At 52.6% G+C, this 57,671-nt stretch carries 53 protein-coding genes (2 of these 53 cut by a window edge); 22 read left to right on the top strand and 31 right to left on the bottom strand.

Annotation, left to right across the window (positions count from 1 at the left end):
- The 5 genes from NTX59_05165 to NTX59_05145 form a co-directional block, all read left to right on the top strand.
- Nucleotides 1-59 carry the 3' portion of a radical SAM protein gene (locus tag NTX59_05165; GenBank protein ID MCX5785057.1) on the top strand. It extends 1,387 nt beyond the left edge of the window, so 59 of the gene's 1,446 nt are visible here — the last part of the coding sequence; the start codon falls outside the window, past its left edge; it ends in the stop codon at nt 57-59.
- A gap of 28 nt (nt 60-87) precedes the next feature.
- On the top strand, nt 88-1,068 hold the full coding sequence (locus NTX59_05160; GenBank protein ID MCX5785056.1) for a glycosyltransferase family 2 protein: 981 nt from the start codon (nt 88-90) through the stop codon (nt 1,066-1,068).
- Between the two features lie 7 nt (nt 1,069-1,075).
- Nucleotides 1,076-2,107 carry a glycosyltransferase gene (locus tag NTX59_05155; protein MCX5785055.1) on the top strand — a complete coding sequence of 344 codons (1,032 nt, stop codon included), beginning with the start codon at nt 1,076-1,078 and terminating at the stop codon, nt 2,105-2,107.
- Nucleotides 2,108-2,165: 58 nt separating this feature from the next.
- On the top strand, nt 2,166-3,515 hold the full coding sequence (locus NTX59_05150) for a hypothetical protein (protein MCX5785054.1): 1,350 nt from the start codon (nt 2,166-2,168) through the stop codon (nt 3,513-3,515).
- 233 nt (nt 3,516-3,748) lie between these two features.
- Entirely contained in the window at nt 3,749-4,594 is an 846-nt protein-coding gene (locus tag NTX59_05145; protein ID MCX5785053.1) for a class I SAM-dependent methyltransferase, read from the top strand.
- A 79-nt stretch (nt 4,595-4,673) separates the two neighbouring features.
- Here NTX59_05145 and NTX59_05140 read toward each other — a convergent pair whose 3' ends face one another.
- The 15 genes from NTX59_05140 to NTX59_05070 all read right to left on the bottom strand — a co-directional run bounded on the left by NTX59_05140 (nt 4,674) and on the right by NTX59_05070 (nt 22,328).
- On the bottom strand, nt 4,674-6,050 hold the full coding sequence (locus NTX59_05140) for a hypothetical protein (protein MCX5785052.1): 1,377 nt from the start codon (nt 6,048-6,050) through the stop codon (nt 4,674-4,676).
- A 49-nt stretch (nt 6,051-6,099) separates the two neighbouring features.
- Nucleotides 6,100-6,582, bottom strand: coding sequence for a hypothetical protein (locus NTX59_05135; GenBank protein MCX5785051.1), 483 nt, complete (start codon nt 6,580-6,582; stop codon nt 6,100-6,102).
- Nucleotides 6,583-7,101, bottom strand: a complete 519-nt coding sequence (locus tag NTX59_05130; GenBank protein MCX5785050.1) for a hypothetical protein — start codon at nt 7,099-7,101, stop codon at nt 6,583-6,585.
- Between the two features lie 3 nt (nt 7,102-7,104).
- A complete protein-coding gene (locus NTX59_05125; GenBank protein ID MCX5785049.1) occupies nt 7,105-7,686 on the bottom strand; it encodes an SIS domain-containing protein in 582 nt (193 codons plus the stop codon).
- Nucleotides 7,687-7,726: 40 nt separating this feature from the next.
- On the bottom strand, nt 7,727-8,491 hold the full coding sequence (locus NTX59_05120) for a glycosyltransferase family 2 protein (protein MCX5785048.1): 765 nt from the start codon (nt 8,489-8,491) through the stop codon (nt 7,727-7,729).
- Between the two features lie 147 nt (nt 8,492-8,638).
- Nucleotides 8,639-10,378: a thiamine pyrophosphate-binding protein gene (locus NTX59_05115; protein ID MCX5785047.1), complete on the bottom strand. Its 1,740-nt coding sequence runs from the start codon at nt 10,376-10,378 to the stop codon at nt 8,639-8,641.
- A 14-nt stretch (nt 10,379-10,392) separates the two neighbouring features.
- The gene (locus NTX59_05110) at nt 10,393-11,505 is read right to left on the bottom strand and encodes a radical SAM protein (GenBank protein ID MCX5785046.1); all 1,113 of its coding nucleotides are present in this window, start codon (nt 11,503-11,505) and stop codon (nt 10,393-10,395) included.
- A 77-nt stretch (nt 11,506-11,582) separates the two neighbouring features.
- Nucleotides 11,583-12,683, bottom strand: a complete 1,101-nt coding sequence (locus NTX59_05105) for a radical SAM protein (protein MCX5785045.1) — start codon at nt 12,681-12,683, stop codon at nt 11,583-11,585.
- A 12-nt stretch (nt 12,684-12,695) separates the two neighbouring features.
- On the bottom strand, nt 12,696-14,219 hold the full coding sequence (locus tag NTX59_05100) for a PfkB family carbohydrate kinase (protein MCX5785044.1): 1,524 nt from the start codon (nt 14,217-14,219) through the stop codon (nt 12,696-12,698).
- 20 nt (nt 14,220-14,239) lie between these two features.
- Nucleotides 14,240-15,247, bottom strand: coding sequence for an SDR family oxidoreductase (locus tag NTX59_05095; GenBank protein ID MCX5785043.1), 1,008 nt, complete (start codon nt 15,245-15,247; stop codon nt 14,240-14,242).
- A 148-nt stretch (nt 15,248-15,395) separates the two neighbouring features.
- Nucleotides 15,396-15,878 carry a tRNA (cytidine(34)-2'-O)-methyltransferase gene (locus NTX59_05090; protein ID MCX5785042.1) on the bottom strand — a complete coding sequence of 161 codons (483 nt, stop codon included), beginning with the start codon at nt 15,876-15,878 and terminating at the stop codon, nt 15,396-15,398.
- A 99-nt stretch (nt 15,879-15,977) separates the two neighbouring features.
- Nucleotides 15,978-17,888, bottom strand: coding sequence for an asparagine synthase (glutamine-hydrolyzing) (gene asnB, locus NTX59_05085; GenBank protein ID MCX5785041.1), 1,911 nt, complete (start codon nt 17,886-17,888; stop codon nt 15,978-15,980).
- A gap of 94 nt (nt 17,889-17,982) precedes the next feature.
- Complete coding sequence (locus NTX59_05080; GenBank protein ID MCX5785040.1) at nt 17,983-19,143, bottom strand: glycosyltransferase family 4 protein; 1,161 nt, start codon at nt 19,141-19,143, stop codon at nt 17,983-17,985.
- 103 nt (nt 19,144-19,246) lie between these two features.
- A complete protein-coding gene (locus NTX59_05075) occupies nt 19,247-20,260 on the bottom strand; it encodes a lysylphosphatidylglycerol synthase transmembrane domain-containing protein (GenBank protein ID MCX5785039.1) in 1,014 nt (337 codons plus the stop codon).
- A 121-nt stretch (nt 20,261-20,381) separates the two neighbouring features.
- On the bottom strand, nt 20,382-22,328 hold the full coding sequence (locus tag NTX59_05070; protein ID MCX5785038.1) for a Zn-dependent oligopeptidase: 1,947 nt from the start codon (nt 22,326-22,328) through the stop codon (nt 20,382-20,384).
- Between the two features lie 238 nt (nt 22,329-22,566).
- On the opposite strand from NTX59_05070, the gene NTX59_05065 reads away from it, so the two are divergent.
- On the top strand, nt 22,567-23,991 hold the full coding sequence (locus NTX59_05065; GenBank protein ID MCX5785037.1) for a clostripain-related cysteine peptidase: 1,425 nt from the start codon (nt 22,567-22,569) through the stop codon (nt 23,989-23,991).
- Between the two features lie 74 nt (nt 23,992-24,065).
- On the opposite strand, the gene coaD is transcribed toward NTX59_05065, so the two are convergent.
- On the bottom strand, nt 24,066-24,554 hold the full coding sequence (gene coaD, locus NTX59_05060) for a pantetheine-phosphate adenylyltransferase (protein ID MCX5785036.1): 489 nt from the start codon (nt 24,552-24,554) through the stop codon (nt 24,066-24,068).
- A 153-nt stretch (nt 24,555-24,707) separates the two neighbouring features.
- Here coaD and NTX59_05055 point away from each other — a divergent pair, with 153 nt between their 5' ends.
- Nucleotides 24,708-25,583 carry a cysteine rich repeat-containing protein gene (locus tag NTX59_05055; GenBank protein MCX5785035.1) on the top strand — a complete coding sequence of 292 codons (876 nt, stop codon included), beginning with the start codon at nt 24,708-24,710 and terminating at the stop codon, nt 25,581-25,583.
- A 62-nt stretch (nt 25,584-25,645) separates the two neighbouring features.
- Here NTX59_05055 and NTX59_05050 read toward each other — a convergent pair whose 3' ends face one another.
- From NTX59_05050 to NTX59_05015, 8 genes are all read right to left on the bottom strand, one after another.
- Nucleotides 25,646-26,389: a hypothetical protein gene (locus NTX59_05050; protein ID MCX5785034.1), complete on the bottom strand. Its 744-nt coding sequence runs from the start codon at nt 26,387-26,389 to the stop codon at nt 25,646-25,648.
- 136 nt (nt 26,390-26,525) lie between these two features.
- On the bottom strand, nt 26,526-26,771 hold the full coding sequence (locus NTX59_05045) for a hypothetical protein (protein MCX5785033.1): 246 nt from the start codon (nt 26,769-26,771) through the stop codon (nt 26,526-26,528).
- A gap of 155 nt (nt 26,772-26,926) precedes the next feature.
- Nucleotides 26,927-28,183, bottom strand: coding sequence for a hypothetical protein (locus NTX59_05040; GenBank protein ID MCX5785032.1), 1,257 nt, complete (start codon nt 28,181-28,183; stop codon nt 26,927-26,929).
- Nucleotides 28,184-28,304: 121 nt separating this feature from the next.
- Entirely contained in the window at nt 28,305-29,225 is a 921-nt protein-coding gene (locus NTX59_05035; protein ID MCX5785031.1) for an alpha/beta fold hydrolase, read from the bottom strand.
- Between the two features lie 174 nt (nt 29,226-29,399).
- Nucleotides 29,400-30,566, bottom strand: coding sequence for an aminotransferase class I/II-fold pyridoxal phosphate-dependent enzyme (locus tag NTX59_05030; GenBank protein MCX5785030.1), 1,167 nt, complete (start codon nt 30,564-30,566; stop codon nt 29,400-29,402).
- Entirely contained in the window at nt 30,563-31,285 is a 723-nt protein-coding gene (gene dapB, locus NTX59_05025) for a 4-hydroxy-tetrahydrodipicolinate reductase (protein MCX5785029.1), read from the bottom strand. The genes NTX59_05030 and dapB overlap by 4 nt, the downstream gene beginning before the upstream one ends.
- 150 nt (nt 31,286-31,435) lie before the next feature.
- Entirely contained in the window at nt 31,436-32,023 is a 588-nt protein-coding gene (locus tag NTX59_05020) for a hypothetical protein (GenBank protein MCX5785028.1), read from the bottom strand.
- Nucleotides 32,024-32,036: 13 nt separating this feature from the next.
- Nucleotides 32,037-32,390, bottom strand: a complete 354-nt coding sequence (locus NTX59_05015) for a response regulator (GenBank protein MCX5785027.1) — start codon at nt 32,388-32,390, stop codon at nt 32,037-32,039.
- 378 nt (nt 32,391-32,768) lie between these two features.
- Between NTX59_05015 and NTX59_05010 the strand changes: the two genes are divergently transcribed.
- From NTX59_05010 to NTX59_04955, 12 genes are all read left to right on the top strand, one after another.
- A complete protein-coding gene (locus tag NTX59_05010) occupies nt 32,769-34,001 on the top strand; it encodes a GAF domain-containing protein (GenBank protein ID MCX5785026.1) in 1,233 nt (410 codons plus the stop codon).
- 127 nt (nt 34,002-34,128) lie between these two features.
- A complete protein-coding gene (gene rsmI / locus NTX59_05005; protein ID MCX5785025.1) occupies nt 34,129-34,854 on the top strand; it encodes a 16S rRNA (cytidine(1402)-2'-O)-methyltransferase in 726 nt (241 codons plus the stop codon).
- A 61-nt stretch (nt 34,855-34,915) separates the two neighbouring features.
- Nucleotides 34,916-35,368, top strand: a complete 453-nt coding sequence (locus NTX59_05000; GenBank protein MCX5785024.1) for a low molecular weight protein arginine phosphatase — start codon at nt 34,916-34,918, stop codon at nt 35,366-35,368.
- Nucleotides 35,369-35,492: 124 nt separating this feature from the next.
- Entirely contained in the window at nt 35,493-36,743 is a 1,251-nt protein-coding gene (locus NTX59_04995; GenBank protein ID MCX5785023.1) for a serine hydroxymethyltransferase, read from the top strand.
- 119 nt (nt 36,744-36,862) lie between these two features.
- Nucleotides 36,863-37,723, top strand: a complete 861-nt coding sequence (gene mtnP, locus NTX59_04990; GenBank protein MCX5785022.1) for an S-methyl-5'-thioadenosine phosphorylase — start codon at nt 36,863-36,865, stop codon at nt 37,721-37,723.
- A gap of 4 nt (nt 37,724-37,727) precedes the next feature.
- Complete coding sequence (locus NTX59_04985; GenBank protein ID MCX5785021.1) at nt 37,728-38,180, top strand: cytidine deaminase; 453 nt, start codon at nt 37,728-37,730, stop codon at nt 38,178-38,180.
- Nucleotides 38,181-38,296: 116 nt separating this feature from the next.
- Nucleotides 38,297-38,668 carry a hypothetical protein gene (locus tag NTX59_04980; protein ID MCX5785020.1) on the top strand — a complete coding sequence of 124 codons (372 nt, stop codon included), beginning with the start codon at nt 38,297-38,299 and terminating at the stop codon, nt 38,666-38,668.
- Between the two features lie 121 nt (nt 38,669-38,789).
- Nucleotides 38,790-40,475 (top strand): zinc ribbon domain-containing protein, encoded by a 1,686-nt coding sequence (locus tag NTX59_04975; protein MCX5785019.1) that lies wholly within the window; start codon nt 38,790-38,792, stop codon nt 40,473-40,475.
- 92 nt (nt 40,476-40,567) lie between these two features.
- Nucleotides 40,568-41,926 carry an acetyl-CoA carboxylase biotin carboxylase subunit gene (gene accC / locus NTX59_04970; GenBank protein ID MCX5785018.1) on the top strand — a complete coding sequence of 453 codons (1,359 nt, stop codon included), beginning with the start codon at nt 40,568-40,570 and terminating at the stop codon, nt 41,924-41,926.
- A gap of 121 nt (nt 41,927-42,047) precedes the next feature.
- A complete protein-coding gene (gene rfaE2, locus NTX59_04965) occupies nt 42,048-42,533 on the top strand; it encodes a D-glycero-beta-D-manno-heptose 1-phosphate adenylyltransferase (GenBank protein ID MCX5785017.1) in 486 nt (161 codons plus the stop codon).
- Nucleotides 42,534-42,575: 42 nt separating this feature from the next.
- Entirely contained in the window at nt 42,576-43,784 is a 1,209-nt protein-coding gene (locus NTX59_04960) for a pyridoxal phosphate-dependent aminotransferase family protein (protein MCX5785016.1), read from the top strand.
- A 173-nt stretch (nt 43,785-43,957) separates the two neighbouring features.
- The gene (locus NTX59_04955; GenBank protein MCX5785015.1) at nt 43,958-44,326 is read left to right on the top strand and encodes a response regulator; all 369 of its coding nucleotides are present in this window, start codon (nt 43,958-43,960) and stop codon (nt 44,324-44,326) included.
- 114 nt (nt 44,327-44,440) lie between these two features.
- On the opposite strand, the gene NTX59_04950 is transcribed toward NTX59_04955, so the two are convergent.
- From NTX59_04950 to NTX59_04925, 6 genes are all read right to left on the bottom strand, one after another.
- On the bottom strand, nt 44,441-44,758 hold the full coding sequence (locus NTX59_04950) for a PilZ domain-containing protein (GenBank protein ID MCX5785014.1): 318 nt from the start codon (nt 44,756-44,758) through the stop codon (nt 44,441-44,443).
- A 72-nt stretch (nt 44,759-44,830) separates the two neighbouring features.
- Nucleotides 44,831-45,577 (bottom strand): DUF1566 domain-containing protein, encoded by a 747-nt coding sequence (locus tag NTX59_04945; GenBank protein MCX5785013.1) that lies wholly within the window; start codon nt 45,575-45,577, stop codon nt 44,831-44,833.
- A gap of 173 nt (nt 45,578-45,750) precedes the next feature.
- A complete protein-coding gene (locus NTX59_04940) occupies nt 45,751-50,679 on the bottom strand; it encodes a hypothetical protein (protein MCX5785012.1) in 4,929 nt (1,642 codons plus the stop codon).
- Between the two features lie 21 nt (nt 50,680-50,700).
- Nucleotides 50,701-52,218 (bottom strand): PorV/PorQ family protein, encoded by a 1,518-nt coding sequence (locus tag NTX59_04935; GenBank protein MCX5785011.1) that lies wholly within the window; start codon nt 52,216-52,218, stop codon nt 50,701-50,703.
- A gap of 87 nt (nt 52,219-52,305) precedes the next feature.
- Nucleotides 52,306-53,103 carry a hypothetical protein gene (locus tag NTX59_04930; protein ID MCX5785010.1) on the bottom strand — a complete coding sequence of 266 codons (798 nt, stop codon included), beginning with the start codon at nt 53,101-53,103 and terminating at the stop codon, nt 52,306-52,308.
- A gap of 189 nt (nt 53,104-53,292) precedes the next feature.
- Complete coding sequence (locus tag NTX59_04925; GenBank protein ID MCX5785009.1) at nt 53,293-53,640, bottom strand: hypothetical protein; 348 nt, start codon at nt 53,638-53,640, stop codon at nt 53,293-53,295.
- A gap of 148 nt (nt 53,641-53,788) precedes the next feature.
- Here NTX59_04925 and NTX59_04920 point away from each other — a divergent pair, with 148 nt between their 5' ends.
- Genes NTX59_04920 through NTX59_04910 form a run of 3 tightly spaced genes read left to right on the top strand, consistent with a single transcriptional unit; the run spans nt 53,789 to nt 57,362 of the window.
- On the top strand, nt 53,789-55,051 hold the full coding sequence (locus NTX59_04920; protein MCX5785008.1) for an NCS2 family nucleobase:cation symporter: 1,263 nt from the start codon (nt 53,789-53,791) through the stop codon (nt 55,049-55,051).
- A gap of 8 nt (nt 55,052-55,059) precedes the next feature.
- Nucleotides 55,060-56,448 carry a phosphoglycerate transporter protein PgtP gene (pgtP, locus tag NTX59_04915; GenBank protein MCX5785007.1) on the top strand — a complete coding sequence of 463 codons (1,389 nt, stop codon included), beginning with the start codon at nt 55,060-55,062 and terminating at the stop codon, nt 56,446-56,448.
- A 32-nt stretch (nt 56,449-56,480) separates the two neighbouring features.
- Entirely contained in the window at nt 56,481-57,362 is an 882-nt protein-coding gene (locus NTX59_04910) for a glycerophosphodiester phosphodiesterase (GenBank protein MCX5785006.1), read from the top strand.
- A gap of 52 nt (nt 57,363-57,414) precedes the next feature.
- On the opposite strand, the gene NTX59_04905 is transcribed toward NTX59_04910, so the two are convergent.
- A protein-coding gene (locus NTX59_04905; protein ID MCX5785005.1) for a hypothetical protein crosses the window boundary here: on the bottom strand, nt 57,415-57,671 show its final stretch. The gene runs 313 nt beyond the window's last position; only the last 257 of its 570 coding nucleotides appear in the window; its start codon lies beyond the right edge, outside the window — the gene reads right to left on this strand; its stop codon occupies nt 57,415-57,417.

Genomic DNA, 57,671 nt, shown 5'->3' with positions numbered 1-57,671 from the left:
AAAAAGTTTTTCAGTATCTGCGCTGGCGCTGGCTTTATCTAAGATACGGCCTGTATTGACCGCGGGATTGAGAGGTTTTCCGGAGCTATGGACCCAGGACTGAAAATAAGCATAATAATCCCGACCCTTAACCGTGCGGGCTTTTTGAAAGAGGCTGTGGACTCGGCGTTGGCCCAGACATATCCCGGCCTTGAAGTTATAGTGGCCGACAACGCTTCCGCCGATAACACTCCGGCGGTTGCGGCCGGCTATATCAATAACCCCAGATTCAGGTATTTCAGGAACGATTCAAATATAGGCATGGTGCCCAATTGGCGGAAGGCCCTGTTGGAATATTCTTCCGGGGACTGGTTCTTAATACTTTCCGACGATGATTTTCTGATCGACCCTGATTACATAAAAGACGCGGTGGCGCTGATACGCGAATTCCCCGAAGTGGTGCTGGTGTATGCCAATGGATACAAAAAAACGGCGGACGGGGATTTCGCGCTGGATCTGCCTTTTGACAGGGTACAAAGCGGAAAAAAGATATTTTTAACGCGCAACAATCTCGGTCAGCAGGACTTTATGCTTTGCAATGTGCTTTTCAATAAGACGCTTGCCTTGAAGCTGAAGGCTTTTTCCAACGATCACAATATCGCCTGCGATTCCGAGCTTTTTTTGAAGATGTGCCTGACCGGAGATGTCGGTTTCATAAAAAAAGCCGTTTCCGTCTACAGGGCTCACGAGAACAATCTGATTTACAACTACAGCCGGGACCCCGATATCCTGCTTAATCATGCCGACTGGTTTGCCAGGCCCTATGAGATGGCCGCTGAAAGCGGTTTTTTTACGGCGCCGGAGCTGGCGGCCTGGCGGAAAAGAGTGGTTCTTACCGAGGCCGGGAACATCTATAAGCGCATTCTGATCTATCACAAGAGCGCTTTTTTCCGGCTGACGAGGATCTTGATCAAAAAAAGCGGTATTTCTCCGGCGGAGTTCGCACATATAAATCTCGCGATCCTGTCGCATTGGCGGTCGAAACTGTTCGCCATGCTCCGTTCCCCCTTTGCGCGCGCTGGCGGATAAGACTTTTATGAATATAGGGATCATACCTTTTGACTCCGACCCGGCGCATGTGATGCACAAATGGCGCTACGACATTTTAACAAGAAATCTGCCGGAGTTCGGGCATACGGCGGAATATTGGAATGAAAACAAAAAATATGACGCCGTGATAATCCCGATCACCCTCCGCAACGAACGGACGTTCAACAGCCTTTGTGCCGCGGGGATTCCGCTTATAGGCGACAGCGTGGACGATGTTCTCTCCTTCCCCTATTCCAACTATCTCCTGGCGGGCAGGGTTTACTATCGCCTCAAGTTTGATATTATTGAAAGCCGGTTCCGCCGCCTAGGCAAAATGATAGAAAAATGCAGTCGTATTGTTGTCGGAAGCTCCGCGCTGCAGCGCAAATTCACGAAATTGAACAAGAATTCCGCAATTATTACCGATGCGATTACGGAGGACATCCTGTCGTTCCGGGCAGGCTGCGAACAGGAAAAACCGTGCCGGATCGCGTGGTTCGGAAATGTGGCCAGCCTCCATGGATTCAAGGCCATGGGCCGAACGCTTGACATGCTGGCGGAGGAAGGCGGATACGAGCTCGTCCTCATAACCTCCGATTACACCCAGGGCCGCTACCTTGGAAAGCAACCGCGAAGCGCTAAAGATTTTATCCGCGGACAGAGGATTTCATGCCGCCTGGTCAATTGGGATTACACGGCCTTCCTGACGGAAACCGCGAAATGCCATATAGGGATAGTGCCGGTGGACTGCGACAGCCCCTTTATCATGGCAAAACCGGCGGGAAGAGCCCTGCTGATGATGGGCATGGGGCTTCCGGTAGTGACCGGCCCGGTGGAGTCCCACGTTGAGGCGATACGGGAGGGAGTGACCGGCTTTATCGCACGCAGTCCCTTGGACTGGGTGCGGGCGATAAGGCAGTTGGGCGCGTCGGCCGAATTAAGGAAGAGCGTGGGCCTGAACGCGGCGCGTTATGTTAAGGAGAATTTTTCGGAAAAAATATTTACGAGCAGATATCTGAAAATTATTAACAGCCTGTGACTTTTACAATACGCCGGCCCTGACCGGCCAGCCAGGCGTTCAAGGACCGAGCTTTCATATGAACCTGAAACAGAATGTAAAGGAACTAGCCATAAAAGCCGGGGTGAACCGTGCCATAGTTTTTGCGGTGTTTACTTACAGCTGGTCCATCCTGGCCGGTCCCCTAAGCGTTTTCCTGATAATAACCTTTCTGACGCCTTCAGAACAGGGCTATTATTACACGTTTTACGGCGTTCTTGCTCTGGCGAACATGCTGGAACTTGGAGCCGGGTCCGTATTTCAGCTTATGGCGGGGCATATCTGGGCGAAACTGGGCCTGGACGATAAAAACGGCATTATCGGCGATGACGATGAAAAATGCAAGCTGGCGGAGATATTGCGCATAGCGTATAAATGGTTCTTCTGGGCGGGGACAGCGGCATTCTCTTCGGTAGCGATAGGCGGGATATTTTTTTTCAACTCCAAGGCCCTGACCCCGGCCGGAGTAAATTCAGCCTGGCTCGCTTTTTGTCTTGCCGGGTTCCTGAATTTTTTTGTGACCCCGGCGCTTTACATCCTTGACGGCTGCGGCCAATTGCATGCCACCAGCAAATACCGGCTTATGCAGGCGGCGGTAAGCAGCATGGTTACCTGGACGGCTATTTTGTGCGGCGTCGGGCTATGGGCTCCGGCTGCCGCTTCAGCGGCCTCATTTGCGCTTATCGTTTCAATTCTGCTCGCTAAGTACGGGAAATTTTTCGCCGCGCTCCTGCGAATGAAAACCAGGGGGCTTATAGACTGGAAAACGAGGATCTGGCCGCTGCAGTGGCGGCTCGCCGTCAGTGTGTCGTCCGGCTATTTCACGATGTCGTTTGTCACCCCGGTATTGTTTTATTTCTGCGGCCCTGTTGTGGCCGGACAAATGGGCGTGGCCGGCACAATAACGACCGCCCTGATCAATATTCCTCTTAATTGGGTGCGGTGCAGGATACCCGAGTTCAGCTGGCTTATAGCAAAAAGACAATTCGCGGAGTTAAACGGGTTATTCCGGAGAGCATTCAGGCAAATGGCATTGGTCGCTTTGACGCTCCTGCTGCCTGTGGTAATTTTACTGGCTGGGCTTCATTATATTCATCATCCCTGGGTCCTAAGGCTACCGGCGACGCTTCCGCTGGGCCTGTTTATGTTGGCGGCATTGTTCCAACTTCCCGTGGCCGCGATGGCCTGTTACCTCAGGGCGTACCGTCACGAACCCTACATGCATCTTAATTTGGGTATAGGCTTGGCCTACGCGGCTTTGGTCCCCTTAACGGCCAAGTATTCCGGATTTTCCGCGGTAGCCGCTTCGTCGGCGCTGATATCGCTGGCCGCCGCTTTGCCGGCGGCCAACATCTTCTTTAAAAAACGCGCCAAATGGCAGAAGGAATGATCTGCCCGGCTGAATTCAGCCGGCGGCGGAAAATGCAAGAACGGTGTACCCATAACCGGCTGGAGCGATCGTGTTTGACCGGGTGTTTAATTGTATGGTGACGCGCCGGGAATAAAAAAGCCGCTAAGCAAGTTGCATAAGTGTTTGAGGAGTTAATGCCGGTAATTTTTTCATCAGCGGTAAGCAGTTCGGCGGCAAAGACCGGAACCCGAGTAAGATCGCGGGAGAACGTAATGGCAGAATTCAATTGTTATGTTTGCGGCTCCGACAAAGTCGGATTCCTTAAGAATGTAGATGTGTTTGCCGCTTATAGATGCCGCAATTGCGGGTTAATATGGATCGGTGACGTGAAAAAAGAGAAATTGGAAAATTTTTATAACGAGAAATACTATAACAACAGCACTAAAATTGGATACCAGAATTATCTGGCGGACGAAATCAATCACAGGGCGAATGCGGTTAATTTACTGGAAACCGTAAGCAAAACAATAAAACTGAAAGGATTAAAAATCCTGGATGTTGGCTGCGCGCACGGTTTCCTGCTCGATGAGGCGCGCAAGAGAGAATGCGAAGTTTTCGGGGTGGAATTGAGCAAATGCGCATATGAATATGCGAAAAACAAATTAAAATTAAACGTGTTTAACTCTGAATTGAATTATGACTTGTTTGCGGCCGACTATTTTGATGTGGTGTTTTTGGTGGGCACCATAGAGCATTTGCGGGACCCCGATGCGGTAATTGACAAAATCAAGAGGATTATCAAGAAAAACGGTTTATTAGTCATCACAACAATAAACACCGGCGGGTTGTTGCCGCTTTTTTCGATAAAACCGCCGGAGCATTTATTTTATTTCAACAAAGAAAATCTTTTATTCATGTTGGGCAAATACGGCTTTAAAGAAACATATAGCTCAGCCCACTACAGCAATTACTTTCTTTATGACATATTCCACCGGTTAAAAGAATTCACGTCGCTGAATATTTTTCAGATCGGTTCCGGTTTTTTTAAAAAAAATCATCCACGCCTGCGGTTTAAAATCCCCACTAATGAGATGTTATTGATAGTGAAGAAGTCGTGAACAGCATTGGCCGTGCCGGCGGCGCGGTCAGGTAATCTGAAAGGGGAGCATACAACCGGCAGGAAGCGCCGCTTTCGCGCTATTTTAGCGGCGGCGGCTTTGCCGCGGCTTCGCCAGTGTTTGGTTCCCGGCCGCGAAACAGGGCCAGCCGGTGCTCCCTCAAAAAGGCAACCCGGTCACGGATATTGCCAGGCGCATATATCCTAGCTTTAATCCGCTCTTCATTATAGTCCCCGGCCAGCAAGGCATTCCCGATGCTCGTCAGTTCATCCTTACTCACTTTTCCCCAAAACCACTTTTGCTTTGTCACGCTTATTTGCAGCGCAAAAAAACCAATCAAGCAAACATATTGCAGGACTTTGTTTCGCGCAATATTTGACAAAAGTCCGGAATACACCTGCATAAATGATTGCGCAGCGATCGGAGTCAACACAATTAGAGCAATCCATAAAAGATTTGACTGTGTGACATAGCGTGGCGCCGTTGCCTGGGCAATGCCAAACCCCACCCTTCCAATAGTTACAAGAATCGCGCTGGCAATGCTAAAAAAAGCCAATGCGAACCAGGGAAAGAGCTGCAATAAAGCCACCGGATTTTTTTGCGTCGCCATGTATGCATGATACGCCACAAAAATGGAAGCCGTGAGGCAAAATAAACCAAAAAAGCCGATAAGTGCGGCAAATCTCTCAAAGGGCAAAAGAGGACTGCCTAAAAAAACAAAGAAATATCCGGCGGCCTGCAACGGATGATGCACGGCTAACAGAAGCGAAGGGCGCTGGGGTGGCTTTTGAAAGTTCCATAGATAACTTGCCGCTACCAGGCCGGAAATTGCGCACCATGCTGTAAGGGCGGCCTTTTTCCTGCTAAGCGGGCGCACACACAAAATCAGGAATCCGATGATCCAAAAAAGCAGGCCGTTGGCATACGAGTAGGTCGCAATTATGCCGGCCGCTATGGCGAATAAAAACTTTTTCAAGTCGAATGTCGGCGAGGAAAGAAAAATAACTCCTGCGATAGAAGATAAAATGCATAAAAACGGGCCTATTTGCGCGCAGAACCAATTATCGCTCTGCGCCACAGAGAAAACAAAGACCGACACAAAAAAATATATTGCGCTGGCTTGCACCTTGAAGAATATTTCCATTTTTCTTATCTGGTAGAAAAGAATCGTGCAGACAAGAATGCCCATGAACAAATTGGCTGCGACTTCACAGTAAAGATTCCAATGGGTGATTGCCGCCATGAGCACCACAATCAGCCTAGGAAAGAAAACCCGATGGTCAGCGTACTGAGTAATAAAATCCCGCAATGTTAAACTGCCGGCATACCATTTTTCCAGCAACGGAACCAGCGCCCATTGGTCCGAAACCGGCAAATTCGAAGTGGTGGATATAAGAAAAACGCACAGGACTATAAAAGGGACAGAGGCCAAAATCACATAGCGATATTTTCCCATTGTACGCTCCTTTCCCCCCGGTCAGATAACCGCGATGTAAGCACTTATTTCATAATATCTCGCCGGTTCTTCCCAGCAGCAGCTTTTTCATAAATATAAGTATCTGCGCCATATATAAGACGGTGGGTTTTCCGAGATAATAGCGGTCCCCCCGGTTAATTACCTGTGAGTTGTTTATCAGCCGGCGAAACCGTACGGCTAAAATGGTTTTTGCGTTGTATTTTGAAAGCAGCTCCTTTTCGGAAAGCCCCTGCGGCATTGCGTCATTGATTTCACGCAGTATCCTTATTCTTCGCGCTGTTTCACCAAGGTTTATGAAATGGAAATAGCAGTAACTTAAAACGCCGTAGGTAATAACCCCCGTCAACATTTCCGCTGATAAACCATTTCGCAACGTATAGACACCCAATCCCGCTAAAAACCCCACATAAACCGATTTAAGCAGGGATTTGCTGATGCGGCATATTAATATCTGCGTTATGCAGTTAGCAGCAAGCGCCAGAACGGGTGAAAGTGCCTGCAGCATTGTCATTTAGCCGCCCTTCCCCAGCCCAAGGATTTTGCGGTAGAGTATAAAAATTTCAGCAAATATTTTTCCTTTTGCGGTTAAAATATATCTTTCTTCTCTTATAAATACCATTTTGTCGATTATTAAGTCCCTAAGGCGCGGTTTTACAAGGATATCGTTGTTAAGCATATTAAAAAATTCTTCTGTTTGTATGCCTTTTTCTCTGGCATCAGCTATTATTTTCATCATAACCAGAGTGGGGCTATCAGCCTCTATGCCGGAGTAGGTTATCATGTAGGCCAAAACAAAAGAGGCTACATATAAAGCCACGGAGATATATTCAGCGGGAGTATCAGGCGCCTTAACGCCCAAAATAGTCAGGAAGGGGAAAATAACAAAAACCGCAAGTGATGCCGCAAGCCCGGAAAACATAATAATAAGAATAGTCTTGGTCTGGCGAGCAGGCAATTTTACTTTCCATGCCAGAAAATGAAGCAGGAAAAAGGAAAAGAATATCAGGTTCCCCCATAAAAGAGTTTTCATTATTTATATTTTAGGGCAACGCTTTTTTATCACATAGTCCACCACCGAGTGGCAGAATGCCGAATGGGCGGTCTCCACCACCCCGTAAACCGAGGATGCGACGTAGAAATTCAGTCTTCCCATTGAGCGCAGCGGATTGTCCGGCGCGAAGCCGGAAAAAGTCACCAGCACGCAGCCCTTCTTAAGCGCGGCCCCGCAGGCCTTTAGGATGTTGGGGGATCTGCCGGAGCTGCTTATCGCGACGAACACGTCTCCCTTTTCGGCGTAACTCTCCGTGGGCGCCGAGAAGACGCTCTCGTATCCAAGGTCGTTGGAAAGACAGGTCAGCAGGGAAGGCTCGTTGAAACAGAGCGTTTTCACCCCGCCGTTTTTCCACAGGTCGGCAGCCATATGCCCCGCGATGGAGGCGCTGCCGCCGTTGCCTATATAGATGACCTTCCCGGAATTGGCTGCACATTTAACGACCTCTTCGTAAAAACAGGATATCCCTTCTCCCAGCGGCATTTTTTCCCCTCCCTCCGTGCACTGGCCGTTTTTCAGCCCATCCCAGATTGAATCAAGAAACACGTCCGCAAAGTTTTTCATATTCTCCCCGTTTGCCTACCGCCTCATATAAAATTCAAATTCAGGCCCCCCGCCGCTTAAGGGTTTGGGAATCCTCGGTATAGGAAACAGCGGCGTGCTTTTTTAAATACTGGTCTTTCACAAGCCGCGAGTATCCCTTTATCACCTGCAGCAAAGATGGAAAACTCACTGCCTTAGAAACACCACTCTTCCTCAGGCCCAGGCGATACGGAACCTCGGCAAAAAGGTAGCCGCCTTTAACCAGGCGTATAAGAATATCCGTCTGGAAAAAGAAGCCGGTGCTCCTGCACGGAAGTTCCTTAAGTATGGATTTCCGGTAAAGCACAGTGCCGTTGGTATAATTGAAATACACCAGGAAGGTGGTGTTGATGATAAAGCGGTAGGCGAGGGAAAGGGCGTTACGGAACAGCGAGCGCACCTCTTTGTTGTAGAGGAAAGGGATGACCACGTCCACGTGCTCCAACAGGCGGTAATAGCGGAAAATCTCCCAGGGGTCGTTCTCGTTGTCTCCCGGAAGCAGAACTACCACATCACCAGAGGCTTTGTCCACACCGTCCCAGAAAGAAGCCCCTATGCCCTGCGGCGTCTTGTGGTCCAGCAGGAGCACCCGCTTGTTCGCGGCTGCAGCCTTACACATAAACGCCGGGGTATCATCGGTACTGCCATCGTTTATAACTATCAACTCTCCGTTTATCCCCGTGCTGTCAAATGCGGCAAGGGTGTTTGTGATCGCCGCCTCTATATTTTTGGCCTCGTTAAGAGCCGGCATCAACACCGAAATTTTCATACCTTTATCTACCATCATCGCCCCCCTCGCAGTTTATGGCATCAGAACCGGCTTCTTTGAATAAAACCACAATAATCCTTTCATCCGCAGTAACGGGGCTGGCCGTGGGATATCCCAGCTGAACCATGTCCGCAAAATCACCACATAAAAACCGACAGAGACGTTCTAAAATTTCAGATTCCGTTTCAATTCTTCCCTGTCCAGAAGCGGCGCCAGATCTTCCAGGGGTTTTCCAAACACCAGCTTGGGCAGGAGCGGCTCATTGTTTTTCAATTTGATAGAGCAAAACACCGGTTTTTTCGACGCTAAAACACGCCGTATTTTCCCGGCCATTTTCCTGTGATCTTTAATTTCAACGGTTTCATAACCGTATGCCTGCGCAATCTTAACGAGATCGGGGAAACCCAGCGAACTACTGTCCGAAGCCACAAAACGCGACTCCAGCCAGGTGGCCTGGGTTTGCTTCATGATGCCGTATTCCCCGTTGTTAATGACGAATATTTTTATGGGGAGCTTATTGAAAAGCACGGTTTCCAGCTCCTGAATATTCATATTCAACCCACCGTCTCCGGTAATGCATACCACCTGTTTATCAGGCGCGGCGAATTGAGCGCCGATACTTGCGGGCAACGCATAACCCATAGGAGAGTGATTGAAGGCGCTGAACAGCAATTGCGGTCGCAGGATCTGATATGCCTGCATTGTCCAGATTAACGTCCCGCCCGCGTCCGTAATAATAATATCGCCAGTTCCGGTCACCTTTGACAACTCGGTCATGAAAACATACGGATTTACGCTTTCTTCCCGTTTGTAGTATTCAGGGTCGCATACGGGATAGCGTTTTCTCCATTGCTGTATCCTGGCCTTCCATTTTGAGATGTCCCCGGTTTCTATAGCGGCTGATTCCAGTTTCTTTAAAAACATCCTAAGATCGGCATGCACCGCAAGGTCAAGGTCTACCCCGTTATTTTTGTCGAGCTCACCGGCATCAATGTCAATCATTATTTTTTTTGCTTTTGGGGCAAATGTGGAAGGTTTACCCCCTGTTTCATGGGTATCCATCCGTGAGCCAAAACTAACAATAAGATCCGCCGTCTGTACCGCGAAGTTGCCATACCTGCTTGACGATATACCGAAATTTCCCACAAGGTCCGGATCGTCTTCAAGGAATATGTCCTTTGCCGCCCAGGTAGCCGCAAACGGTATTCCCCACTTGCGCAGCAGCGACTTCATCAGGACTTCTGTTTTACTTATTTTTACCCCACCGCCTACAATAATTAACGGACGCTCGGCGGCCTTGATCATTTCCCGCAGCCGGCCGATCGCTTTCCAGTAATCGGTATTGTCCAGTGTTTTTTCCGGAACAAACGATTCCAGTTTGTCCGGGTCGATATCCACTCTTTGCAGGTCGTCAGGCAGATCAAGGATAACCGGCCCGGGCCGCCCTTCTTTCGCCATATAAACAAGTTTTTCAAGCTCATAGCGGATCCGTTTTGCGTCAATCACAAGCACCGCATACTTAGTGAACGTTTCCGTTATTTTTACCACATCCATCTCCTGGAAACCAAGCTGCCTGACGCTGCGGTTCCCCCTCAAATGATCCACCGGGGGTGCTCCGGCTATAAAAAGCACCGGGATAGAATTATAATAAGCGCAGGCTATCCCCTGCAGCAGGTTGATCACGCCTGGGCCGCTTGTGGCTATTGCTACTCCCAGGTTTCCGCTTACGCGCGAATACGCTTCGGCGGCTATTGCGGCGCCCTGCTCATTTTCGCACGGAATTATTTTTACCCCGGGATGCCTGTCGATGCTGTCGAGCAGATGCACAACTACCCCGCCGTTGCCTACGAACACATGCTTTACTTCTTTCGATAAAAATTCTGCGACGTAATCTGTTAATTTCACTGGGGCTCCTGCTTTTATATAAAATTCACATGCTGCGGGACGGCGCCCTCCGGCTTTTTCAATTCAATCAGCCCTTTTTTATAACTATCCAGGACCTCATTGCTTTTATGCTGGAGGCAGAGGCACGCGCACATACTTTTTGCGTCAAACCTCTCCGAGGCCAATTCCGCCATAACTTCCCAATAGCGATCACTGAAAACTATGTCTTTAAACCGTGATTCAACAAAATTCCCTATGTGATATTTTTTGTATTTTTCATTAAACAGACCGCCGCAGGGCGCGACAAGGCCGGAACCGGATATCTGCAAATGGAAAGGGGGACCGTAGCAGCGGGAATAATCTCTTTTTCCTTCCGCTTCTATCTTTGACCATTTCACTTGGACTAAGTATTCTTCATTTGAGAATTTTTCAGCTTCCTTAAGGTTAGCATACATTTTCTTATAACCACCATAATCTATCCCGAATGAACCGGCCTCATCATCCGAACAATGTTTTATAACCAGGTAGTCCGGTTGCAATTGTTCTCCCAGTTTGGCAAGCGGCACTATCTGATCTTCATATTCCGGCATCAGAACCATCTGCATGCCAATTGTAACATCAAGCTTTTCCGCTTTTTTTATTTCCATCGCGTCCCGGATATTCTGTATCACCTGGTGATACCACGCCTCGGGCACACCATGTATCTGCGCATAGCGTTCTGGCTCGGCCGCTGTAATATTAAAACGCAAATAGGTTAGCGCGGGGAGAATTTTTTTAAGAATATTCTTTCGCAGAAGATACCCATTTGACCCCATGGCCATCGATATCCCCTTTTGACGGCCATAAATGATGCTGTCGGAGCAAATCGGATTCATTGTGCTCTCACCGTCACTGACGAGACTGATACCCCTCACGCCCATTTTACTGCAATCGTCCAGAAAATTCCGCATTACATTCATTGTTATAGGATACCGCTTATTTTCCTGCAACTGGCTAAAACAATATTCACATTTATAATTACAACTCCTGGTCAGGGCCATATCTATGGTGATCGGCGCAAACCGTTTACCGTTTCTCCATGCCTCCAGCCTGTCCTGATGCCATAGTATCTTTGACCCATCCAGTATAAGTTTCCCTTTAGCGTCCATAACGGGGATATCCTTAAATACCGCTTACCCTTCTCATATGGCCGGAAAACCCAAAACTATCCGGCACGCGGCAGCCGTCATATAAAGCTGGCATGCTCCACGGGGTTTTTCAGCTGCCACAGGTAGCGGTTAATCTCGTCCATGCGGCAGTTCACGCGGCAGACCGTTGCGTCCATCCTGCGCACGTACTCCAGGGACTTTCGGCGCTTCCCGCCTTCCCATATCTGTTTGAAGGTCTTTTCGTTTATGTTGCCGTAGCGGAATTTCTCGTTGCCCAGGAACATGCTGCAGCCCCAGACATTGCCGCCTGCGTCTATGTATGACCAGAAAGGCAGCGCCAGGCAGCGGTTGTAGGGCCGGCAACCCTCGTCCCATTTCCGCATGGTGTTCAGCCTGAAGATCACGGAGAAGCCCGGGCGGTTAACTTTTTCCAGGTCAGCCGCCAGCCTCTCGTAATCGGCGTAGCGGATCTTCCTGTACTTATCCGTTATGCTCTGCGGGTGCTGGGAATAGGGCTTTATTACCAGGTAATTCATGCCGGCGTCCCTGGCCTTCCGGGCCAACTCCCCGGCCTCGTGGGCGTTCTCGGGCAGCAGCACCATTTGCATACCCAGCGCGCAGGCATAGCCCTTCTTTTTTTTCAGCGCGGCCGCGTAGCCCATGTTGGCGAAAACTGTCCTGAAGTCCGCCGGGCTGCACCGGTGTATCTGCGCGTAGGTCACCGGGTTTCCGCCGTTTATGCTCACCTTTATCCAGGAGGTGGTCGGCAGCACCCTGTCGATTATGGCGGGCTTCATCAGCGTCGCGTTGGTGGTAAAAGAGGTGTCTATGCCGCACTTGTTGGCGTGCACGGAGATCTCGGCCATGTCCGGGTGCAGGAAAGGTTCCCCCTCCCCGGCGAACATCACGCTCTTCAGACCCAGGCCCGCCATTTCTTTCAGGCGGGTTTTCAGTATCTTGGTATCCAGGAAGCGCGGTCTGTACTCCATAAAGTCCAAAGCGCAGTAGGTGCAGCGGTGGTTGCAGGCGCCGGACGGGGAGATCTCGGAGTAAATGGGGTAGATGTCCTTATGTTTCAGCCAGTCGCTTACGCGTTCCGGGTGGAAAATAAGCTTGTGCGTGTCTATGCGGTATTTATCCATAACCTGTGTTGGCGCCGTATCAAGGGCTATGCCCATCAGACAGCCATATCACTTCAGCAGCGTGGTAATAAATTTATAAAGCTCCACCGGCTCAATGGAGGAGCGGTTGCAGACGATGCCCACCTTTATGGCGGCCACGGCGTTGCCCACGAAGCCGACCAGATCCATCTCGCAGCCCGAAGCCGCCAGCGGTGCTGTGAGAGACAGGTACGCGTCACCGGCGCCCACGCGGTCCACTATCTTGCTGCTGAAAATCGGGCATTCGGAGTAGCCCCGCCGCTTGTCATAATTGACCGAGCCCATATGGCCGCGCGTGATGGAGGCGCGCCCGCTCTTAAGATGTTCGGCCAGTTTTTTTATTATGCCCTTGATCTCACCGTACTTGTTGTGGGCGGCCAGCCGCACTTCCGGCTCGTCTATGCAAAGATAATCGGCCCTGCCGTACTTGGTTATCAGGTTATATCCCATGTTGGCGCTGTTGGACTGCGCGTTAATAGCCAGGAACTTCGCCTTTGACAGCGCGGCTGCTATGGGGCCGCTTATGAAGCCGTGTCCGAAATCGCTTACCAGCACCAGGTCGTACTTCCCGACGGACGCCTCCAGGTGGCGGCAGATCCGGCTTATGGTTTTATCCGGCAGGTTGTAGTCCTCAAGGAAGGAAACCTCGAAGAGCTTTGTAAGGAACACCGGGTCCACGAAGCGGCGTTTCACCACGGTGCAGGTGTCGCTGCGGTAAAAGAACTTATGCTTTATGTTGGGCTTGAGATGCTCCAGTATGTAGTCTTCCTTGGAGTCCACGCTGCCCAGACAGGTAACCAGATCGACCTTTTCGCAGAATCCGGCTATATGGTTGGCGCAGGCCAGCACCCCGCCGGCAAAGCGCTCTTCGCTGACGAACTTGGTGGAGATTATGTTGTCCTTGGGCGGCTTGCTCATTCCCTTGCAGTAGTGGTATTCGTCTATTATCGTGTCGCCTATAACCAGCACCTTCATCTTTTTAAGCCGCTTAAGGCTCTCGATCACGTCCCCGGCCGAATATTTTTTCTTGAAGCCCGCCAGGAACTCCTTGGTCTCGTCGGAAAAAACGCCGAAGAACTTATTCAGCAGCTCGGTAGAGCTGAAGGTTATCTCGTCGGTAAAGTGCAGTCTGCCGCCCACGGACTCAATGGCGTCTTTCTCGTGCAGGATGCCTCCCGTAAGGTCATCCTCCGGCGCGGCGTAGTCGGAACCTTTCACGTACACGCCGGGGCGTATGGCCTTTATGGTTTCAGCCGCGGTTTTCCATTTATTGATAGCGACATAGTCCACGACCGTGAGAGAAGCCAGCGTTTCGGCGCGCAGCACCTCGTTAAAAACCGGGCGGCCGGGGCCTTTGTTGACGTATTTGTCCGGGGTGATAGTTACCGCAAGGAAATCGCCCTCTTTTTTGGCGGCCTCAAGGTGCTTTATGTGCCCGGGATGCATCAGGTCGAACACTCCGTGGCAGAGCACCATGGTTTTACCTTTTTTCCTCAGTTCAGCCGCCTTACAGGTCAGTTCGGCCACCGACAGTATCTTGAAATTGTTGGACATTTTGTTTTGTCGCTCCCGGTTTAGCGTAGTTGCCGCTGCTTGCCCGGCGCCAGATATTTAAACCAGTCTCTGGTCGCTTCGGCTATGTTTTCGGGCGTCCACAGGGGCGCAGACCGCCAGTAATCGATGTTCTTCAATATTTCCCTCACTCCATCCTGAAATGACACCTTCGCGCGCCAGTTCAGAGCCCCGGCGATCTTCCCGGTGTCGGCAAAGGTGCGGTCCGGCTCGCCCGGGCGCTTGGGAATATGGGTAACCTCGCCGCCCAGCAGCTTCACAAGTTCGTTCACGCTGTAAGTGCCGCCGGAGCCCACATTGAAAACCTCGTTGTAAACCGGGGACTCGGAAGCCGTAAAGAAAGCGTCAGCTACATCGGTGACATAAGTAAAATCCCTGGTCTGGCTCCCGTCCCCCACCACCGTAAAAGGCTTATTGTTAAGCTTTTGCGCAAGGAAAACTCCGAATACCGCCCCGTAGGTCCCGGACGTCCGGGAGCGCGTGCCGTATACGTTAAAAAGCCTGAGCGAGATCACCGGTATTTTATACACCTGGCCCCAGTGCAGCGCGGTCTGTTCGCCCAGGAACTTGGTAAGTGCGTAGGGATACTGGGGGCGTATCCCGGCGGTTTCCTTTGTGGGATACTCGTCCGGTATGCCGTAGCAGGAAGAGGACGCCGTGTAAACCACCTTTTTAACACCGCAAAGTCGCGCAGCTTCCATCACGCACATGGTCCCGTTCACGTTGGAGCGGTAGTATTCCACCGGGTTCACTATGGAAGGCACTATGTCGGCCAGAGCCGCCAAATGGAAAACTCTGTCCGCCCCGGCAAAAATGGCCTTGAGCGCCTGCAGGTCGTTTATGTCCTGCTGTATAACTTCCAGATCAGGGTTGCCCCTGTGGTGTTCAAGGTTGTCCGGCCGGCCGGTGGAAAAATTATCAATTACAGTGACCTTATGGCCCGCTTTCAAGAGCCTGTCGGTTACGTGGCTGCCTATAAACCCGGCGCCGCCGGTTACAATGCTGCGTATTCTCATATAACTCCCCCGATATTATATCAATAATATTTTATTTGGCGGGTAGAAGGTAACACAGCATTGCCTTTTTGCAGGGAGCGGAAATAACTTCGCCAATGAGAGGGATGCGCCAAAAGGCTTTTACAGGTAAAAATTACTGAAGTCAGGGCATTACTGCGGAACCCGGGCCGGTTTTGCGGGACAAGCGGCGCAGCCCCTCATACAGGGCCACGCCGGCGGACGTGGAAAGATTAAGGGAGCGGGTATGCTCTGAAACCATGGGTATCCGGTAGAGGCTGTTTTTGTATTTTTCATAATACTCAAGCGGCAGGCCGGCGCCCTCGCTGCCGAAAACCAGGCAGGAATCTTCGCGGTAGGGCGCCTGCCAGTAAGTTTTTTCCCCTTTTGTGGAAAAAAAAAGCAAGGATGGGTTATCGCGGAGGGTTTTTATGAAATCCTCAAAAGAGGGATGCACCGAATACTTCAGGTACTGCCAGTAATCCAGCCCGGAGCGCCTTATTTCTTTCGAATTTATTTTAAAGCCGAGCTTGCCCACGAAAACAAGTTCCGTGCCGGTGGCCACGCAGGTGCGGCCGATATTGCCGGCATTCCAAGGTATGTCGGGGTTGATAAGGACGATTTTCATAAAAAAGCGTGGGCTGTCGTTAGTTGCTGGTTGTTAATTGTCGGTCGATTAGGAACGGGATACTTTTACCACGAACAACTATCAACAAACAACCAACAACTATATTTTGAAGTCGTCCGCGAACTGCTTGTGCCAGAGTTCAAGCATCAGCAGGGTCCACAGCCGGTAGCCGTGGTCGCGCACTCCGCGCTGGTGCTCGTCCCACAGGCGGAACAATTCTTCTTTTTTGAAATAGCCGCGCCCCAGGGCCTTTTGCGAAAGGCACGCGCCGGCCCAGTAATCTTTAAGTTCGCCCCGGAACCAGGGCCCCACCGGAATGCCGAAGCCCATTTTACCGCGCTTATAAATGGCCGGGGGCAGCATGTCTCTGAAAGTCTCTTTCAGCAGCCACTTGGTCTTCCCGAGGCCCCTCAGCTTCATGTTCCCGGGCAGAGTGAAAGCGAATTCCAGCACCTTGTGATCCAAAAAAGGCGAGCGCGTCTCAAGCGAATTTGCCATGGAGGCGATGTCCATTTTGGTCATCAGGCACTCCGGCAGGTAAGAATGCAGGTCGGTGTACATCAGGCGGTTGGCCAGGTCATGCCCCTCGGCCTTGTTGTAAAGCGCGCCGATATAGCGGCCCGCGTAATCCAGATCCGGGCCCGCCAGATTTTTAAACTCGTTCGAGAGCAGGGCGTTTTTCTCTTCAAGCTTGAACATTGACACCGTGGAAAGATAGGTATGCGCCATATCGCTCTGCGCGGCGGCCTGCAAGAATTTGCGGCCGCGCCATACCACATTGAACGGCGCGGTTTTTTCCGGGAAGGGCCCGGTAAGGGCCAGCGCCGCTTTCCTTAAAGGAGCGGGCAGGGCCCTGAAATAGGAGGCAAGTTTAAAAGCCACATAGCGCAGATAGCCGCCGAAGGCCTCGTCGCCGCCGTCGCCGTTCAAGGCCACCGTAACTTCTTTCCTGGTTTCGCGTGAGACTAAATAGGAAGGCAGGGCGCTGGAGTCGGCGTAAGGCTCGCCGTAGTGCCAGACGATTTTTTCAAGCAGATCCGCCATTTTAGCTTCCACCACAAATTCGGTGTGCCTGGTGCCGTACATTTGCGCCACCTGGCGCGCGTAGCCGAGCTCCGAAAATTTTTCCTCTTTAAACCCTATGGCGAAAGTCTTTACCGGGGAGGGCGAATACCTGGCCATGAGGGCGGTGACAACGGAGGAATCTATCCCGCCCGACAAAAAAGCGCCCAGAGGAACCTCTGAAATAAGCCTTATTTTAACCGCCTCGGCCAGCTCCGAATAAAGCCTCTCTTTAAGCTCGCCAAGGGGCACGGAGGAGAGTTTTTTCCCTTCAAGCGGCAGGTCCCAGTATTTTTCCGTCCGCGCGCGGCCGTTTTCAAAAACAAGTACGGAGGCCGGCTCAAGTTTGTGTATGCCTTTAAACACGCTGAGCGGGCTTGGAATATACTGCAGGGTAAGATACGCGTCTATGGCCGCGGGATTTATCTCCCTGGGTAATTCTTTAACGGCCAGCAGCGCGCGCACTTCCGAGGCAAACGCCAGGAACGAAGGAGTGAGCGAATAAAACAGCGGCTTCTTGCCCACCCGGTCGCGCGCTAAAACCAGCCGCTTTCTTTTAGTGTCCCAGATGGCTATGGCGAACATTCCCCGCAGGTATTTGGGGAACTCCAGCCCTTTTTCTTCGTAGAGATGGACTATGGTTTCGGTGTCCGATTTTGTACTAAATTTGTGGCCCCTGGCAAGCAGTTCGCTCCTCAGCTCCTGAAAATTATAGATCTCCCCGTTAAACACTATCCAGGCGGAGCCGTCCTCGTTCGAGATGGGCTGATGGCCGGTGGACAGGTCTATTATGGAGAGCCTCCGCATTGCGAGCCCCATCCCCCCGGAGGCGTAATAGCCCTCGTCATCCGGCCCCCTGTGGACCAGAAGGTCGTTCATTTTTTTGAGCTCTTCTTTTGACACCGGCTCAAGCGTACCGTAATTATATTTTCCGCAAATTCCGCACATAGTTAGTGTAGAGTTGAGAGTGTAGAGTGGATAGAAACCAGTAAATATTTTTGAAGGCTCTGCTTTATTACCCTACACTATCCACTATCGACTCTCAACCTCCTCCGTATATTTCTATCAGCTCATCGGCTACTCTTGCCATGGAATATTTTTCCACGGCCGTAAGCCTTGCCCGCCCGCCCATTTTTACCGACAGGCTGCGGTCGGCGATATGGCGGCGCAGGCATTGCTTTATTTCCTGGCGGTTGAGCGGATCAAAAAGACAGCCGCTTTCCCCGTCAACCACCGCGTCTATGGCCCCGCCGACCCGGCTTGCCATTATGGCCGCGCCGCAGGACATGGCCTCGAGCATGGAATTTGACAAGCCCTCTGAAATGGACGGCAGAACAAAAACATCCGCCGCCCTGTAATAGGGCAGCAGGTCGTCTTTTGGGCCGGTGAGCGTAACGCTTTGCCCCACCTCAAGCTTTGAGATCGCCGTCTTCAGGTTTTCTTCCTCCGGCCCGCTGCCGACTATCACAAGGCGTATTTTGGGTCTTGCCAGTTCCTCCGCGAACAATTCAGCCCAGACTTCAATAAATTCCTTCACACGTTTTTCCGGCGAAAGCCGCCCGACAAACAAAAACATGACATCGTTCTCAAAGCCCACGGCGGCTTTGGCGCTTATTTTTTCGTGATACAGGGGCGGCGTGTATTTACCGGTATCGACTCCGTTGCGGAATTGCCGCAGTTTTAAGCCGCGGAACTCCCGGCTGTTTTTAAGCCATTCGTAAACCCCGCCGTTCATCACAAGCAATTCCGGTCTGGCCAGTGAAAAGAACCTGAGCTTCAGCCGCCCCAAAAAAGTTTTCCGGGACAGCGTTATTTCGTCCACCCCCCTGCCTCCGCCAAGTTTGACCACGGTCTTTTTGCCGGTAAGGCGGCCCGCGAGCACGGCGGCCACGGCCGGTGAAGACGCCAGGTGCACATGCGCCGCGCCGTAAGCGGCGCGATTCAAGAGCATGTAAAAAAACACTCTCGTCATGAAAACGCAAGAGTCCAAAGCGCCGGAACCGAATGTTTTGAACCGCTTTATTTTTACTCCGTCAATGATTTCCCGCGCGGCCAAAGCTCCCGTCCGGCGCGTAATGACGGTAACATTAACACCTTTTTCCACCAGCGCCTTTGAAAGCTCAAAGGCCTGTTTCTCTGCTCCGCCAAGCACCGGATAAAAGGTCTGGCTTATCATCAGCACGGAATTAATCTTGTTTTCCATATGAACAGTCTTTTGATTTAAAATTCCAGATTCAAGATTTAAGATTGAAAGACGAAAAAAGAATATTGAATTTTAAATCCTAAATCTTCAGTTTCCTTGAATCTTAAATCTTAAATCTTGAATCTTGAATCTGGTTCGCTTCCTTACCTGAGAATTCGCCCCAAACCTTGCCGAGCGAGTGGCCCATCTGGTAAACAAAAAACACGCCCAGCAGGGTGACAATGATGTAGCCCAGCATATGCACGCAAGACGCGTAGGCGAAACCGACATCCTTCTGTATGCCCCAGGTTAACATTACTTTGACCATGGTAAACTCAAAATTGCCGAAATAGCCGGGCATGCCGGGCATGGACGCCGCCGCCGCGCCCGTGAACAACAATGCAATGCTCTTGAATATATCCAGGACGCCTCCAAGACCGAAAGCCCGGCCCATCCAGTAACAGTTGAGGGCGTCCAGGAACCATTGCAGAAAGGCTAAAACTAAAATAAGCGCGCCGCTCCTGAAAGAATGGAATCCCTTGACACCCATAGCCACGCGTTCAAATAGTCGCCGGATCCAGGGGAAACGGCCGAAAAATCCGTAGAACCACCTGTGCGCCACCAACTCATCGGCGAACACCAGCGCCGACATGGCGGCCAGCAGCCCCGCAAGCATGACCCACAGCCATTTCCCGTAATTCATTAATCCCCCGGTAATGCCGCCGAAGCGGGCCGCTGCCGCGAACATGATAAACAGCACAATAATGTCCAGCGCCCGTTCCACCAAAATGGTGGCGAAAACCGTCAGCACCGGGATATCGAATATTTTCGCGCCGAAGGTTCCCCTGGCTATTTCTCCCAGCCGTAAAGGCAGGATATTACTGAGCGCCAGCCCCGACGTTTCAAGCCGGAAAGCGTCCCACAGGCGCACCGGCTTTGAGGGATTGAGCAGCAGGCGCCAGCGCGCCGCGCGAAGAACCAGTTCAAGAAAAATGGTGAAAACGAACGGAATTAAAAACAGGACGTTGACCCTTGAGTAAATAGCAGGCAGGCTTGCGAAATCCACGCTTCTAAAAGCAAAGAACAGCAGCACGGCGCCCACCAGAAAACCGGCGATAATTGAAATTTTCGTTTTCATGATAAAAAAAACTGCGTTTTTTTTGCCATATGCTTTAAGCAATACGCCATAGGCTATAAGGAATTCCCTAAAAGCTTATAGCCTAAAGCATACGGCTTATAGCGCGGCTGCAACAGCCGCTTTACACCGCGTCTATGCTTTTAAGGAAAGCCTCTTCAGCGGACGGGCGGCCGAGGAATTTTTCTACCTGGCCGGCTTCGTCGTAACTGCGTCCGGGGGCCAGTATGAGCTCCCGGTACATGGCTCCAAGCTCAGGGTTCATAACGCCCTTTTCCTCAAAAACGGAGAACAGGTCCGCCGCTATGACTTCGGCCCACAGGTAACCGTAATAGCCGGCCTCATAACCGCCCATAAGGTGGCCGAAACTCGCCTGCGGATGGGTCTCGGGGCTCATCGGGATAAGGGAAATTTTCTTCATCAGCTTATCGTATAGCTTGGTGGTGTCAACTTTCCCCTTGGCGGTGTGATACCGCATGTCAAGGATGCTGAAAAACAGCTGGCGCAGGTAAACAAGCCCGGAATCCATGTTTTTGGCGGCTATAAGTTTTTTTATCAGCGCCTCGGGCAGTTTCTCCTCCGGATGTCTGTAATGCCCCGAAATCCTGCCAAGCACGGCGGGGCAGTAGGCCCAGTTTTCAAGCATTTTTGAAGGCACCTCGACAAAATCCCGCGACACGCTGGTGCCTGAGAATTTGCCGTATTTGGCCCTGGTGAAAATATTGTGCGTCACATGCCCGAATTCGTGGAACAGGGTGACCACATCGTCAAACTTCAACAGCGCGGGGGTATCTCCGGCCGGGGACGGAAAATTGGACACTATAGCCGCCGCCGGCAGCTCGTAGGAACCGTCTTCCAGTTCGTGGCCGTGCCGCACGCCGAAACAGGCCGCGTGTTTATACTTGCCCTCGCGCGGGAACAGGTCAAAATAAAAATAAGCGGCCGTGGAGCCGTCGGAGTTTTTGACCTCGTAGGCGCGCACGTCTTTGTGCCAGGCCGGCAGGGCGGCCGGAGCGAACCGCGCGCCGAAGACCTCCCCGAACACATCGAACATTCCGTTTATGACGGTTTCCAGCGGGAAATACTCCTTTATTTTCTCGTGATCGATGGAATATTTGGTTTTTTTAAGGAGATTATTGTAATAGCGCCATTCCCAGGAATGCAGCGTCTTTTCCTGGCCGCCCTTAAGCTTCACCCGGGCGCGCAGTTCTTTGCGGCCTTTCCTTTTAAGTTTTGCCCATGTCCGCTCCAAAAAATCCATTACGGCCGCGCTGTTCTTCGCCATGCGGTCGTCCAGCATATAGTCGGCGAAAGAGGCGTACCCCAGCAATTTTCCTATCTTTCTCCGCAGGAATATAGCGTCTTCCATCAGCTTTATATTCTTGTCCGAGCAGCGGTTATTGAACAGGAACTCCAGCCTCCTGCGGGTTTCGCCGTTTTCCGCGCAGTCCATGAAAGGCACATAGTCTGGATAATTCATGGTTATCAGATATTTTCCCGCCTCGGTCCTTTTCAGGCGCGCGGCATAGTCCTGCGGCATACCCTTAAACTCTTCCTCGCTCACTTCAAGCGTATCGGTCACTTCGCGCAAGTTACTGGAGAACTGAAGTTCCAGGCCTATCAGTTCCTTCATCATTTTCTTAACCCTGTTTTTCCTGCGGGGCTCAAGGCCCAGGCCGTTGCGCCTGAAATCCAGCAGCGTTTTCTCAAGAAGGCGGGCCTCCACCGGTTCAAGTTTCTCTCCGGCGGCGGCGTATTCGTTAAGCGCGCTAAAAACATCCTCGCGCGTCAAAAGGTCCACGGAATACCGGCTTATCTTGAGCTCAAGCTCCTGCGCCTCTTTGCGAAGTTCGGCGTTATCGGAGACATAGGCCAGCATTATGGGAGTTTGCACGGCCGAACCAAATTCATCGGTTGCGCGCTCAAAAGCCAAAATTGTATTTTTAAAGTTGCGCTGCGGACCGGGAATATTCACCAGAGCCTTAAGTTTCTCTTCAAGTTGTTTAATTGCGGTTTCAGAAAGGGTTTTGACCTGTTCGGGAGTGTATAAAAATTCCGGCGCTTTTGACATAGAACCTCCGTAGAGCTGTTTATTCATATTATATCAAAAGCCATGGAGAGCGACTGAAAGCCTTATTTGCCGCTTCCATACCCCCTGCTACCCGTGGCTACTCGCAGCTTCTTCCGGGACCAAAGACCTACTTTTAAACAGGCCTTAAAACCCTGGTTTCAGGGTCTTCCGCCCTATTTGAGCAGCTCTTTTACCCTTACACTATATATCTGAGCCGCAAATCTACCCGGAGGTTGAAATGAACAAGACCTTTAAACTGCTATCTGTGGCACTCTCCTCTCTTTTCCTGGGAGCGTCTGCTCTGAAGGCGCAGGACAACTTTGAGCTCAATGGTATAAGCGCGGGCGATATCCGCGCCATGGAAACCGGTAAAGGCATTTTTGATTTCATCAAGCCGGGCAAACCAGACGGCAAACCCGAGGCACTGAAAGAATGGACCGTAATGGTGTTCATGAACTCAAAGAACGACCTGAGCCAGAGCCAGCTTTTAGGCCTCTCCGGCAAATGGGCCGAGAAAGACTTGAACGAGATGAAAAAGGTGGGCACCACGGATAAGGTCAATGTGGTGGTGGAATACGGCACCACCGGCAAAGGCTCAAAGCGCATGCTGGTGGGTAAAAGCGGGCTCTTTTCCTCCGGCGAAACCATTTACAACCAGTATCCAGCCGCCGACATGGGCGACTATAAACGCGTCATAGAATTCGCTAAATGGGCCAAGACCACTTTCCCCGCCAGACACTATATGTTCATCCTCTGGAACCACGGCCTTGGCTGGATAGACCCTGTAATGAAAGACCACCCGGCAGGCAAGGGCGCTTCCAGGGGCATCCTGTTTGACGATGAGACCAAGAACTATGTGCGCACCCGCCAGCTTGGGGAGATCCTGCGCCAGACCGGCTATGTGGACGTGTTCGCCATGAACGCCTGCCTGATGCAGATGGCGGAAATTGATTACGAGGTCAAAGACAATGTCGGTCTGATAGTGGCTTCGGAAGAGACCATGCTGGCCTACGGGTTTGATTATCAGAAACTTCTCAATTTCATAAACGCCAACACCGCCGCCACAAACGAACAGATCAGCGACTTCTTCATTAATTGGGAAAAGGATTTTTACGCCAACGGAGCCAGCCTCATCGGCCCCGTTAACATACCGCTCAGTTCCATCACGGGCACCATTTCCACTGTGCGTCCCCAGGCCCTGAACGACCTGCCCCCCTACCTCAACGCGCTGGCCGGAGCGGCCATGCGGAACAACGAGACCGAGGCCGTAAAAACCGCCATAGACAAGGCCGTAAGGTTCTCAAGCCTGGACCCCAAGAACGACAAAAAGAAAACGATAGCGCCTTATGTGGACCTCTACGACTTCGCCCTTCTACTCGGCCAGAATTCAAAGACCCAGGAAACGCGCCAGGCGGCCGAAAACCTGATGACCTTCATAAAGTCCAAGCTGGTAATGCGCAGCATCGGGCTTAACAGCGACGCGGAAAACGGTTATGATTATACCCGGGTGGGCGGAGTGGCCATAAACATGACCATGAAAATAAAAACCGTTCCCCCGCAGCTGGACGCCGTCTTTGAAACCAAGTACGGCGAACTCGCCCTCTCCAAGGCCTCTGATTGGGATGAGTTTGTTGCGTGGACCGACGGCGTGTGGAGAAAATAAATTTCCAGGGCACGAACAAAAAAGTCCGGGTATTTACACCCCGGACTTTTTTTACTGTCCGACGCAATATTATTTTAAACTGTTTTCTTATGGACGGCTATCTGTTTAGCCACGAACTGCGGAACCAGCTTTGACACGTCCCCGCCGAAATGGGCGATGTCCCGCACCACGCTGGAAGACAGGTAAGCATAACGCTGGCTGGGCATAAAAAAAACCGTTTCCACCTTGCTGTACAGAGTGCGGTTGATAGCGGCCACCTGAAATTCGTATTCCAGGTCCGAAATGGCGCGCAGCCCCCTGATAACAACCTGCAGCTTCTTTTTTTTCAGATAATCCACAAGCAGCCCCTCAAAACATTCAATACTCACTTTTTTATTGTTTTTGAGCGCCTTTTTAAGCATTACAACCCGTTCAGGCACGGTGAAAAGCGGTTTTTTCGTACTGTGCACGAAAACGCTTACCACCAGGTGATCAAAAATTTTTGAGGCACGGTCTATGATGTCCAGGTGCCCGAAGGTTACAGGATCAAAGCTTCCGGGATACACGGCTGTTTTTTTTGCCATAGGTTCCTTTATTTCAAAACCAATTATACAAATTATTGTAGAATCGCTTTAGGGTTCGGCCCTTATCAGGCAATAAAAAGCCGGCAGTTGGCGTTATAAGTGTATGGAGTGCAGACAATAACGGCACTCGGACCGTTTCCAAAGGAGATAAATATGAAATCAAAGATTATGTTAATGGCGGCGGCCTTCGCTTTTGCCTTCGCTTTCGCGCTTAAAGCTGTAGCCGAAGACGGCCCATGCAAAGCTGACATGGAGAAATTCTGCCAGGGCATTAAACCGGGCGGAGGGCGTCTTATGGCCTGTCTGAAAGCCCATGAGGCCGAGCTTTCAGCCGGCTGCAAGGCCAGGGGCGGAGAGGTAAAAGAAAAGCTCTCCGGCCTGCGCGAGGCATGCAAAGCCGACCTGGAAAAGTTATGCAAGGATGTGAAGCCGGGAGAAGGCAGAATAATCAATTGCATCAGGGAGCACGAGGCCGAACTTTCAGCGGGCTGCAAGGACGCACTCGCAAAGGGCAAGGAAGAGATGATGAAGAAGAATCCCTGCATGGCCGATATGGAAAAGCTCTGCAAGGATGTGAAAGGCGAACGCGGCGAAAAGGCCAGATGCCTTAAAGAGCACGAAGCGGACCTTTCCCAGGCCTGTAAAGACAAACTGGCGGAAAAACGCACGGAATCCCGGAAAGACCACCCCTGCATGGCGGACGCGCAGAAATTTTGCCAGGGCATGAAGCCGGGCGACGGCAAGTTCTTGAACTGTTTGAAAGAGCATGAGGCAGAATTGTCGGCTGAATGCAAAGAGAAGATGGCCAAAGGAAAAGAAGAGGCGTTAAAGCGTTATCCCTGCATGGCCGACATGGAGAAATTCTGCAAAGATGTGAAGGGCGGCCGCGGCGAAAAGGCTAAATGCCTTAAAGAGCACGAAGCGGACCTTTCCCAGGCCTGCAAAGAGAAACAGGCTGAAATGAAGGGGAAAAGGCAGGAGAAAAGAGAGGAAAAGAAAGAAGAACCCAAACTTGCGGAACCAAAATAACTTCGCCAGTAAAAAAAGCGGCGTCCGCTTACAACGGACGCCGCTTTCATTTGATGTGTTTTTTATTTCCCCGGATGAAATACTTTTTCCACGGCTTTAATGAGCGGCACGCTTTTGCCGTCTTCTATCGCCTTTGAAACGAAAGCCAGTTCCGGCCCATCCAGCCTCAGGCCGTAAAGCACTCCATTTATGGCAAGCACCCAGCGGGGCTGTCCGGTTATCTGCGCGTCCGGCGTGAGGGAATAGTAATAAAGCCCGTCGGAACCCTGGCGCAGGGTAAGTATGCCATCGTTCATGGAAAGCGGCGCCATATTGCGCGCAACCGCATAAGTAACCGCATCGCCGAACGTAACCTGCGTTGAATTGGCGTAAAGCAGATCGAACAGCTCACTACTTGAGGTCTGCGCCGAACCGCCGCCGGGTCCGGTCAAAATAATGGTCCCGTTCTCCTCTTTTATCTTAAGCTCGCCGCCGGCGTATTTGAATGTTACGCCGTCTTTAAGCATGGTTTCATTCCAGGCCGAAGGCATGGCGGCCGAGCCTTTAAGCGAAACCTCGAAATAAACCTCCCAGTTATCGTCAAAGGACACGGCGGCAAGAAAAGTGTTTCCCTCGATGTCCAGGGCCTTGAAGGAGGCCGCGCGACCGGCCAAAATTTCCAGCAGCGGAATTCGTTGCAGTACCACAACAGGATTTTCTTTGACGCGGCTCGAGAATTCCAGATTTTCTTTGGAAAAAGAATCAAAGTTAAAAGCGGCCGCATTAAATGGAACCGCAAGCGCTAAAATTAAAAATATATATTTCATTGTGGAACTCCTGAATTTAGGCATAAGGCTTAAGCCCTCAGCCTTTCAAAAATTATATCACTTTATTTCCAAGCGTAATAAACAAAAACCGCCCCCCAAAACTTGGGAGGCGGTCTGTCAATAAAAGAGAAATTTATTATTTTCTCTTTTTGGCTTTTTTGCCGGCATTGACCATTTTGGCGCGGGCAACATCGCCGCCCTTGTCAACATAATAAAGGAAGCCGTCTTCTTTTTTAATGCCGACCTTGGTCACTTTCTGGGGCTTGCCGCCCTTTTTGCCGCCGCGGGCCATTTTGGCGCGTGACACGTCACCGGCTTTGTCTATGAAATAGAGGAAGCCTTCCTCTCTTTTTACTCCGACTTTCTGTACTTTTTCACCCATAGTGTGTCCCTCCTGAAATAGTTACTATAGGGAAAGTTTACATTATCTCGTCGGGAAATGCAACAAAAATATGCGATATAAAAAACATGCCACGGCGGGAAATTATTCCGCGCCGTGGCATTCCGGGCCATAAAGGCCCGCGAGACTGATTTAGGCTAGAACTTCAGCATGGCGCTTACGGAGCCCGCCATATCGCCGCCGGCGTTGCCGGCCTTCGCCTGAACCAGCGAAGCGGAAGCGTCAACGGTCAGAACCGCAAGCTTGAGCCCCGCTCCAAGGAAGTATTCATTGGTCTTCTGGTTCACCCCCTGAACGAGGTTCTTGAAGTCGGATTTCACGCCGCCGCGCGCGAACAGGAAGCCGGGAATAACCGCAACCTGGGCGCCAAGCCGGCCCAAAGCCTTCTTGGAATCCTGCAGGTTAGAGGTGACATAATCCAGGTCAACCGTCACGAGTTTTCCGAGAATCAGCGCGGCGCCCGCGGCGTAGGTTGGCGCGAACTTGGTCATGGTTTCTTTGCGGATCGGTGAAATCCAATTCCAAGTAGAGCCCGGGGGCACAAAGGTGTCCTGCCAGATCTGATTGCGCTTTATATCCACGCTGCCCTTGAAGTTTTTGGCGACGGCGCCAAGGCGCAGTACTCCCATATCCAGCAATGCGCCGGCATCCACTGTGTAGCCGTCAAAGTTCACTTTCTCTGTGTTAATGAAACGGTCGCAGCAGCCATAAGGAGTATAGAAACTGTTCCCGCCGCTGAATACACGCGTAATGTCGCCCTTGATGCTGTTGTAATTGGCGCCCACGGATAACCTGCCCAGCTTCATAGCCGCGGTCAGAGCATAAGTATTAAGCCCGGTAGTGTCCATTTTATTGCTTACTTGATCGTAAGCCATCGGGAAGCCGTCCGGAGCGTATATGCCACCCCACTGCATCCGTGAATACTTAATGTAAGAGCCGGGGTTTTCCTGGGGCTGTTTTTTGCTGATAGCGACCGCAAGAGGTCCGAGCTTCAGGGATGCTCCGGCATAAGTGGGGGTAAAAGTCCACTTGCTGGTTTTGGCACCCGCGGCATTAAGGGTAGTAGCGCGGTTGGCAATAGCCAAGGCCCCTACATTAAGATGGCCCAACTGGGTCAGGCCGGCCGGGTTGTATTCCACCGCTCCGCCCAGATCATCAGCGACGGCCGTAAAAGCGCCGCCCATGCCCATGGCTTTAGCCGAGCCGCCGGAATTCCACGGCAGATAGGCGTCAATATTTACATGGGTTGTCCCCGTAAATGTGCCGTGGTACCCGCCACCTCCGGTATATGAGCCCGCCACCGGGCCTGTATAAACGTAATCCCATGCGAATATCGGGCTGGCCGTTAAAGAAAGGCCTCCCAATAAAGCAATTGCTCCTAGTAACTTTTTCATTTTGCCTCCTTAATAGTCAGTTGCCGCTGAAAAAGCTACTGCCGGGCAACTTATGGCATATATCCTACAATGTCCAAACGAGTATGTCAATGTTACTTTTGTTACTTTCCAAGCCAAAAAATCACATTTTGGGCGCGGCGGCAGCCAGATTTTCCTCAAAGAACGAACTGACCTTGCCCTTGTAAATTTCTCCGCCGACTTCGGCGCACCTGCCGTGCGAGGCCCCGGCTATCACCCACATCCGCTTTGTTTCGGACGGACACAAGCCGTAAAGTTTTTCCGCGTCGGCCAGCGGCACCAGGTCGTCATGGTCGCCGTTTATAAACAGCACCGGCAGCTTGACCCGGCCTATGTTGTGAATGGGGCTGTACGGCTCCGGGTCAACGCCAAGCTTTACGCGTACAAAAAAAAGCGTCATGGCGAGTATCGGCCAATAGGGCACTTTCATGCGCATCCAGCTCCAGTTGGCTATTACCCCGTTATAAGAAAGGAAAGTGTTTTCAGCCAGGAGGCAGTTTATTTCGGGGTACTTTGCGGCCGCGTAAATGGCGACCGACCCTCCCATGGAAGTGCCGAAAACCCCGGTTTCCCCGGAAGCCATGGGCCGGTTGGTTTTAAGGAACGCGTAGGCGGCGTCAAAATCCCTGGTTTCGAGGTATCCCACGCTTGAGAGCACGCCTTTGCTTTCGCCGGAAGCCCTGAAATCAAAATAAAACAGGTTGAACCCTTTTTCGGCAAGGAAATGCGTGTCACGCATCAGCTCGCCGCGGTTTGAGCCCCAGCCATGGCAGAGGATAACGGTTTTCTCAGTTTCGCCGCCGACAGCCGGGATAAACCAGCCTTTCAGCGTCAGGCCGTCAACGGTGGAAAAATCAATGGTCTCGAAAGACAGCCCGAACTGGTCGGGTGAGAAAATCTCCGGAGTGCGCCGCCTGACCGGCCGTAATATGGAATTACTCTTAAAATAAGCAGCCAACACCGCCGCCGCCGAAAGAAGCGCCAGGGCGAATATCAGCCAGTTGATAATTTCTATTTTAGTCATAGTTTTTAAAGAAGGTACAGCAATATTATCAGCGAAAAGCGAATAGCAAATAGCGAATAGTGGTTGAGGTTCTTATTTGTTTCAAGACTTTACTATTTCGTTATTCGCTACTCCCTATTCGCCATTCGCTTTCTTGCTATTCGCTATTCGCTCTCTTGCTATTCGCTGTCCCTATCACCATTTTATTCCTGAAATGCGCCGCGCCGCCTCTTTAATGCGGGCGTCCGGGGCGCAGAGCGAGAACCGCACGAAACCCTCCCCGGAATCGCCGAAACCGCTCCCGGGAGTGGCAAGCACCGCGGTTTTTTCCAGAATTTCATAAACAGCGGCCAGCGAGCCCCGCAAGACCGGCGGCCGCGCCCACACAAAGAAGGCCGCTTCCGGTTCAATAAGGCGCCAGCCGGCTTTTTTAAGTTCGCCCGCGAAAAATTCGGTGCGCCTTTTAAAAGTTTCTCTTATGGGTTTTACCAGGCCCGCGTGGTGCTCAAGGCAGAAGACTGCGGTTTCCTGTATGGCGTTAAATTGCCCCGAGTCTATGTGTTCTTTCAGCTTGCCGAGCGCCTGCACGGCCCGCGCATTGCCTATAAGCCATCCGAGGCGCCAGCCGGTCATGCAGTAGGTTTTTGAAAGAGAATAAAATTCCACGGCCACATCCCGCGAGCCCGTGACCGAGAGTATACTTGGCGAGGGTTTGTTAAAGTAAATTTCGCTGTATGCCGCGTCATGCGCCACCCAGAGATCGTTTTTTTTGGCGAACGCCACGGCTTCCTTATAAAAGGACGCGGCGGCCGTTGCTCCCGTGGGATTATTCGGATAATTAAGGAAAAGCATTTTGGCGCGGCGCATGACGGTGCGGCTTACCGATCCAAAATCCGGAAGGAAACTGTTCTCCTCTTTCAGCGGCAGGCGCTCTACGCGCGCGCCTGAAAGCAAAACCCCTGTTTTGTAGGCCGGGTAAGCGGGGTCCGGTATCAGGGCAGTATCGCCCCTGTCAAGAAGGGCGAAAGGCAGGTGCGCGAGCCCCTCCTTTGAACCGATTAAAACTGTTATCTCCGTTTCAGGGTCAAGCTTAAGGCCGTGTCTTTTGTAATGCCAGGCCACTATAGCCTTGCGCAGGCGCGCCGAGCCGGCACCGTAAGGGTACCTGTGATTGGAGGATTTTTTAACTTCAAGCGCGGCGAAATCCGCTATAGGCCCGGGAGTGGGCAGGTCGGGGTCGCCCACCGCGAGCGAAATGACATCCCTTCCTTTTTTCAGCTCCTCCTGTTTTTTCCTGTCCAGTTCCCTGAAAAGATACGGCGGGAAAGCGTCCATATTGGCGCTTAAAGACGGGCCTTTCATAGTTGCTCAAGCTCCTTTAATTCCAGCAGGTCTAAAAAATCATACAAACCGGGCTTTTTTCCGTAAAGCCAAAGCGCGGCGCGAAGGGCCCCCGCCGCGAACACCGCGCGGGAATGTGCCCTGTGAGTAAGCTCCACCCGCTCGTGCGGGCCCGCGTACAGCACGGTATGCTCGCCCACTATGTCGCCAGCGCGAACGCTTGAAATCGGTGTTTTGGAACCGCAGGCCTTTTCCATACGCTCCGAGTATTTAAGCGCGGTGCCGCTCGGGGCGTCTTTTTTTGCCGCGTGGTGGGTTTCAATGATGCAGCGGTCAAAATCCGGAAGTTTTTTGGCCATCAAAGCCGCGACAGCGAAGGTAAGGTTTACAGCGGGACTCATGTTCGGAGAGAGAAAAACGGCTGTGGCTTTGGAAAGGACCTTTATTTCGGCCGCCTGCGCGGCGCTGAAGCCGGTCACGCCTATTACCACCGGTTTTCGCGCGCTTGCGCAGGCCCGCGCGAATTCAAGCGAAGCCGCCGGAGCGGAAAAATCCATCGCCAGGTCCGCGCGCTTTATTAAAGCCGGAAATTCCGAAGGCGGTTTTACGCCGGGCCCCGTTTTAGCGTCCACCCCTGCAAAAAAGGAAAAAGTTTTTGAAAGCGCGAGCTGGGCGCGCACCTCCGCGCCCATGCGGCCGTCGGCGCCAAGCACCACGACTTTTAGAGGACTTTTAATCATTGTTCAATTATATTCATTATAACGCCTTTCTGACAAACGGGATAAATCCGTAAAAACCATTAAGGACATTTCTTTAAGCGGACAGATTCAGTTAGAAGTGAATTTTTCGGGTTATACGGGAAAAGGCGTAAGCCGGTGAGGGACCGATATTTACATTCGGGCCATTTCTATCGCCAGTTCATCGGGGATCATGGCGAACATTTCGCTCTTAATGGAGCGCTTGTCGCGTTTAATGGTCAGTGTGGCCGTTATTATCCGGAAATTTTGCGTTGCGTCTATGCCGGTCCCCAATACCTCAACAATGTGATGGAAGTCTCCCGCTATGTATTTGGGCACCGAAGGCATAACACTTCTTTTTAACGCGTTCAGCACGGAATTGAACAGCGAATTGAGCAGTATATTGCCTAGTTCCAGGAGCATCTCCTCTTTGAACTGGAGGAGGCCCCGGGCGGCAGGGAACGAACACCCCATGAAGCATTTGGATATGTATTCCATATCGTTCGGGTCAAAGAACATCATTGAGGTGAACGGAAACTCGCCTTGGACATTACAATAAACAGCGGCGGCGGCCGGATTTTTAAAATCGTGCTGTCTGACGGCCTCGTCAAGCGTCCCCTTGGAGACCCTGGTATCGGTTATTTGCCAAGCCCCGGCATAAACCTTTGAAAGTTTAGCCAGACACTTTTCAAGGCTTGAAACCGCTAACCGCTCCAGTATCCCGTTCTCCTTGGCATTCATAAGTTTTCCTGCGTTATACTATCTGCTTGAGGACATCCTTTAACTCCTCGTATGAGAATGGCTTACGAAGTATCGCGTTCGCGCCCTTATCCAAAAGCTTTTTATTTATAATGTCCTGCCCAACGGCTGTTACGATGATTACTTTGACCGCGGGGTCTATTTTCCTGATATTTTCCAAAACCTCCATGCCTGATTTTTTCGGCATGAGGAGATCCAGCAACACCACATCCGGCCGCAGGTCCGCGAAAGCCTTGATCGCGCTGCAGCCGTCTTCAGCCTCGCCCAGCACTTCATGGCCTATTTCTTTCAAAAGATCTTTTATCATGCCCCTTGTCATGCCGTTGTCATCTACTATAAGCACTTTCATAAAACCCCCTTGATTATCGATTAACGCCTATTCCTTACTCACTCCAGTTCGATCACAGTTTCCCTGTGGGAACTATAAGGGCATTTCTTTAGCCTGAAATCTAACGCAGCCCGCCTCCGCCAAACCGCCGGGAAAAGGAGCCAACGACAAGGACGGCCTTTTGGCCCGGTAAACCCAGCCTAAATCCCGCACCTGTATTTTTCGCACCGGCAAATTGTTCAGGAAGAACTATAATACAAAAAAATAGAAGCGGAAAAGGAATCTTCATGCGGGATTCTGAACAGGCGGCCGCCGGCAGGCGCTGATATTGCCTGCAGGCCGGCGGAATCAGCCGGCATGGGGTTGCCCTTCTTGGAGTGTTTTTGCTATCCTTGAAAAATGACCTATATTCTGTCGGCTGTGATAGCGATTTTGCTTGCCGCCATAGCGCTGCTTCTTAAGAAACTCTACGCCGCGCGTCTGGAAACCCCGGCAAAAGAAAGCGGCGACAGCGGCGCCGCGCTGAAAACCACCTGGTCTAAATTTGATGAATTGCTTACAAGCCTCCTCACTATACACGAAATCGGCACGGTAAACGCCGGCAACATAAAAAAAGAGGAATTTTACCAGACCGTGCTTGAATGCGCCGGCGACCTCATACACTCACCCCGCGGCTCGCTGATGGTTTTTGACCAGGCCGCGGGAGACCTTAAAATAGTGGCCTCAAAAAACATCTCCCGCGAAGTGATCGAAACCACCAGCATAAAACCCGGGGAAGGCATAGCGGGCCGCGCCTTCCAGACGGGAGAAACCATTTTTGTCACCGACCCCGAGCAAAACACGCAGTACAAGAATTTTCTAGGCAAAGAAGAACAAAAAGAACCCTTTATAGCCATACCGCTGAAAGTTAAAGACAAGCCCTTCGGCGTGCTGAACCTGCACCTTTCCCGCGAAAAAGAGTCGTTCACGGATTACGACCTGAAATTCCTCACATTGCTTGCCGGGGAGTCGGCGGTGACGCTTGAAAATATAAAGCTTTACGAGAGTATTGAGAATTTTTATCTGGAGATGGTACAGACACTGGCCCGGGTGATAGACGCTAAAGACGCCTACACAGGCGACCACGCGGGCCGCGCCCGCCAGAAAGCCAGAAAGCTCGCCGAAACGCTTAATATGCCGGAGCAGATGATCCGTTATGTGGAATATGCGGCTCTCCTGCACGACATAGGTAAAATAGGCATAGACGGCTCAATTCTTGCGAAGCCCGGGCATCTGACGACCGAGGAATATAACGAGATAAAGAAGCACCCCGCCATCGGCTACCAGATACTCTCCCCCATACATTTTCTGGGGCCGGTGGCCCAGATGGTGCTGTATCACCAGGAGTGGTACAACGGCATGGGCTACCCGGAGGGCCTGAAAGGCGAAGAAATACCGCTGGGCGCGAGGATAGTTGCCACCATAGACGCCTGGGACGCCATGATGAGCGACCGCCCCTACCGCAAGGCCCTTTCACGCGAACAGGCCGAAAGAGAGCTCACAAAGGGCGCGGGCCGCCAGTTTGACCCGCAGGTGGTACAGGCCTTTCTGCTCCTTGAAAACGGCCAATGGCAGACTAAGGATAGCGAATAGAGAAAAGCAAATAGCGAATAGCGGCAGGCCGCTTGATACGCATAGCGCCTGATGCGGTGCTGCCATAGTCTGGAGTTCCTTATATATTTTACTACTCGCTATTCGCCACTTCGCTAAAAATACCCCCGTGCTATACATTGTTCCAACCCCCATAGGCAACCTTAAAGACCTTACTTTCAGGGCGCTTGACGCGCTTAAGGAAGCTGACGCAATATTTTGCGAGGACACCCGCCGCACGCTCGCTCTGCTGAACCATTACGGCGTGACAAAAAAACTTTTTCGCTACAACGAACACAGCGAACGCTCGCTTGCCGAAGCCATGAATTGGCTCACGCTGGGTAAAAAAATCGCGCTGGTGACCGACGGCGGAACGCCCTGCATTTCCGATCCCGGCAGGAAGCTGGTTACGCTCGCCCGGGAAAATGCCATAAAAGTTGAGGTTTTGCCCGGTCCCTCAGCCCTGATAACGGCGGCGGCCGGTTCGGGCCTGCCTGTGGATTCTTTTGTTTTTTTGGGCTTTTTGCCCCGTTCGGGCGGTAAAATCAGGAAATCCCTTCACGCCGCCTTTCAAACCGGTAAAACCGTAATCCTTTACGAATCCCCTTACAGGATCAAGAAATTCCTGGCCCTGGTGATTTCGGAGTTCGGCGCGCAAACCAAAACCGTACTGGCCCGTGAGCTCACCAAGGTTTACGAAGAATGGCTCTCCGGAACGGCGCAAAGCGTTCTGGGCGAGCTGGAGAAAAAAACCGCCCTTAAAGGCGAATTCGTGGTATTACTGCGTCCGCCGGATGTGGAAGAGGACCCAGAAGAAGAGGCGCGAATGGACGAGCCCGAAGGCTATGGAAAATAAGTCACAAGTTTGATTTATTCGCGCTATTCGCTGTTTGCCATTCGCTATTCGCTGTTTTATAATGAAAATCCTTTTTATCTGCACCGGCAACACCTGCCGCAGCGTTTTGGCCCGCTACTACGCGGCAAAACTGGCAGGGGAGGGATCGCTGCCGCTCGAATTCTCATCGGCGGGCCTTGCGGCCGAAAAGGATACTGTACAACCCCACATCGTGCCTGAACTTCTTAAAAAAGAGGGCGTGACGAAGTTCAACCATCAGCCGACGCGGCTTACCGTCAAAATAGTCGAAAGCGCCGACCTTATACTTACAATGACCGGCGCGCAAAAGGCGGGACTGACCGGACTTTTTCCCGAAGCAGCCGCAAAAACCATGACGCTGCTGGAATACGCCGGTTTCGGCGCCGAAGACATCTCCGACCCATACGGCAGGGATGATCTTTTTTATTTTAAAACTTTCGAACTGATAAAGGCCGCCGTGAAAGCCGCGCTTGAAAAGCTGAAAAAAGAAGTGTAAAGTGTAGTATACAAAGTGGATAATGTAGTGTGCGGAGTGTAGAGATTGATTAAAGCTCTTTCTAAACTATCCGTTCTACAACTATCTGCTATAAACTCCGCCCACATATCTAAGGAGACCACAAATGTACGAAGAGATAAAAAAAACCGACCCGCAGGTGTATAAAGCCGTCATAGGGGAACTCGCCCGCCAGCAGAATAAACTGGAGCTGATCGCCTCGGAGAACTACACTTCAAAAGCCGTGCTTGAAGCCCTGGGCTCGGTGCTTACCAACAAATACGCCGAGGGCTACCCGGGAAAACGCTATTACGGCGGCTGCGAATTCGTGGATGTGGCCGAAAAACTGGCCATTGACCGCGCAAAAAAACTGTTCGGCGCCCAGCACGCCAATGTTCAGCCCCATTCCGGCACCCAGGCGAATATTACAGCCTATCTCTCGCTCATAAAGCCGGGCGACACCGTTTTAGGGCTGAACCTTTCCCACGGCGGGCACCTTTCCCACGGACACCCCCTTAATTTTTCCGGACGCTATTTCAAAATAGTCACCATGAATGTAAACAAGGAAACCGAGCTTTTAGACTACGAGGAAGCGGAAAAAACCATAGAGAAAGAACGTCCCCGCCTTATTATGGCCGGCGCCTCCAACTATTCCCGCGTATGGAACTGGGCCCGCCTTAAGAAAATGGCCGATGCCTGGAAGGCCTACCTGGTAACCGATGTGGCCCATTATGCGGGCCTTATAGCCGCGGGAATATATCCCTCGCCGGTGGAATACGCCGATATAGTCACCTCCACCACCCATAAAACCCTGCGCGGCCCGCGCGGCGGCCTTATCCTTTCAAAGGCCGTGTACGCTAAAACCATAGACCGCACCAACTTCCCCGGCAACCAGGGCGGCCCGCTTATGCACGCCATAGCCGCCAAGGCCGTCTGCTTCAAAGAAGCGCTTTCCCCCTCGTTTACGGAATACCAGAAACAAGTGCTGAAGAACGCGCGAAAACTGGCCCGCGAACTGCAGGCCAGGGGTTACCGCATAGTGTCCGGAGGCACGGATTGCCACCTGCTGAGCGTTGACCTGAGGGCCAAGGATATCACCGGCAAAGACGCCGAAATAGCCCTGGATAAGGCCGGCATCACGGTAAATAAGAACACTATACCGTACGATCCTCAGCCGCCCATGGTAACCAGCGGTATAAGGATCGGTACCCCCGCCATCACCACCAGGGGGATGAAAGACCGGGACATGGCTGTTGTCGCGGGATATATAGACGAAGCCATAACGAACAAAGGCTCCGACAAGGCCCTGAAAGGCATAGCTGAAAAGGTAAAAGAGCTGTGCGACAAGTTTCCGATATACCCGGATTTTAAAATTTAGGTGTCTTAAAGACCTTAAATTATTATAAAATCTTTTAAATAATATGTGCCGCCCAAAAAGGCCGTGTCGGCCAGCGGATGGTCTTGACCGGGCGGGGGCCTGTCAGCAAGGAGATTTGAATGGCGATTAAGCATAAGCTTGAAATAGCCGTTATAGGCGGCAGCGGGCTTTACCGGATGGATGAGTTGAAGGACAAAAAGGAACTAAAGATAAAAACCCCCTTCGGCGATCCCTCGGACATCATACTCGCCGGCAAGATTTCCGGCATACCCGTAGCCTTCCTGCCCCGCCACGGACGCAAACACACCATACTGCCTGGCGACATACCGCAAAGGGCCAATATGTGGGCGCTAAAGTCCCTGGGAGTGAAAACCATCATCTCGGCAAGCGCCGTGGGTTCGCTGAAAGCCGGACTCTCCCCCACCCATTTTGTTTTCCCTGACCAGTTCGTGGATGAGACCAAGGGCAGGGTTTCAACATTTTTCTGCGCCGGAGCGGTAGGCCATGTGCCCATGGCGGAACCCTTTTGCGGAGCCGTTTCGGCCATGCTGTGCGGCGCGGCGAAAAAACTGGGTATAAAATCCCACCGCGGCGGCATTTACGTCTGCATGGAAGGCCCCGCATTTTCCACTAAGGCCGAATCCTTCTCCCACCGCAAAATGGGCTATGATATAATAGGCATGACCGTGGCAACAGAAGCGAAACTCGCCCGCGAAGCCGGCTTTCACTATGCCCCGGTGTCGCTGGTAACGGATTACGACTGCTGGAAAGAGGGAGAGGAAGTGGACCAGAACAAGGTAAGCGATACTCTTCACAGGAATATTGAAAATATCCGCCGCCTGCTGGTTAAAGCCATTCCGCTTGTGTCCGGTGTAAAATGCCGCACCCATTGCCCCGATTTCACTAAAACCTCGCTTTTGACCGCCAGAGAGAACATCACAGCCGCGGCGCACAAGCGCCTAAGCCTTATTCTTGGATAGATTTATGAAAAAGAGAACGCACAAAAAGCCGGCCCGAAAAAATTGGCTGATCGCCGTGAGGAAAAAATTGATAGCCTCCGCCAAGACCGCGCAAAAAAACGCCTATTGCCCGTATTCCCGCTACCCGGTCGGTGCCGCGGTGCTCATGGAATCGGGACGCACTTACACCGGCTGCAATGTGGAAAACGCTTCTTTCGGCCTGGCCTGCTGCGCTGAGCGTACCGCTATTTTCAACGCGGTCAGCCACGGAGAAAAGAAGATCCGGGCGCTCGCCCTGGTGGCCAAGTCGGCCAGACCCTGCGGCGCCTGCCGCCAGGTGATAATTGAATTTGCCGGCAAGGACGCGGAAATAATTTTTGTGGATTGGCAGCCGCTGGAAAAGAAAGAGAAGATAACCTATACCCGGGCCGCCAAACTGCTGCCCAAACCCTTTAACCCCTCGGAAGCGGGGCTGTAACGGCAGGGGCTAGGGGCTAGAGGAGAGGGTAGAGGGTTGGAGACAGAACCAAGGAACTCCTTCCCTAACCCCTATACGCCAGCCCCTATACGCTGATTTACGGAGGACTAATGGATATGAAAACACTCAGTAAACTTACCAAATGGATGGAAACCACCGACCTAGAGGAAATTACCTGGAAAGACGGGGAGGAAAAAATAAGTCTAAAACTAAATAACCAGCCGGAGCATCACGCCTCCCTGTCCTCCACGCTCGTGCCGGTATCCTCGCCTTCCATAGGTATTTTCCGCTTCGCCGGCCCCGGCAAAACCAACACGCTTAAAGAAGGTTCCTCCGTTAAAAAGGGGCAGGAACTGGGTGTAGTAGAAGTGGGTAAGGATCACAAACCGGTGTCCGCACCCTCGGACGGATTTTTAAAGATAGTTTCCGTGGAAGAAGGCAAACCCGTGGAATACGGTCAGCCCCTGTTTTTCATAGAACCGCGATAAGGGGAGATTACAGCGATTGGGCAGGGATTACGGTGATTTTTCATCGGAACATTCTTTTTATAATCCCCTATCTTATCGCTGTAATCCTTAAATCCCATCGCTGTAATCTCTTCGTAAATATATGCCGCAAAAACCCTCTCTAATACGCTGCCCTAAATGCGGGTACGAGCCCAATATACTTACCGATATCTGCATACGCTGCAACGCGAAGCTTGAAAAGCTTTGTGGGACCTGCGGTTTTTCCAACGCGGTGGAAAAGAATTACTGCGACCAGTGCGGCGGTCTTCTTACCCTGAAACCGGCGGCGGCGCACGACCCCAAAGGCAGCGTTGCACCCGAAGCGGGAAGACTTTTTTTCACGGAGCAGGGGACTATTTCAACTCGCAGAGCGCAAAATAAACCGCCCCCCCCCGCCCGCCCGCATCTGGAAATGCAGCCCATACAGGACACTGTAAACGAAAGGGAAATATCCTACAGATCTCTTCGAAAACCCGAACCCCCAAAAACGGCCGGCTCCAAGCCCGCCCCGCCCGCGGCCGCCCCCATTCCTCCCGCGGCCAAATCCACCCGCACAGCCGGTACAGCCGCCGGAACATTTTCATCTTTTAAAAAATATCAACCCGTCTTGTTCGGGCTCACCGTCGCCGCAGCCGCGCTTGTGGCGGCCTATTTGCTGCTGGAACCCAGCCTCCCGGGTTTCATGCTTAAGCGCGCGGCCGCCGGCTACCTTGCAAAACTCTCAAGCGGCAGCTACCGCGAGGCCTACGACTTGCTGTCCACAAATTCCAAATCGGTCTGTTCGGCCGAAGACTATGTAAAGCGCAGCAAGGATTATTATTCTAAATTCCCGAACTGGAAGTTTAAAGACATAGAAATTTTCACGATGGGCAAAACCGCCGCCATGATAAAATACCAGCTGCAGGTAAGCGATAACCCCTGGCAGCCTGATTACATTTCCTTTGTGCGGGAAAATGGAAAGTGGGCCAGGCCGTATATCTGGACGCTTTTTGAGCCCATAGACGCCGCCCTTGACAGGCATGATTTCCCCCAAGCGCTGTTTTTGGCGCAAAAACTTTACCTGACTGACCCAATTGACCCCAGAACCTCGGGTTATTTATGCGTTTCCGAGTTTTTTATGAAAATTTATGACAAATCGGAGGAATCCTGCGGAGAGACTTTAACCGCGGCCAAAATTTACCCGGTTGGTTTTTCGCCGGAGGTGATTTTCGGGTACAGGCTATATTACGCCGAAAGCCTGCGCTTCCTTGAGAAATTTGAACCGGCCATAAAGGAATACAACTCCATGCTCGACGACACCCGGCTTTCGCCGAAAGAGCAATGCCCCCTCTACATAAGCCGCGCCGACGCCTTTGTAAGACTGAAGAAATACGAAAGTGCCCTGGACGACACCATGAAAGCGGGAGCAGTTTGCGAGGGAGAGTTAAACAAAAAAGAGACCGCGGCGCGCCTGCGCTTTTTAAACGGCGACGCGAAGCCGGAAGCTATAGCTTTTGCGCAGCGCTCCCGCCGGTCTCCCGACCAGCCGCCGCTTCTTGAAGCGCGCAAGCGCGAGCTGTCGGATCTGGCCGCAAAACTTGGGCCGAGAAAAGCGAGATTTCTGCCGAAGGATACCTGGCTCGCCGCGCACATATCCGGCCCGGAGTATCGGGTAACTTTAAGGGAAGAAGTTCTTAAACCGGGGGCCGAAACCGCGGGGATCAGGGATATAATGGTTTTAAACGTTAATCTTTGGACCGCGCGGGCAAAAATTGAAAAAGATATTACCCCCGCCCCGGGCGGCCACTAGTGCAGCGGTAATCGGTAAAGTGGCCGGTAAAGCAGCTGAATACCGGTAACCGGATACGGCGGTTAACCGATCACTGATTTATTGGAGGTTTAATGTTTACTAAAGTCCTTATTGCCAACCGCGGCGAAATAGCCGTGCGCGTTATACGCACTCTTAAAGAAATGGGAGTGCAGTCAGCGGCCGTTTATTCCGAGGCCGACCGTTCCTGCCTGCATGTGCGCGCGGCGGACTCGGCGGTCTGTATAGGCCCCGCCATGGCCCGCGAGAGCTATCTTAATATCCCGGCGGTCATTGCAGCGGCCAAATTGACCGGGGCCGAAGCCGTCCACCCGGGCTACGGTTTTCTGGCAGAAAACGCGGATTTTTCCGAAGCCTGCGCTGAAAACGGCCTGGTTTTTATCGGCCCGTCGCCTAAATCCATACGCCTCCTGGGCCACAAAGCGGCCGCCCGGAAAATGGCCGTTAAAGCCGGCATCCCGATAACGCCGGGCACAAAAGACTGCGTTTCAAAAAACTGCGGGCCCGAAGCTGAAAAAATAGGCTACCCTGTTATGATAAAGGCGGCCGCCGGCGGCGGAGGAAAAGGCATAAGGATAGTGCGCGAAAAGTCGCAACTGACCCACGAATTGCAGATGGCCCAGTCGGAAGCTAAAGCGGCATTCGGCAATGACGAAGTTTACCTTGAAAAATACATAGAAAACCCGCGCCATATAGAAGTGCAGTTCGTGCGCGATTCGCACGGGACCGCGGCGGCTTTCCCCGAGCGCGACTGCAGCATACAGCGCCGCCACCAGAAGCTGGTGGAGGAATCCCCTTCTCCGGCGGTAACCCAGGCTTTAAGGAAAAAGCTGGAAGAAGCCGCGCTGACCCTGGCCAAGGCCGCCGATTATGTGGGCGTAGGCACGGTGGAGTTCCTGCTGGATAAAGAAGGCAATTTTTATTTCATGGAAGTAAACACCCGCCTGCAGGTGGAGCACCCGGTGACGGAATTTATTACCGGCGCCGATCTGGTGCGGGAGCAGCTGCTCGCGGCGGCAGGCGAGACAATTTCTTTTATCCACGGACGCAGCGTACCCTTCACCGGCCATGCCATAGAGCACCGCGTGAACGCCGAGGACTTCACCCGCAATTTCGCCCCCTCGGTCGGCCGCGTTGAGGAATGGCTGCTGCCGGGCGGCCCGGGGGTAAGGGTGGACACTCATGTTTATCAGGGCTACAGCCTGCCTGTTTATTACGACAGCATGCTTGCGAAACTTATAGTCTGGGGCCGGGACAGGAACGCCGCCGTAGCCCGCTCCGCGAGGGCGCTGGATGAATTCCGCGTCAGCGGCATAAAAACCACTCTGGACGCGCACAGGCTGATAGTGGCCAACGAAGATTTCCGCGCGGGCCGCACAGATACCGGCTTTATGGAAAGACTGCTTGCGCCTGCGGAATTGGTTAGCAAATAGCGAATAGTAAGATGGAAAATAGTAGTAACCGAAAGAATTTTACTGTTGTCTTCTTCACTGTTCTTCACTATGCGCTATTCGCTATCTTACTATTCGCTATACAGCCTTCAGCCTAAACATAATGAACACCCGCTCCAAGCTGGTTTCGCTTAAAAAGGCCCTGGCGCTGCGCCGCGCTCTCGCCAAAAAAGGCAAAACGGCCGTTTTCACCAACGGCTGTTTTGATATACTGCATGCCGGACATGTAACCCTGCTTGAAAAAACCCGCTCCCTTGGCGATTTTTTGTTCCTTGGCCTTAACTCCGATGCTTCCGTTAAGCGTCTGAAAGGCGCCGGCCGCCCGGTAAATCGCCAAAAAGACCGCGCAAGGGTGCTTGCGGCACTTTCCGCCGTGGACGCCGTGGTTATTTTCAGCTCCGATACCCCCCTTGAGCTGATCAAAACTCTTAAACCGGATATTCTGGTTAAAGGCGCCGACTATACGGCCTGCGAAATAGTCGGCGCCAAATTCGCCGGAAGAACGGTAAGAATCCCGCTCGTAAAAGGCCGCTCCACCACAGCCCTGATACGAAAGTTGGCCAAAAGCCGGCTTTCCAAACCGCATTGAAGAACAGCAGTCAATTTACTACAATAGTAGCATGAGGAATCTATGAACGACTTATTTAAAAAATGCCGCGAGTTCACCCATGCCCACGAGCTGATAGAAGCCGGTATCTACCCCTATTTCAAAGAAATGGCCTCCGAACAGGCCCCCGAAGTCGTAATAGACGGAAAGAAATTCATAATGTTCGGCTCAAATAACTACCTTGGGCTCGCGAACGATCCCAGAATGAAGCAGGCCGCCATAGACGCCGTGAAAAAATTCGGCACCGGAATGGCAGGCTCGCGGTTCCTGAACGGCAATACGGTCCTGCACACCGAACTTGAAAGGCGCCTTGCCGCTTTCAAGGGCCGGGAAGCGGCCCTCATTTTTTCCACCGGCTATCAGATGAATTTAGGCGTAGTTTCGGCTTTGGTGGGGAAGGGAGACGTGGTTGTGGTGGACAAGCTTGACCACGCCAGCATTTTTGACGGCTGCAAACTTTCAAACGGAGAGATACGCCGCTTCAGGCACAATAATGTACAGGACCTGGAACGGGTGCTTAAGGACGTAGGCCCCAAGCGCGGAAGACTTGTTATAGTGGACGGCGTTTTTTCCATGGAAGGCGATATCGCCCCGATACCCGAAATAGCCAAGGTCTGCAAAAAATACGGGGCCCGCTTTATGGTGGACGACGCCCACGCCACCGGCGTTCTAGGTAAAACAGGCAGGGGCACCTGCGAATATTTCGGCCTTGAGCACGGCGAAGTGGACCTGGTGGTAGGGACCTGCTCAAAATCCTTCGCTTCAATTGGCGGTTTTGTGGTGGGGGACAAGGACATTCTGCACTATATCCAGCACTTTTCCCGCTCCATGATGTTCTCCGCGGCCCTGCCGCCGTCATCCACGGCTTCAATTATCAAGGCCATAGACATAATAGAAACCGAGCCGGAGCGCAGGCAGCACCTTTGGGACAATTCCAAGTATCTGCTTGAGCGCTTTAAGGCCATGGGCTTTAACACCGGCGAGACAAAAACACCGATCATTCCCATAATCATAGGCGACAATATAAAGACCTTCTCGCTTTGGAGAGCTTTATACGAAAAGGGTCTCTTCACCAATCCGGTGATAACCCCGGCCGTACCGCCAAAGCGCGCGCTTATCCGCGTGGCCGTCACGGCCACCCACACGCGCGCTCACCTTGACCGCGCCCTTAATATTTTCGAAGATTGCGCCAAAAAGGTGCTTAAGCACAAACGCCCCACTCTGGTACATTAGCGGCTGTTCCAGCCGCGCCATAGGCCGTAAAGGCTGCCATAAGCTTTACGCCGTATGCCATATGCTTTTTTAGGAGTTTCCTTATAGCTTATAGCCTCTAGCATATGGCTTATGGCGTGCACGGGCGCCCTTACGGCTTATGACAATAAATCCCAATCTCAAATACTAACGATATGAAGAAACTTTTATTTATTGAAGACGAAAGCTATGTGATAGCCCGGGTTGATGAGATACTTAAAAACTTCCCGCAGTTTGAAGTAACAAGGACCGACAAAGCCAGAGACGCCAGCATCCACCTTGAAACAGGGGCTTTTGATATTATAATAACTGATATTTACCTGAGGGGGATTTCCGGGTTGGAACTGCTTTACATGGCCAAAAAGGCCAACAAAGACGCCTGCGTAATACTGATAACCGGCATAGAGAACACGGATTTAGCCTCGAAGGCCCTCAAAGAGGGAGCTTTGGATTTTGTCATAAAACCTCCCGGCCTTGAACGCCTGGCCAATATACTCAAACTCGTAACGATGGTAAAGCTTTAAATTTTAGGGGATAGGGTAAAGGGGATGGGGGTTTAGGGCAGGAGTTCCTTATCTCTCTGTATCTTCCAGTTTTTCTCTCACTCGTGTAAAATCATAACCCAATGTGTCTGTTTCTTACCGGGGGCCTTTGAACTCGCCGTTGGGATGCACGCGCGTCAGCGAGTCGAACTTTATGCCGTAGTGCGTGGCGTTCCTTTCCCTGCGGGTCCGCACCACCCGCGCCTCAACATCCAGCACGCCCTCGCTCAGGAACCTCAGCCGCGCGCGGAACTTAGCCGGTATTACAACAGTGTTCCCCACCGAAAAAGAAGCTCCCACCTTTGAAAAATCCACAAGCCTGCCGGTTGCGGCGACCTTACCCTCCGCGTCAAATATTTCAATTACCGAATCGTGCCTGTCGCGCGGCGCGCGCCGCTTATCCTTGTCATTCATGCCAGTCTCCTTACAGGGGACGATTTCATTCTTTCAGCCCGTCTTCATTCCCGAAAATTGCCGACTGATCCGTCACGGGCCGCGGACGCAACGGATATAGTGGTAGTTAGACTTAAGGCTGGCGCCAATATAGCCATCGCCGAAGTTCAGGCTATACGCTTCGGGAGTATAGGATACCAACTCAGACGACGACCAATAAAATCCGGCTGTAGCGTTGGCATCCCAACTTGGAGCACAAGATTTTTGATTCCCGCTGCCGGTCCATCCACAAGCATCCATGCCGAATACATATAATTGGCAGCCAGTTCCTTGTGCGCCGCCGGCACAGGAAGGCAATACCCAGTCATCATGACCGGCATAAATTAAGCTATCGCAGTAATTACAGGCCGGATAAGCCGCCCCTAATCCGACACAAGAATCACTGGGTTCATCCTGATTCGGCCCCCAGGTTATTATTGTCGCTATACCGCCAAGAATAAAAGTTGGCGTCCACAATCTGAAACTGTTATCACAATAAACACCATCTCCGTTTATGGCAGAGTAAACATTTTTACCGCCCTTTGCGGTACAGAACCCCGTATGAGTCCCCAGTATACCGAATATCGTCACTCCGTCCTTTATATTCTCCGGCGCAAGGTTAGTGTCAACATCGTGCAGCGTTGTGGCCGCGTAATAACCCGCCTTCACAGTATCGGTGGAGGAAGCAAGCGTCTGCGTTTTCACGCCGGGAACATGTTTTGTACCGGCATGAGCGGTTCCGGCGAAGCAGGCAAATAAAATCAGCGGAAACAGAGCGGTTTTAATCATTTTTAACAGCATATCAGGAATACTCCTTAGATTAAGGCTCCTGCCGCCTTTTTCCGCCAAAAAAATCTACCTTAATTTTTCGGCGCAAATTTTTGCGATTTTTATGTTTTGCGAAAAATTGGCCATTTTGGGACAGCCTTACATCCCCTATAACTTAATATCCATTCTCGCAGAAATAAAATTAATCAGCCCGCTATATATTCTTTGGTAACCCAAGCCCCATTCTCGTAGAAATTAAATTTATTGATGGTTGTGTTATAAATGATCATACCATTCACAGGAGTGAGAGCATCCCGCTGAGCCGTTGTCATCCTTGGGACAATAAATGCCCCGGTAGTAGAGGTGACATCCAACACCCCCTTCGGGTCCGTCGTCCCGATGCCGACATTGCCGGCATTTGTTATCCGCATTCGCTCATTAGCTAAAACGTCTCCAGCCGTGACGCTACCAACCTTCGCATAAAACACAATACCAGCAGACGATATATTATTACCCAGACTGATGGCTCTATACCCATATGAAGCCTGTGTTTCGTGAACCACCGCGCCGTCAGATAAATTCCGTATATTATTGCCTAATATTAATTCCGGGGAACCGGTCCCTAAATTGTTATATCGTCCAATGTTTATATTAGCACTATTGCTAATGAGATCGCTGCCAACTATTTCCAGCTTTTCACTCGGATTGGTCGTCCCGATGCCGACATTGCCGGCGCCGCTCACAAAAAGACCGCCGTCGCTTATCGGCTGGGTGCTGCCGGTAACAAGGAAGCCGCCCCGGTTCTTGAACCAGGTCCGGTCCGCCACGTTATTCTCAGTGACCACATCATTATTAATATTGCCGCTGTCCGACCATGTAAACGTGCCATTCGCGGTCGAACTTGACTTTTTACCTGCGGCAAAAGAATACTGGCCCGCCGCGGTGTTATTCTCGCCGCCGGGCACCACAGCGCGATAGCCGTTGATCGTCACCGTATTGCCGTAACCGCTGCCGATAAACGAATCGTTGCCGACCACACTATTCCCGTAGCCGCCGGACACCACAGCGTCAGGGCCTGAAGCCGTATTCCTCTGGCCGCCGCCTATTACGGAATACTGGCCGGATGCGACCTGGGTAGCTGCGGCTCTGATTGTCTGTAAATCAACAGCATTGGCGCCGCGGGAGTTGCCGGCGGTGGCGCCGCCGGTGGACTGTATTATGGAATCGAAAAAGATGCCTTTCGTAAAGGTATTTTCCCCGGTAAATGTCTGCGTAGCCGCCTTTACGACATCCCCACCGCCGCCGGCCTTCCAACTTGCCAGACCGTCCGCATTGGAAGTCAGCACTTTGCCGTCCCCCGGCGTTCCGCCGGTGATTTTTACCTGCCCGGCGACTTCCAGTGCCGCGCCCGGGTTCGTCGTTCCGATGCCGATTTGGCCGTTGAACAGATCACCATAAATCACGTTGCCGATGTTGAGGAATTTGTAAGTGGCACCCCCCGGCACAGCCGGAACGTCCGCATCATAGCCGATAATAATATTGTCGGTGCCCGTGGTCAGGCTGTCGCCCGCCTGCCAACCGATCAGAATATTATTACTGCCGGTGGTCAAAGCAGAACCCGCTTGGTACCCCATAATCGTGGAATTGGAGAAAGAACCACCGCTGTAGTAACCACCGGCCCTAGTGCCGAATATCGCATTGGCCGAGCCAGTGACATTGAGCCGGCCCGCATAAGCGCCCACAAAAGAGTTCTGCACCCCCGTGGTGTTGTTCATGCCCGCCTGATAGCCCACAAAGGAGTTCTCATCCCCCACGGTGTTCTCCTGGCCCGACTCAGCGCCAAAAAAGGAGTTGCCGCCAGCCGTGTTGTAGTAGCCCGCAGAATTGCCCACAAAGGCGTTGTAGCTGCCAACGGTGTTGGTGTAGCCCGCATTAGAGCCCACAAAAGAGTTCCCCTCCCCCGTGATGTTGCTGTAACCCGCCTGATAGCCCACAAAGGAGTTACCCCCCTTCGTGGTGTTGGAGTAGCCCGCGCTTTGGCCCACAAAAACATTGCGATCTCCGGTATTGCCTGTGCCCGCATCAGTGCCTACCCCCAGGCTGCCGGTTCCGCCGAGTATTACAGCCAGCCCGCCGCCCCCGGCCTTCCAGCTTGCCAGACCGTCCGCGTCGGAGGTCAGCACATAGCCGTCTTGCTGAGTGCTGTCCACCAGCTTGAACGTCCCATTGATATGCAGCGTGGCGTCCGGCGCATCGGTGTTAATGCCGATATACTGATTACTCAGGTCGCCGTAAATGACATTACCGATGTTGAGGAGATAGGAAGAATCGCTAGCGGGAACGTCCACGCCGGAGCCGATGAGAATGTTCTCATCTCCCGTTTCAAGGGTCTGCCCCGCCGAGTAGCCTAACAGGGTATTATTACTCCCCGTGGTGTTGTATAAGCCCGTCCCATCGCCCAAAAAAGAGTTATTCCCTCCCGTGTCGTTGAACTGTCCCGCAGCAACACCCACAAAGACGTTCTGTCCTCCCGTGGTGTTGCGGTAGCCCGCGGTTGCGCCCATAAAGGTGTTCTCCCCCCCAGTGGTGTTGGACTGGCCCGCTTGACTACCCACAAAGGAGTTATTGTTCGCCGTGGTGTTATAGCCCGCCTGATAGCCCAAAAAGGAATTGTCATTGCCTGTGATGTTGCTGAAACCTGCATTAAAGCCCACAAAGGAATTGTCATTTCCCGCGGTGTTGTATACGCCCGCAGAAGCGCCCACAAAGACGTTATTCCCGCCCGTTTCATTGGACTGTCCCGCCTGAGAGCCCAAAAAAGAGTTGTAGTTCCCCGTGGTGTTGGCAAGGCCCGTATAACGTCCAAAAAAGGAGTTCCCCCACCCATCGGTGTTGGCAGAACCCGCCTGATACCCAACAAAGGTGTCGGAATCCCCTGTGCTAAATATACCCACATCAACACCCACGCCCAAACTGCCGTCTCCGGAGAGTATTACAGCCAGCCCGCCGCCCCCGGCCTCCCAACTTGCCAGGCCGTCCGCGTCAGAAGTCAGTACATAACCCGCTGCGGGGCTGCCGCCCGTTATTTTCACTTGCCCTGCAACCTCCAACGCCACGCCCGGGCTAGTAGTCCCGATGCCGACATTGCCGGCGCCACTCACAAAAAAGCCGCCGTCGCTTATCGGCTGGGTGCTGCCGGTGACAAGGAAACCGCCGCTGTTCTTGAACCAGGTGCGGTCGGTTACGTTATTTTCAACAATTACGCCCGCGGAATCGGCCCATGTGAACGAGCCGTTTGCCGTGGAACTGGATTGATACCCGGCTGCAAAGGAATAGTCGCCTTTCGTGGTGTTATCACGGCCGCCCGCGATGGTTGAGTACATACCGCCGGCAGCATTCCCCCAGCCTCCGGCTACGGTGGCCATGCTCGCGCTAGCCGTGTTGAGCGTTCCGCCGGCCACGCCGGAGTATAGACCGCTCGCCGTATTGCCATTACCTCCGGCTACATTGGCAAAAGAACCGCCGGCCGCGTTCATCACACCGCCGGAAACGGTGGCATGCCAGCCACTCGCCGTGTTGGCGCCGCCCCCGCCTATAACGGAATGATAGCCGGATGCTACCTGAGTATCCGACCCGCGGCTTGTCTGCAGATCAACAGCCTGGTCGCCGCGCGGGTTGCCGCCGCTGGGGGTAGACTGTATCGCTGAACCGATAAAGATGGTGCCAGTAAAGGTGTTTTGGCCGGTAAAGGTCTGCGTGGAGGCGAGATACACATCCCCGCCTGCTGCGGGAGTTGCCCAGGAAGCCAGGCCGGCCGCGTTGGAGGTAAGCACATAACCGTTAGACTGCGTACCGTCCACAAGTTTGAATGTTCCGACAACGGTAAAGGTGGAGGTCGGCGCCGTCGTCCCGATGCCAATATTGCCGGTTGACAGGTCGCCATAAATGGCGTTGCCTATATTGAGGCGGTTGGCGGAGTTGTTCGCCGGAGCGTCCACGTTGTAGCCGATAATAATATTGTCGTGGCCCATGGTCAGGCTGTCGCCCGCCTGCCAGCCTAACAGGGTGTTGTTGCTGCCGGTGGTCAGGTAATATCCGGCATGATAGCCGACAATCGTTGAGCTGGAGAAAGAATTTCCGCCCGGAGTGCCTAAGCCGGCCATATACCCCAGCACCGTGTCACCCGAACCAGTCTGGTTGTTGTAGCCCGCCTGATAGCCCAGGAAGGAGTTTTGACCACCCGTGGTGTTGAGGTAGCCCGCGTAATCGCCCAGAAAAGAGTTGTCGGCGCCCGTGGTGTTGCTGATGCCCGCAGCATAGCCCAGGAAAGAGTTGTTGCCGCCCGTGATGTTATTGTAGCCCGCCTGATAGCCCAGGAAAGAGTTGTTGCCGCCCGTGATGTTGGAGTAGCCCGCCTGATAGCCCAGGAAAGAGTTGTTGCCGCCCGTGGTGTTGGTGTAGCCCGCCTGATAGCCCAGGAAAGAGTTATTACTGCCGGTATTCACCCTCCCCGCACCAACTCCCACACCCAAACTGTTTCCGGGCAATACCGCAACAACCGTGCTGCCGTTAATCTGGTACGCCGCGCCGGTATTCACTGCTTTCGAAAAAGTATTGAACCCGGTGAAGGTCTGGTTGGCCGCAAGATAGGCATCTCCGCTGCTCAGGCCGGTTAAATTCGAGCCATTCAGCGCCGGCAGATAGCCGTTGCCGTCAAGCTGTACCAGTTTGGCCGAGTTTATTCCGCTTATGTTTTCGGCATAAGCCGCGGTTGAGGCGTGTAAAGCATAGATGGAGGTAGCTATTTTCTCGCGCCCTAGAAGGTCGCCAGCCACGGTTACTTCAATATAAGGAGTGACCGTTCCCCAGTCCACACCGGTCGGAGTTATAGTCACATTGAACAGCCCGGTTGATACAGCCACGGTCATGTCTGCGCCGGGCCAATACTCCGTTTGTCCGTCAATGTTGGTAACACGGAACTTCATCGTCCTGTTCCCGGTCACGGGCCTGCCGTTTTCACGGTAATAGCCCTGATAATTTATTTCCTGCGGGGCTCCCGCCGGAACCGCATAAGCCGCGCACTGGAACACAATAAGCGCCGCCAGAATTTTTAAACCATGTTTGCAGAAATTCATGTTGCCTCCGGAATTATAAAACTACGGTTTTCCAACTCTAAACGTTATAGTATCCAAAACATTCCCGTTTTCATCGGTTACTTCAACTTTCCATTTGCCCCAATATACCTTGGTAGTGCTCCACGTCCGCCAGGACCCGTTCCCAGCCGACTCCACCGGCAGTTTAACCGTTATTACTTTCTTACCTTCCGAGTCGTACCAGACGTGTTTTATGGTCACCGGCGCGGGTGAGGCTTTCACTGCGGTCCAGCAGTATACCCGGCCGACTTTTAAATCAAATTTATTCCCCGTTTCCAGCGGCTCGCGCCCGCTTATGCCTTTGCCTATTTTTATGCCGGTCACTTTAAGTTCCACAGCGGGTTTAGGCTCAACGACCGGCGCGGGCGCGGCTACAGGCTGGGTCGATTCAATTACTGGCTGCGGGGCGGCAGGCTGTTCCGCAGGTTTCGGTTCAACAACCGGCACGGGTACTGTCACAGGCTGAGTCGATTCAACCACGGGCTGCGGGGCGGCGGGCTGTTCCACGGGTTTCGGTTCAATCGGCTTGGGCTCAACAACAGGCTGGGTTTCAATGACCGGCGCGGGCGGAGCCGCCGGTTTCCTCCCCGTGTCAAATTTAAAATTTATTCCCAGGTGCTGCGTTATCCCAAAGTCACCCATCGGCAGAAGCGCGTAATCCAGGCTTATATCACCCAACGCGACACCAGCCCCCGCCCTGAGTCCGCTGCCGGCGTCGCTGCCGGAATAGCCGGCCCTTAAAAACAGCCCTTTCATCGGCGAATATTCCACTCCGACACGCGGTTCGGGCTTTCCGGTATTAGGAATGCCGCAGTCAATCATCAATGCCAGCTCTTTGTCCGCAAACGGCTTATAGGACGCTCCGGCTTCCAAGATCATCGGCAGTATCTCGTTGGCCGCGTCAAATCTGACGGAACCGCCGGCGTTCTTTAATGCCAGGCCGAACGTGAATTTATCAAGTGAAGGGTGGGAAGGTTTGTAAAACAGCCCCAGATCAAATAAGAACGCGCGGCTGGTAGCGCCGCTTATTGTCTCGCCGGCGGTTTTTGCCGCCACACCCGCAACAAGCTCCCGGCTAAGCTTACGGGAAAAATCAAGACCCAGCACATACGCCCCGGCCGTGTAATCGGCTGTCCGGGTGCCGGCTGCGTCCCAGCCGTTTATGTCGCCGTAATCCACCCTGCGGTAATTAATGCCGTACGCATTTTTCCCCGATCGTCTGCCGATCGCCGCGTCCTGATAGTTTATCCCTTCAACCCACGCCGAATACGACAAACCCGCGGATATAAAGCCTTCTCTGCCGGAAGCGTAATTCAGGGCCGGATTGTAAAACACCGAATAAGCGTCGGTCGGCTTGGCCGCGCCCGCCCCGCCCGCCGCTATACCGGCCGCGCCCGCGTCCATGCGTAAAAAATCAAAAGCGTTCCCCGCCACATCGGCAGCCAAGGCGCCTGAAGCAAGGCACAATGCCGCTGATACGCTTAAAAGCAGTGTGTGTCTTTTGGTCTTCTTAATACTCATATCCTAAAAAGGGGGGCGCTGCATTTTTCTCCCTTCCATTTTCCACCGGTTACCGGCCACTGATTACCGGTTACCCTCCCTGTTCCCTTACCTGATTATCGCCAGCTTACCGGTCTGCCTGCCCACCGGGCTGTTTATAATATATAGATACACGCCGCTGGCCGCTTTGTTGCCGCTCTTGGTGCGCGTATCCCAGTTTATTGAGCCGCCGGACGGGTTTGAGGCTTCGGCTACAAGCTCCCCTCGCGCGGTATAGATCTTAACACTGCTCCCGTTCGGGACCACGAACGTTATACCGCCCGCGTCGGTGCCGGTTTTACCGGCGCCTGTGCCTGCGTTCGGGCCGTTCGGACGGAATGGCGACGGATATACCTTCGCCTGGCTCAGGCTTGTTATTACCGCCCCGCCAACCACAAAGAAACTGAAATGCGGGGCATATGCCGATATGGTGTTAGCGGTCTTTTCGGCAGTGGGCAGCGGCTCCCATTTGGCCGTGGTCTCGTTTAATACATAAATTCTCGGGTTCGTGATAACGGCCGGGTTATACGGCAGCGTTATAAGCATTGTGCCGTAGGGAAACACAATGGTCTCCGGGATGCACTTATCAGGGGAACTGGTGTTGTTGCAATAGTCTATCTCGGTGGGGCTTCCGGTCTGGCCGCCTGAATACTCGCTTTGAAAATCCGAGTTGGCCGAGGCCAAAAGCGCGTAGACCGGGGCGGTGTCCACCCTGATGTAGCCGTCCTTCGAAAACACGTTCTGCACTATCTCAACCGAGGTGTCGTTGCCCTGTATCGGCCTGACCACATTGCCCTGGTCGTATTTGAACTGGGTCTCAAAATTAAAATCAAGCGAATTCACCGGAACGCCGTCTTCGCTCAACACGCCCGTACCCAGAATTACGCTGTATATTGAGTTATACTCCCAGGAACCGGTGGACGGCAGGATATCCAGCCGGTTGTTTATCCAGTCAAAAGAGGTCGTTGAAAACGCAACATTTTCGTTCGGGTTTTGCCCGGTGCGGTCGCTTATTCGGGAAACGTGCAGCTCGGACAGGGTATCAGGCGAGATAGCCTAGTTGAACAGCAACGGCGCGGGCATACCCGTAGAAATGCCTATTAACTGACCTTTATACCGCCACGCGTCAAATTCTGGAGCCAGCCACGCCCACTGCTCTTTCGCCAGGCCGCTGTAAAACCCGATCTTCGCCGTTTTAGCCGTGCCGGAGGAGAGTTCCGCGGCAAGCGTCGGCTCGTTGGAGATAAACAGGGATTTATCGCCGGATGTCAGCGCGGAGGGAGAGTCTTTCGTCAGCCGGACAAGTTCCTTGTCGCCGGACGTAAGCGACGCGGCCGCCGGGCCGGCGCACCAGAAAGCAAGAACGGCAAATAATAAATATTTTTTTAAATCACAGTTGCGCATACATAGTTGAGCACATTACACAGTTACAACATAGTAATATAAAGTTGCACCTCTATTCAACGGTGTCGTAGAAAAAGACACCCTGTATCTTCCCCTTTACCTTTGACTTTATTAATATTATTATTTTATCTGACACACAGGAGGAAAAATGCAGGACAGAATTTATTACCCTGAAGATAAACTGCCGCTTGGGCGGCTTATTCCCATGGGCATGCAGCATGTGGTGGCCATGTTCGGCGCCACGGTACTTGCGCCTATACTCATGGGGTTCAACCCGCAAACCGCCATTTTCTTCTCAGGCATAGGCACGCTCTTGTTCATTCTTATAACCGGATTTAAAGTGCCGAGCTACCTCGGTTCCAGCTTTGCTTTCATCGGGCCGGTGCTTGCGGTTACGGGCGGCTTCGCCCAGAACATACCCGACGCGCTGTTCGGTATAGCCGGCGCGGCCGTCATTTACGCAATAGCCGCGCTCGTAACCATGCGCCGCGGCTCAAAATGGGTGGACCGCTTAATGCCCCCGGTCGTCACAGGCGCCGTAGTCGCCCTCATCGGTCTGAACCTTTCCTCTTCGGCCGTAGCAAATTTCTGCAACGCGGATTTCCGCCTTGCCACGCACGAAGACGCTCTGAAACTCTTCACCGCCTTAGTCACCTTCACCGTAGCCGCCTCGGTTTCAATTTACCTTAAAGGCTTTATGCGCCTTCTTCCAATACTGACCGGCGTGGTGATAGGCTACATATTATCTTTGGCCTTCGGCATAATAGATCCGGTACACATAGAAGCCATAAAAACCGCTCCCTGGCTGGGCCTGCCGCCCTTCATAACCCCGCGCGTAAGCGTTAAGGCTTTTCTTGTTATAGCCCCCATATTTGTTGTGCTGGTGGCCGAAAATAAAGGACACATACAGGCCATCTCCGGTTTCATGAAGCGCGACCTGAACCCTTACCTCGGCCGCGCCTACATGGGCGACGCCGTGGCAAGTTTCGTCTCCGCCATGGGCGGCGGCACCCCCCAGACCACCTACGCCGAAAACATGGGCGTAATGGCCATCACCCGCGTATTCAGCGTTTACAACTTCGTGGCGGCCGCCTGCATAGCTCTGCTGCTGGGCCTTTGCCCCAAATTCGGCGCGGTCATACAATCCATTCCGAACCCTGTGCTCGGCGGCGTAACCGTCATCCTTTACGGGCTGATAGCGCTCATGGGCGTAAAGATCTGGCTGGACGCCGGCGTGGACTTCTGCTCGCACAAGAACCTTATTATAGCCGGTTCCTCCCTGATAATTTCCACCGGGCTTGGCGTTAAAGGCTTTACCGTCGGCCCGGTAAACATCGCAGGCATAGCCTTCGGCACAGTGCTTGCCGTGGCGATGAACTGGATACTTTCTTTAGGCGGTCGGGAGAAATAAGAAACCTCATGCTGAACAAACTTCTATCCGTCTACAAACCGGCGGCCCACATTGAGCGCGTCCCAAAAGAACAGATCGACCCTAAATATAAGGCCATGCGCTTCCGGGTAATGCTATCCATCTTCTGGGGCTACGCGGGCTTTTATCTGGTGCGCAACAATTTTTCGCTCGCAAAACCTTATCTTATAAACAATTACGGTTTCAGCAAGGGGGATGTGGGGCTTATAGCCACCGGCCTTTCCGTGGCTTACGGTATAAGCAAATTCGTAATGGGCAATGTTTCCGACCGTTCCAACCCCCGCTACTTCATGGGCACCGGCCTTATACTTTCCGGCCTTATAAACCTCATATTCCCGGGCTTCGCCTCCGCCCTTTGGGCCATGGCCGTATTGTGGTTCGCGAACGGCTGGGCGCAGGGGATGGGTTGGGCCCCGTGCGCACGCACGCTCACCCACTGGTTCTCGGACTCAGAGCGCGGCACCCGGTTCGCCATATGGAACACGGCTCACAATGTGGGCGGCGGCAGCGCCGGTCCCATAATAAACGGCGTGCTGATACTGACCGCCCTATTCGCCGTGGGCGGCTCGTATGGCGCGAAACTGCCTTTTTTTGTCATTTTCTATGTTCCCGCAGCAATTTCAATAGCCCTCGGCCTTATGATCTTCATCTTTCTGCGCGACACGCCTCAATCCGTGGGCCTGCCACCCATCGAGGAATACAAAAACGATTACCCCGATACCGGCGTGGCCGACCCTGAGCGCGAAATGGGCGCCAAAGAAATACTTGTTAAATATGTTTTGAACAATAAAATGCTCTGGCTTATAGCCGTGGCCAATGTGTTCGTTTATGTGGTGCGCTACGGCGTGCTGAACTGGGCGCCCACTTATTTAAGCGCCGTTAAACAATGCCCGGCGGGTCTGGCGCGCTGGCAGTTTTTTATCTACGAATTCGCCGGCATTCCAGGCACGCTGCTTGCCGGCTGGGCCTCCGACAGGTTCTTCGGAGGCCGCCGCGGACCTATCTCCGTGATATACATGGCGCTGGTAATGGCGGCGGTTTACATCTACTGGAAAAATCCGGCCGGACATTTTCTGATAGACTCCGTAACATTGTTCTTGATAGGTTTCCTTGTTTACGGGCCGGTCATGCTGATAGGGGTAAGCGCGGTGGACCTTGTGCCGAAGAAAGCCGCTGGTACGGCGGCCGGGTTTACCGGCTTTTTCGGCTATGTGGGCGGAGCGGTTATAGCGGAACTGGGCATAGGCCGGGTGGTGGACCGCTGGGGCTGGGACGGCGGCTTTAAGCTGGTGCTAGCCGCCTGCGTCATGTCCATAATTTTAATGGGCATGACCTGGAAAGTGCATCATCAGGGGAAGCAAATAGCGAATAGCGACTAGGGGAGGAGTTCCTTGTTTATTTTGGAGGACAAATGAAAAAAATTATTTTTACGGCCCTGTTGCTGACGCCGGGTATACTGGCGTCGCAGGGGACTAAATTGATAGAAGTTCACGGGCACCGGGGAACGCGCGGCACGCGCCCCGAAAACACACTGTCCGCCTTCAGGGAAGCCCTGCGCTTAGGCGTGGACGTGCTTGAGATGGACATGAACGTGACTAAAGACGGGGTTATAGTCATTTCGCATGAAAAGTCCATAATTCCGGATATCTGTCTGGGCCCCGACGGCAAGAAACTGGCAAGCCCGGCTCCGATAATTTCGCTTACCCTTGAGGAAGTGAAAAAATACGACTGCGGCACCCTGCAAAACCCCAGATTCCCCGCCCAGGCGCCCAGCCCCGGTGAAAGGATCCCCACGCTGGAAGAAGTTTTCCAGATGGTTCTGGCTTCCACCGAGCCGGCAGCGGCCAGGGTAAGGTTCAACATAGAAACCAAGCTCGTTCCGGGGGAGCCTGAGCTGTCACCCCCTCCCGCGGTCTTCGCGAAGCTCTTCGTTGACATGGTCAAAAAATACGGTCTGACGGACCGCGTCATACTCCAATCGTTTGACTGGCGCACGCTCGTTGAGGCTAAAAAGCTGGAACCTAAAATAAAGATAGCCCAGCTTATAGAAGCGACGCTTGTTGACCTGGTCGCGGTCGCCAAAAGTTCGCAGGCTGACATTATCAGCCCGGAGTTCAAGTGGATAAACAAAGATGTGGTGGAGTATCTGCACAAGAACGGCATACAGGTGGTGCCGTGGACCTTGAACGATAAAAAAGATATAGAGAACGCCATAAGCTGGGGCGTAGACGGCATAATTACCGATTACCCCGGCGATCTCATAGACTATCTGAAGGCGAAGAAGCTCCGGTAATAAAAATCCCCGGCCGCCCGGCCGGGGATCTCAAGTTGGGAAATTGCTTTTTTCAGGGACGGCCCTTGAAGGTGCGCGCCACGCGCTCAAAAACCGGAAGATGCTTTGAATAAATATCTTTGGGGGCCGAGAAATGCATGACAAAGAATCCGTCTTTAGCCGGCAGGACATAGAACTTTTCCCTGAGCATAACGCTTTCGTCCGACTTGCTTTCGGGATGGAGATAATGTTTTTCCTCGCGGTCGAACTCGAACGCTTTCCTTTTGTTCAGGGCTTTGGTCGTTACCGGGCTGTATTTGTCGGTCGCCG

It is taken from the genome of Elusimicrobiota bacterium, assembly GCA_026388155.1.
In the GTDB taxonomy this organism is placed as follows: Bacteria; Elusimicrobiota; Elusimicrobia; order Elusimicrobiales; family UBA9959; genus UBA9634.
Note: the sequence above shows the minus strand (reverse complement) of the source record. Positions and strands in the feature narration are given on the sequence as shown.

What these genes read in the sequence shown, in the direction of transcription:
- NTX59_05010 (MCX5785026.1), top strand. Translation starts at nt 32,769, where the DNA reads ATGACCTATATTCTGTCGGCTGTGATAGCGATTTTGCTTGCCGCCATA.
- NTX59_05030 (MCX5785030.1), bottom strand. Translation starts at nt 30,566, where the DNA reads ATGAAAGGCCCGTCTTTAAGCGCCAATATGGACGCTTTCCCGCCGTAT.
- NTX59_05075 (MCX5785039.1), bottom strand. Translation starts at nt 20,260, where the DNA reads ATGAAAACGAAAATTTCAATTATCGCCGGTTTTCTGGTGGGCGCCGTG.
- NTX59_04995 (MCX5785023.1), top strand. Translation starts at nt 35,493, where the DNA reads ATGTACGAAGAGATAAAAAAAACCGACCCGCAGGTGTATAAAGCCGTC.
- NTX59_05135 (MCX5785051.1), bottom strand. Translation starts at nt 6,582, where the DNA reads ATGACAATGCTGCAGGCACTTTCACCCGTTCTGGCGCTTGCTGCTAAC.
- NTX59_05065 (MCX5785037.1), top strand. Translation starts at nt 22,567, where the DNA reads ATGAACAAGACCTTTAAACTGCTATCTGTGGCACTCTCCTCTCTTTTC.
- dapB (MCX5785029.1), bottom strand. Translation starts at nt 31,285, where the DNA reads ATGATTAAAAGTCCTCTAAAAGTCGTGGTGCTTGGCGCCGACGGCCGC.
- NTX59_04940 (MCX5785012.1), bottom strand. Translation starts at nt 50,679, where the DNA reads ATGAATTTCTGCAAACATGGTTTAAAAATTCTGGCGGCGCTTATTGTG.
- NTX59_05070 (MCX5785038.1), bottom strand. Translation starts at nt 22,328, where the DNA reads ATGTCAAAAGCGCCGGAATTTTTATACACTCCCGAACAGGTCAAAACC.
- NTX59_05015 (MCX5785027.1), bottom strand. Translation starts at nt 32,390, where the DNA reads ATGAAAGTGCTTATAGTAGATGACAACGGCATGACAAGGGGCATGATA.
- NTX59_04950 (MCX5785014.1), bottom strand. Translation starts at nt 44,758, where the DNA reads ATGAATGACAAGGATAAGCGGCGCGCGCCGCGCGACAGGCACGATTCG.
- asnB (MCX5785041.1), bottom strand. Translation starts at nt 17,888, where the DNA reads ATGTGCGGAATTTGCGGAAAATATAATTACGGTACGCTTGAGCCGGTG.
- NTX59_05035 (MCX5785031.1), bottom strand. Translation starts at nt 29,225, where the DNA reads ATGACTAAAATAGAAATTATCAACTGGCTGATATTCGCCCTGGCGCTT.
- NTX59_05100 (MCX5785044.1), bottom strand. Translation starts at nt 14,219, where the DNA reads ATGTCCAACAATTTCAAGATACTGTCGGTGGCCGAACTGACCTGTAAG.
- NTX59_04955 (MCX5785015.1), top strand. Translation starts at nt 43,958, where the DNA reads ATGAAGAAACTTTTATTTATTGAAGACGAAAGCTATGTGATAGCCCGG.
- NTX59_04910 (MCX5785006.1), top strand. Translation starts at nt 56,481, where the DNA reads ATGAAAAAAATTATTTTTACGGCCCTGTTGCTGACGCCGGGTATACTG.
- NTX59_05045 (MCX5785033.1), bottom strand. Translation starts at nt 26,771, where the DNA reads ATGGGTGAAAAAGTACAGAAAGTCGGAGTAAAAAGAGAGGAAGGCTTC.
- NTX59_05145 (MCX5785053.1), top strand. Translation starts at nt 3,749, where the DNA reads ATGGCAGAATTCAATTGTTATGTTTGCGGCTCCGACAAAGTCGGATTC.
- NTX59_05120 (MCX5785048.1), bottom strand. Translation starts at nt 8,491, where the DNA reads ATGATGGTAGATAAAGGTATGAAAATTTCGGTGTTGATGCCGGCTCTT.
- NTX59_05125 (MCX5785049.1), bottom strand. Translation starts at nt 7,686, where the DNA reads ATGAAAAACTTTGCGGACGTGTTTCTTGATTCAATCTGGGATGGGCTG.
- pgtP (MCX5785007.1), top strand. Translation starts at nt 55,060, where the DNA reads ATGCTGAACAAACTTCTATCCGTCTACAAACCGGCGGCCCACATTGAG.
- NTX59_05080 (MCX5785040.1), bottom strand. Translation starts at nt 19,143, where the DNA reads ATGGAAAACAAGATTAATTCCGTGCTGATGATAAGCCAGACCTTTTAT.
- NTX59_04945 (MCX5785013.1), bottom strand. Translation starts at nt 45,577, where the DNA reads ATGCTGTTAAAAATGATTAAAACCGCTCTGTTTCCGCTGATTTTATTT.
- NTX59_05105 (MCX5785045.1), bottom strand. Translation starts at nt 12,683, where the DNA reads ATGGGCATAGCCCTTGATACGGCGCCAACACAGGTTATGGATAAATAC.
- NTX59_05150 (MCX5785054.1), top strand. Translation starts at nt 2,166, where the DNA reads ATGAACCTGAAACAGAATGTAAAGGAACTAGCCATAAAAGCCGGGGTG.
- NTX59_04985 (MCX5785021.1), top strand. Translation starts at nt 37,728, where the DNA reads ATGAAAAAGAGAACGCACAAAAAGCCGGCCCGAAAAAATTGGCTGATC.
- NTX59_05040 (MCX5785032.1), bottom strand. Translation starts at nt 28,183, where the DNA reads ATGAAAAAGTTACTAGGAGCAATTGCTTTATTGGGAGGCCTTTCTTTA.
- rfaE2 (MCX5785017.1), top strand. Translation starts at nt 42,048, where the DNA reads ATGAACACCCGCTCCAAGCTGGTTTCGCTTAAAAAGGCCCTGGCGCTG.
- NTX59_05110 (MCX5785046.1), bottom strand. Translation starts at nt 11,505, where the DNA reads ATGGACGCTAAAGGGAAACTTATACTGGATGGGTCAAAGATACTATGG.
- NTX59_04980 (MCX5785020.1), top strand. Translation starts at nt 38,297, where the DNA reads ATGAAAACACTCAGTAAACTTACCAAATGGATGGAAACCACCGACCTA.
- NTX59_04920 (MCX5785008.1), top strand. Translation starts at nt 53,789, where the DNA reads ATGCAGGACAGAATTTATTACCCTGAAGATAAACTGCCGCTTGGGCGG.
- NTX59_05160 (MCX5785056.1), top strand. Translation starts at nt 88, where the DNA reads ATGGACCCAGGACTGAAAATAAGCATAATAATCCCGACCCTTAACCGT.
- NTX59_05050 (MCX5785034.1), bottom strand. Translation starts at nt 26,389, where the DNA reads ATGAAATATATATTTTTAATTTTAGCGCTTGCGGTTCCATTTAATGCG.
- NTX59_05000 (MCX5785024.1), top strand. Translation starts at nt 34,916, where the DNA reads ATGAAAATCCTTTTTATCTGCACCGGCAACACCTGCCGCAGCGTTTTG.
- NTX59_05140 (MCX5785052.1), bottom strand. Translation starts at nt 6,050, where the DNA reads ATGGGAAAATATCGCTATGTGATTTTGGCCTCTGTCCCTTTTATAGTC.
- NTX59_05090 (MCX5785042.1), bottom strand. Translation starts at nt 15,878, where the DNA reads ATGAAAATCGTCCTTATCAACCCCGACATACCTTGGAATGCCGGCAAT.
- NTX59_05055 (MCX5785035.1), top strand. Translation starts at nt 24,708, where the DNA reads ATGAAATCAAAGATTATGTTAATGGCGGCGGCCTTCGCTTTTGCCTTC.
- NTX59_04960 (MCX5785016.1), top strand. Translation starts at nt 42,576, where the DNA reads ATGAACGACTTATTTAAAAAATGCCGCGAGTTCACCCATGCCCACGAG.
- NTX59_05130 (MCX5785050.1), bottom strand. Translation starts at nt 7,101, where the DNA reads ATGAAAACTCTTTTATGGGGGAACCTGATATTCTTTTCCTTTTTCCTG.
- NTX59_05020 (MCX5785028.1), bottom strand. Translation starts at nt 32,023, where the DNA reads ATGAATGCCAAGGAGAACGGGATACTGGAGCGGTTAGCGGTTTCAAGC.
- mtnP (MCX5785022.1), top strand. Translation starts at nt 36,863, where the DNA reads ATGGCGATTAAGCATAAGCTTGAAATAGCCGTTATAGGCGGCAGCGGG.
- NTX59_05155 (MCX5785055.1), top strand. Translation starts at nt 1,076, where the DNA reads ATGAATATAGGGATCATACCTTTTGACTCCGACCCGGCGCATGTGATG.
- NTX59_04925 (MCX5785009.1), bottom strand. Translation starts at nt 53,640, where the DNA reads ATGCGCAACTGTGATTTAAAAAAATATTTATTATTTGCCGTTCTTGCT.
- NTX59_04935 (MCX5785011.1), bottom strand. Translation starts at nt 52,218, where the DNA reads ATGAGTATTAAGAAGACCAAAAGACACACACTGCTTTTAAGCGTATCA.
- accC (MCX5785018.1), top strand. Translation starts at nt 40,568, where the DNA reads ATGTTTACTAAAGTCCTTATTGCCAACCGCGGCGAAATAGCCGTGCGC.
- NTX59_04975 (MCX5785019.1), top strand. Translation starts at nt 38,790, where the DNA reads ATGCCGCAAAAACCCTCTCTAATACGCTGCCCTAAATGCGGGTACGAG.
- coaD (MCX5785036.1), bottom strand. Translation starts at nt 24,554, where the DNA reads ATGGCAAAAAAAACAGCCGTGTATCCCGGAAGCTTTGATCCTGTAACC.